Annotated in this window: 47 protein-coding genes and 1 tRNA gene (1 of these 48 cut by a window edge); 21 read left to right on the top strand and 27 right to left on the bottom strand. The window is 70.1% G+C overall.

Going from position 1 to position 57,671, the window contains the following annotated elements; all coding sequences use genetic code 11:
- Positions 1-101, top strand: partial view of a serine/threonine-protein kinase gene (locus ACF1BE_RS05090; RefSeq protein ID WP_392197583.1) — the 3' portion only. The gene continues 1,213 nt to the left of window position 1, outside the view; the window shows 101 of its 1,314 coding nt (coding positions 1,214-1,314); its start codon lies off the left edge, out of view; it ends in the stop codon at positions 99-101.
- Here ACF1BE_RS05090 and ACF1BE_RS05085 read toward each other — a convergent pair.
- Positions 65-1,435 (bottom strand): hypothetical protein, encoded by a 1,371-nt coding sequence (locus tag ACF1BE_RS05085; protein WP_392197582.1) that lies wholly within the window; start codon positions 1,433-1,435, stop codon positions 65-67. The two genes, ACF1BE_RS05090 and ACF1BE_RS05085, sit on opposite strands and share 37 nt — an antisense overlap.
- A gap of 351 nt (positions 1,436-1,786) precedes the next feature.
- Positions 1,787-1,915, bottom strand: a complete 129-nt coding sequence (locus ACF1BE_RS05080; protein WP_003999697.1) for a DLW-39 family protein — start codon at positions 1,913-1,915, stop codon at positions 1,787-1,789.
- A 255-nt stretch (positions 1,916-2,170) separates the two neighbouring features.
- On the opposite strand from ACF1BE_RS05080, the gene ACF1BE_RS05075 reads away from it, so the two are divergent.
- Both ACF1BE_RS05075 and ACF1BE_RS05070 read left to right on the top strand, forming a co-directional pair.
- Positions 2,171-2,512 (top strand): DUF6344 domain-containing protein, encoded by a 342-nt coding sequence (locus ACF1BE_RS05075; RefSeq protein WP_392197581.1) that lies wholly within the window; start codon positions 2,171-2,173, stop codon positions 2,510-2,512.
- Positions 2,513-2,694: 182 nt separating this feature from the next.
- Positions 2,695-3,501 carry a glycosyltransferase family 2 protein gene (locus tag ACF1BE_RS05070; RefSeq protein ID WP_392197580.1) on the top strand — a complete coding sequence of 269 codons (807 nt, stop codon included), beginning with the start codon at positions 2,695-2,697 and terminating at the stop codon, positions 3,499-3,501.
- On the opposite strand, the gene ACF1BE_RS05065 is transcribed toward ACF1BE_RS05070, so the two are convergent.
- A complete protein-coding gene (locus ACF1BE_RS05065) occupies positions 3,491-3,706 on the bottom strand; it encodes a ferredoxin (protein ID WP_392197579.1) in 216 nt (71 codons plus the stop codon). The two genes, ACF1BE_RS05070 and ACF1BE_RS05065, sit on opposite strands and share 11 nt — an antisense overlap.
- Positions 3,707-4,228: 522 nt before the next feature.
- Between ACF1BE_RS05065 and ACF1BE_RS05060 the strand changes: the two genes are divergently transcribed.
- Positions 4,229-8,467, top strand: coding sequence for an NACHT and WD repeat domain-containing protein (locus ACF1BE_RS05060; protein WP_392197578.1), 4,239 nt, complete (start codon positions 4,229-4,231; stop codon positions 8,465-8,467).
- 238 nt (positions 8,468-8,705) lie between these two features.
- On the opposite strand, the gene ACF1BE_RS05055 is transcribed toward ACF1BE_RS05060, so the two are convergent.
- The 10 genes from ACF1BE_RS05055 to dnaA all read right to left on the bottom strand — a co-directional run bounded on the left by ACF1BE_RS05055 (position 8,706) and on the right by dnaA (position 22,386).
- Positions 8,706-8,882 (bottom strand): SCO3870 family protein, encoded by a 177-nt coding sequence (locus ACF1BE_RS05055; protein WP_392197831.1) that lies wholly within the window; start codon positions 8,880-8,882, stop codon positions 8,706-8,708.
- Between the two features lie 319 nt (positions 8,883-9,201).
- Positions 9,202-9,275, bottom strand: a tRNA-Ile gene (locus ACF1BE_RS05050).
- A gap of 111 nt (positions 9,276-9,386) precedes the next feature.
- Positions 9,387-10,124 (bottom strand): DUF3566 domain-containing protein, encoded by a 738-nt coding sequence (locus ACF1BE_RS05045; protein WP_392197577.1) that lies wholly within the window; start codon positions 10,122-10,124, stop codon positions 9,387-9,389.
- A gap of 18 nt (positions 10,125-10,142) precedes the next feature.
- Positions 10,143-12,737, bottom strand: a complete 2,595-nt coding sequence (gene gyrA, locus ACF1BE_RS05040; protein WP_392197576.1) for a DNA gyrase subunit A — start codon at positions 12,735-12,737, stop codon at positions 10,143-10,145.
- A gap of 42 nt (positions 12,738-12,779) precedes the next feature.
- Positions 12,780-14,876, bottom strand: coding sequence for a DNA topoisomerase (ATP-hydrolyzing) subunit B (gene gyrB, locus ACF1BE_RS05035; RefSeq protein ID WP_392197575.1), 2,097 nt, complete (start codon positions 14,874-14,876; stop codon positions 12,780-12,782).
- A gap of 584 nt (positions 14,877-15,460) precedes the next feature.
- Positions 15,461-16,039: a DUF721 domain-containing protein gene (locus ACF1BE_RS05030; protein ID WP_392197574.1), complete on the bottom strand. Its 579-nt coding sequence runs from the start codon at positions 16,037-16,039 to the stop codon at positions 15,461-15,463.
- Positions 16,036-17,157, bottom strand: coding sequence for a DNA replication/repair protein RecF (recF, locus tag ACF1BE_RS05025; RefSeq protein WP_392197573.1), 1,122 nt, complete (start codon positions 17,155-17,157; stop codon positions 16,036-16,038). The genes ACF1BE_RS05030 and recF overlap by 4 nt, the downstream gene beginning before the upstream one ends.
- A 34-nt stretch (positions 17,158-17,191) precedes the next feature.
- Positions 17,192-18,067, bottom strand: coding sequence for a phosphogluconate dehydrogenase (NAD(+)-dependent, decarboxylating) (gnd, locus tag ACF1BE_RS05020; protein ID WP_392197572.1), 876 nt, complete (start codon positions 18,065-18,067; stop codon positions 17,192-17,194).
- Positions 18,068-18,242: 175 nt separating this feature from the next.
- Positions 18,243-19,373 (bottom strand): DNA polymerase III subunit beta, encoded by a 1,131-nt coding sequence (dnaN, locus tag ACF1BE_RS05015; RefSeq protein ID WP_392197571.1) that lies wholly within the window; start codon positions 19,371-19,373, stop codon positions 18,243-18,245.
- Between the two features lie 1,087 nt (positions 19,374-20,460).
- Entirely contained in the window at positions 20,461-22,386 is a 1,926-nt protein-coding gene (dnaA, locus tag ACF1BE_RS05010; RefSeq protein WP_392197570.1) for a chromosomal replication initiator protein DnaA, read from the bottom strand.
- Positions 22,387-22,761: 375 nt separating this feature from the next.
- On the opposite strand from dnaA, the gene rpmH reads away from it, so the two are divergent.
- From rpmH to ACF1BE_RS04965, 9 genes are all read left to right on the top strand, one after another.
- Positions 22,762-22,899, top strand: coding sequence for a 50S ribosomal protein L34 (rpmH, locus tag ACF1BE_RS05005; protein ID WP_003949374.1), 138 nt, complete (start codon positions 22,762-22,764; stop codon positions 22,897-22,899).
- 21 nt (positions 22,900-22,920) lie between these two features.
- Positions 22,921-23,292, top strand: coding sequence for a ribonuclease P protein component (gene rnpA, locus ACF1BE_RS05000; protein WP_392197569.1), 372 nt, complete (start codon positions 22,921-22,923; stop codon positions 23,290-23,292).
- The gene (gene yidD / locus ACF1BE_RS04995) at positions 23,289-23,660 is read left to right on the top strand and encodes a membrane protein insertion efficiency factor YidD (protein ID WP_356819082.1); all 372 of its coding nucleotides are present in this window, start codon (positions 23,289-23,291) and stop codon (positions 23,658-23,660) included. Before rnpA ends, yidD begins: the two co-directional genes overlap by 4 nt.
- A 3-nt stretch (positions 23,661-23,663) precedes the next feature.
- Positions 23,664-24,959, top strand: a complete 1,296-nt coding sequence (gene yidC / locus ACF1BE_RS04990) for a membrane protein insertase YidC (RefSeq protein WP_392197568.1) — start codon at positions 23,664-23,666, stop codon at positions 24,957-24,959.
- Positions 24,960-24,974: 15 nt separating this feature from the next.
- Positions 24,975-25,487 (top strand): protein jag, encoded by a 513-nt coding sequence (locus tag ACF1BE_RS04985; protein ID WP_392197567.1) that lies wholly within the window; start codon positions 24,975-24,977, stop codon positions 25,485-25,487.
- Positions 25,488-25,606: 119 nt separating this feature from the next.
- Positions 25,607-26,323, top strand: a complete 717-nt coding sequence (rsmG, locus tag ACF1BE_RS04980; RefSeq protein WP_392197566.1) for a 16S rRNA (guanine(527)-N(7))-methyltransferase RsmG — start codon at positions 25,607-25,609, stop codon at positions 26,321-26,323.
- A gap of 301 nt (positions 26,324-26,624) precedes the next feature.
- Complete coding sequence (locus tag ACF1BE_RS04975; protein ID WP_392197565.1) at positions 26,625-27,698, top strand: ParA family protein; 1,074 nt, start codon at positions 26,625-26,627, stop codon at positions 27,696-27,698.
- On the top strand, positions 27,695-28,795 hold the full coding sequence (locus ACF1BE_RS04970; protein ID WP_392197564.1) for a ParB/RepB/Spo0J family partition protein: 1,101 nt from the start codon (positions 27,695-27,697) through the stop codon (positions 28,793-28,795). The genes ACF1BE_RS04975 and ACF1BE_RS04970 overlap by 4 nt, the downstream gene beginning before the upstream one ends.
- A gap of 323 nt (positions 28,796-29,118) precedes the next feature.
- Complete coding sequence (locus ACF1BE_RS04965; protein ID WP_392197563.1) at positions 29,119-29,736, top strand: GNAT family N-acetyltransferase; 618 nt, start codon at positions 29,119-29,121, stop codon at positions 29,734-29,736.
- Positions 29,737-29,836: 100 nt separating this feature from the next.
- On the opposite strand, the gene trxA is transcribed toward ACF1BE_RS04965, so the two are convergent.
- The 7 genes from trxA to ACF1BE_RS04930 form a co-directional block, all read right to left on the bottom strand.
- On the bottom strand, positions 29,837-30,169 hold the full coding sequence (gene trxA, locus ACF1BE_RS04960; protein WP_392197562.1) for a thioredoxin: 333 nt from the start codon (positions 30,167-30,169) through the stop codon (positions 29,837-29,839).
- Positions 30,170-30,220: 51 nt separating this feature from the next.
- Complete coding sequence (gene trxB, locus ACF1BE_RS04955) at positions 30,221-31,192, bottom strand: thioredoxin-disulfide reductase (RefSeq protein ID WP_392197561.1); 972 nt, start codon at positions 31,190-31,192, stop codon at positions 30,221-30,223.
- Between the two features lie 152 nt (positions 31,193-31,344).
- A complete protein-coding gene (locus ACF1BE_RS04950; RefSeq protein WP_392197560.1) occupies positions 31,345-32,226 on the bottom strand; it encodes an anti-sigma factor family protein in 882 nt (293 codons plus the stop codon).
- Positions 32,223-32,999 (bottom strand): RNA polymerase sigma factor SigM, encoded by a 777-nt coding sequence (gene sigM, locus ACF1BE_RS04945; protein WP_392197559.1) that lies wholly within the window; start codon positions 32,997-32,999, stop codon positions 32,223-32,225. Before sigM ends, ACF1BE_RS04950 begins: the two co-directional genes overlap by 4 nt.
- 26 nt (positions 33,000-33,025) lie before the next feature.
- The gene (locus ACF1BE_RS04940; protein WP_392197558.1) at positions 33,026-34,747 is read right to left on the bottom strand and encodes a serine/threonine protein kinase; all 1,722 of its coding nucleotides are present in this window, start codon (positions 34,745-34,747) and stop codon (positions 33,026-33,028) included.
- 118 nt (positions 34,748-34,865) lie between these two features.
- Positions 34,866-37,247: a murein biosynthesis integral membrane protein MurJ gene (gene murJ, locus ACF1BE_RS04935; protein ID WP_392197557.1), complete on the bottom strand. Its 2,382-nt coding sequence runs from the start codon at positions 37,245-37,247 to the stop codon at positions 34,866-34,868.
- 45 nt (positions 37,248-37,292) lie between these two features.
- Positions 37,293-39,665, bottom strand: a complete 2,373-nt coding sequence (locus ACF1BE_RS04930) for a DUF6049 family protein (protein WP_392197556.1) — start codon at positions 39,663-39,665, stop codon at positions 37,293-37,295.
- 256 nt (positions 39,666-39,921) lie between these two features.
- Between ACF1BE_RS04930 and ACF1BE_RS04925 the strand changes: the two genes are divergently transcribed.
- Positions 39,922-41,388 (top strand): CCA tRNA nucleotidyltransferase, encoded by a 1,467-nt coding sequence (locus tag ACF1BE_RS04925; protein ID WP_392197555.1) that lies wholly within the window; start codon positions 39,922-39,924, stop codon positions 41,386-41,388.
- A 69-nt stretch (positions 41,389-41,457) separates the two neighbouring features.
- Here ACF1BE_RS04925 and ACF1BE_RS04920 read toward each other — a convergent pair whose 3' ends face one another.
- From ACF1BE_RS04920 to ACF1BE_RS04910, 3 genes are all read right to left on the bottom strand, one after another.
- Positions 41,458-42,753 (bottom strand): MFS transporter, encoded by a 1,296-nt coding sequence (locus ACF1BE_RS04920; RefSeq protein ID WP_392197554.1) that lies wholly within the window; start codon positions 42,751-42,753, stop codon positions 41,458-41,460.
- A 118-nt stretch (positions 42,754-42,871) separates the two neighbouring features.
- Positions 42,872-43,954 carry an inositol-3-phosphate synthase gene (locus ACF1BE_RS04915; RefSeq protein ID WP_392197553.1) on the bottom strand — a complete coding sequence of 361 codons (1,083 nt, stop codon included), beginning with the start codon at positions 43,952-43,954 and terminating at the stop codon, positions 42,872-42,874.
- Positions 43,955-43,998: 44 nt separating this feature from the next.
- Positions 43,999-44,682, bottom strand: coding sequence for a helix-turn-helix transcriptional regulator (locus ACF1BE_RS04910; RefSeq protein WP_392197552.1), 684 nt, complete (start codon positions 44,680-44,682; stop codon positions 43,999-44,001).
- 396 nt (positions 44,683-45,078) lie between these two features.
- Here ACF1BE_RS04910 and ACF1BE_RS04905 point away from each other — a divergent pair, with 396 nt between their 5' ends.
- Together ACF1BE_RS04905 and ACF1BE_RS04900 are read left to right on the top strand one after the other, a co-directional pair.
- Positions 45,079-47,745: a transglycosylase domain-containing protein gene (locus ACF1BE_RS04905; RefSeq protein ID WP_392197551.1), complete on the top strand. Its 2,667-nt coding sequence runs from the start codon at positions 45,079-45,081 to the stop codon at positions 47,743-47,745.
- 129 nt (positions 47,746-47,874) lie between these two features.
- On the top strand, positions 47,875-49,428 hold the full coding sequence (locus ACF1BE_RS04900; RefSeq protein ID WP_392197550.1) for a glycosyltransferase family 87 protein: 1,554 nt from the start codon (positions 47,875-47,877) through the stop codon (positions 49,426-49,428).
- Positions 49,429-49,516: 88 nt separating this feature from the next.
- Here ACF1BE_RS04900 and ACF1BE_RS04895 read toward each other — a convergent pair whose 3' ends face one another.
- The 3 genes from ACF1BE_RS04895 to ACF1BE_RS04885 form a co-directional block, all read right to left on the bottom strand.
- Positions 49,517-50,548 carry an alanine racemase gene (locus ACF1BE_RS04895; RefSeq protein WP_392197549.1) on the bottom strand — a complete coding sequence of 344 codons (1,032 nt, stop codon included), beginning with the start codon at positions 50,546-50,548 and terminating at the stop codon, positions 49,517-49,519.
- Between the two features lie 85 nt (positions 50,549-50,633).
- Positions 50,634-51,752 (bottom strand): lipid II:glycine glycyltransferase FemX, encoded by a 1,119-nt coding sequence (locus ACF1BE_RS04890; RefSeq protein ID WP_392197548.1) that lies wholly within the window; start codon positions 51,750-51,752, stop codon positions 50,634-50,636.
- 118 nt (positions 51,753-51,870) lie between these two features.
- Positions 51,871-52,185: a hypothetical protein gene (locus ACF1BE_RS04885; RefSeq protein ID WP_392197547.1), complete on the bottom strand. Its 315-nt coding sequence runs from the start codon at positions 52,183-52,185 to the stop codon at positions 51,871-51,873.
- A 257-nt stretch (positions 52,186-52,442) separates the two neighbouring features.
- Here ACF1BE_RS04885 and rpsF point away from each other — a divergent pair, with 257 nt between their 5' ends.
- The 4 genes from rpsF (at position 52,443) to rplI (ending at position 54,160) form a co-directional block, all read left to right on the top strand.
- A complete protein-coding gene (gene rpsF, locus ACF1BE_RS04880; protein ID WP_121787906.1) occupies positions 52,443-52,733 on the top strand; it encodes a 30S ribosomal protein S6 in 291 nt (96 codons plus the stop codon).
- Between the two features lie 76 nt (positions 52,734-52,809).
- On the top strand, positions 52,810-53,400 hold the full coding sequence (locus ACF1BE_RS04875; protein ID WP_392197546.1) for a single-stranded DNA-binding protein: 591 nt from the start codon (positions 52,810-52,812) through the stop codon (positions 53,398-53,400).
- Between the two features lie 58 nt (positions 53,401-53,458).
- The gene (gene rpsR / locus ACF1BE_RS04870) at positions 53,459-53,695 is read left to right on the top strand and encodes a 30S ribosomal protein S18 (RefSeq protein ID WP_003949403.1); all 237 of its coding nucleotides are present in this window, start codon (positions 53,459-53,461) and stop codon (positions 53,693-53,695) included.
- An 18-nt stretch (positions 53,696-53,713) separates the two neighbouring features.
- Complete coding sequence (rplI, locus tag ACF1BE_RS04865; protein WP_121787908.1) at positions 53,714-54,160, top strand: 50S ribosomal protein L9; 447 nt, start codon at positions 53,714-53,716, stop codon at positions 54,158-54,160.
- Between the two features lie 106 nt (positions 54,161-54,266).
- On the opposite strand, the gene ACF1BE_RS04860 is transcribed toward rplI, so the two are convergent.
- Entirely contained in the window at positions 54,267-55,604 is a 1,338-nt protein-coding gene (locus ACF1BE_RS04860) for an MATE family efflux transporter (RefSeq protein ID WP_392197545.1), read from the bottom strand.
- Between the two features lie 480 nt (positions 55,605-56,084).
- On the opposite strand from ACF1BE_RS04860, the gene dnaB reads away from it, so the two are divergent.
- Complete coding sequence (gene dnaB / locus ACF1BE_RS04855) at positions 56,085-57,563, top strand: replicative DNA helicase (protein WP_392197544.1); 1,479 nt, start codon at positions 56,085-56,087, stop codon at positions 57,561-57,563.
- The last annotated feature ends 108 nt before the right edge of the window (positions 57,564-57,671 follow it).

Raw genomic sequence — 57,671 nt, 5'->3', positions numbered from 1 at the left:
CGGCCCGCCGCCCCGGCCCCCCGGCCCGCGTCGCGCTCCCGGTCCTGCTGCTGGCGCTCGTCTGCTACGCGGTCGGTTTCTGGGCGCTGACCCGTCTCTGAGCCCGCCGGGCCGCCACCGTCCAGCCGCCGAGGAACAGCAGCAGCGCGGTTCCCCCGCCGATGCCGCCCACGGCGACCAGCGTCGTCGTGAGGTCACCGCCCTCCCCCGTCGCCCCGGTCAGCGCGGCCGCCCGGTCCTGCCCGGTGACCGTGAGGACGCCGTCCGGGACGGGCCGCCCGGCGTACCCCGGTCCCGGGTGCGCCTGTCCGCCCGTCCGGACCCGCAGGGTCACCTCGAACGGCCCCGGCCCGAACGTGCCGGCCGTCCGCGCGCTGAGGTGCAGCACCAGGTAGTAGTCACCGGCGAAGCGGACGGAGGTCACCGCGGTGGGGACGGCGTACCGGTTGGCGTACTCCACCGGCGGGAGCGGCTGGAGGGCGGCGGGCCCGGCGGTGCCGGTGTAACCGACGGAGGCGTCGTCGACGTAGCCGCGGACGGGGTTGTACAGGGAGAGGTTCAGGGCGCCGCCGACGTAACCGTGCCCCGGGGAGTCACCCAGGGACGCGGAGGCGTACAGCTGCCGGCCCCAGTCGAGCGGCACCTTGTAGAACCGGGTCTGTCCGGGTTCCAGGCGGGTCCGCCAGACGCCCTGGCCCAGCGGACGCGCCGCGGCGAAGCCGGTGCCGCCGGAGCGGTCGCGGGGCGTGGCGGTGAGAGGCCCGGGGGTGGCGGAGTCCCAGGCCCGGGGGGCGGTGGTGGCACCCGTCCGCGCCAGGGCCGGTTCCGTGGCGGGCGCGATCTCCAGATCCCACGCGCCCGCCGGGGCCGCCGCGTGGGAGCCCTGGGCGTCGAGGCGTTCGACGAGGAGGTAGTAGGTGCCCGCGCCCTGGCACAGCGATTTCCCGGCCTCACGCTGTCCCAGGGCCGTGACCGGGCGCGGGCTGAGCCCGGCGCCGAAGCGGGCGGAGGCGTAGGAGCAGGACGTGCCGTGCGCGTCCCTGACCGAGACGCGGATGCCGTCGGTGGCCGAGACGGTGGCGTCCGCCGGCGGGACGGCGGTGACGGGGACGTACGCGGTGTCCCCGGCGGCCAGCTCGAGCCGGTAGTAGAGCCTGCCGTTGCGCGGGAGGGTGCCGCGGTAGGTGCGGCCGGGGTCCAGCAGGGCGGCCCCGGCGGTGCTCCGCGCGCCCGCGACCGCCCGGGCGCCCGGGGCGAAGGCGTACGGCCCCGGGTGCGCCCCGGCGGCTGCCGCGGGCGGGGCGGCCGGCAGCACGAGGGCGGCACCGACGGCCGGCAGAGCGAGGGCGGCACGGACGGCCGCCGGCACGCACCGGCGGGGGCCCCGCCACCACGCCGTGCGCGCACGCGCGCCCCGCCACCACGCGGCCGGCATGCGCGCTTGCCGCCACCACGCCGTGGGCCCCGGCACGAGCCGCCACCGCGCCGTACGTCCTCGCACGTGCCGCCACCCCCGGTTCTCGGTCCGTCCCCGCCGTCCGCGTCCCATCCTGCCCCGGCCGCGCCTGCGCCGTCCGGGGCATGCGTACGGCCGTCCGAAAAGCCCGCCGCCGCCCGGCGCCCCACCGGGCCACCCGCCGGATCGCCCTACCCCAGGCGCCGGCACCCCGCAACACGGGACACCGCCCGGCGCCGCGGCACGCGGATCCCGGCAGCGCGGGCCCCGGGAACGCGAGACCCCGACCGCGAAGGCGGCCGGGGTCGGTTCAGCTGGGGTGTGGGGGACTCACGAACCCGTGGGCACGGAGTCAGTCGCCTCCGTCCACAGGTCCTGCTCGGCGCGATCCGCCTGGATCTGCCGGTACACGAGGAGCCCGCCGATGGCGGCCAGTGCGACCAGGAGCAGCTTCTTCACCGCGCGACCTCGTCTTTCCTTGACGTAAGGGACCTCTGGCGCCCGACTATACACACCGACCGATATCGATCGGTGACCTGCGTCGGGGCCCAACTCCCCGCCTTCGGCAGCACCGAGGTTCTCCGTCCCCGTGCACCCGTCCGGGTGGTGTTCATCGGAACATCGACGCGCCACGGCCGTCGGTCCACCACTTCGCGAACCTCATACACATCATGAGGAAAGTACGCAAATCGCCCGACCCGAAAGTGAGGGGCCATGACCCAGAACAAGGTCATGAAGCTGTGGACCGCCATCGTCACCGCCTTTCTCGCGCTGTGCACGGCGCTCGGACTCGTCACCGCCGGCACCGCGACGGCCGCCGCGGCCGGACCCCGGACCGAGAGTCCCCGCACCGGCTCCGCGCAGCAGTCGGCACCGACGATTCCGGTGACGAGCCACTGGGCCTGGTCCCACGGCAGTGCCCTGCCCCCCACGATGAAACAGCGGATCCGGGCCGAGGCCCACGGAAAGGCCCCGCGCTGCCGGCAGCGCCCCCGCACCGAGACGCGTACGGACACGACGGCCACCGACGACACGGCGGAATTCCTCGTCTGCTGATCCGGTCCTGACGCAGTACCGCAACGTCTCGACACCACGGCGACTTGCGTACGCACCAGTCGACACGGAAGACCCCCGGCCGGGCTCGGCCGGGGGTCTCGCGCTGTTCCCGACCCACATCACGGGCGTGCCCGGCCCGTACGTCATGCTTGTACGACACCGACCCGCGGCCCCGGAAGGTGGTGAGTGCCGCCGTGAACCGGCGCGTCACCGTTGTCACCGCTGTCCACGGCCCGTCCGCCCGTTTCCTGCCGGACGCCTACGCCTCCCTGTGCGGCCAGCGGCTCCCCGACGGCTGGGAGTGGCAGTGGGTCGTCCAGGAGGACGGCTTCACGGACGAGGTCCGCCCGTACGTCCCGGACGGCGACGCGCGCGTGACCTTCCGTCAGGGACGGCCCGGCGGACCCGGAGTCGCGCGGACGATCGCGCTGGCCCGCGCCGAGGGCACGTACGTCAAGGTCCTGGACGCCGACGACCGGCTCACACCGGGCGCGCTCGCCCGCGACCTGGCCGTGCTGGAGGCGGACCCGGCCATCGGCTGGACCACGTCCCGCGTCCTGGACCTGCTGCCCGACGGCTCCACGGCCGGCTTCCCCGGCGACCCGGACGACGGACCGCTCGAACGCGGTGCCGTCCTCGACCACTGGCGGCGCAACGACTTCCGCGCCCCGGTCCACCCCGCGACCCTCTGCGTCCGGCGGGAGCTGCTGACCGCCCTGGGCGGCTGGATGGCACTGCCGGCCTCCGAGGACACCGGCCTGCTCCTGGCGCTGAGCGCGGTGAGCCGCGGCTGGTTCTCGGCCCGGACCGGCCTGCTGTACCGCAAGTGGGAGGGGCAGGTCACGGGTCAGGCGCCGCACGGGGATCCCGTCGAGCGCGCGGCCCGCACGGCGGTCGCGGAGGCCCGGGCCCGGGACCTGGCCAACCTGGGCTGGAGCTATCCGCCCGCCGCGCCGACGCCGCCCCCTTCCGCCCCGGCTACGACGTGACGTCCTGCTCCGTGCAGACGATCGCCTGCGAGGGACACCGCTCGGCCGCCTCCCGGATCGCCGCCCGGCTCCGCGGGTCCGCGGCGGCCTGAGCGCCACCGGGCCGTACGACGCCGTAGCCGTCCTCGAACGCGAACACGGCCGGCACCCGGTGCGCGCACTCCGCCGAGCCGTAGCACAGGGAGCGGTCGACCAAGACCTGCATACGTCCTCCAGCCGTCAGCGGTGCGTTCGGTGACCCGACCCCCGACCCGTCCCTGCCCGGCAGAGCACCCGCCGAACCGCCCCCGCACCCCTCGGCCCCTCGCCACGGCATGTCCGCGCGCCCTGCCCGCCCGGCACCGGTCCCTCCCCTCGTGGGGACCGGTGCCGAACGGTGCGGGGCTGTCGGCCCGCGCCAGGACGGCGTACCGGCGCGGGTCGAAGAAGGGAGCCGGTTGCGGAGCGCCGGCGGGGTCTTTCACCCGCCGGTGTCGTCGCCGTTCCCTGTCTGGGGCGGAAGTTGACCGATAACGTTCGGCGCCAGGGGCCGCCTTCTCCGGGTACGGGGCCGGTGGCCTGTCCGGACGCTGTGTGACCGATCCGATACCGGGTTCGGATCCTGCCATCTGTTACCGCCTCCGAGGAGGCTCCGGTCTCCACTCCAGCCCTTCTCCCCAGGTCAGACGTATAGGGTGAGTTTTCCGGTCCGGACGTCCTGGGGTGGGGGGAAGTAAGGGGTGGGACCTTGAGTTCCGACTCAGGGGCACGCACAGCTTTCGCCGAACGCCTCGCGCTGCTGTACAGGGAGGCCGGCAACCCTCCCCTCAAGAGCGTCGCCGAGGCTGTCGTACGGCTCCGGCGGGTCGACGAACGCGGCCGTCCCGTGCGGGTGTCCGCGCAGCGGATCAGTGACTGGCGCCGGGCCAGGAACGTACCGGCCCAGTTCGCCGCCCTCGCGGCGGTCCTCCAGATCCTGATCCCGGAGGCCCGGCGCCTGCGTCCCACACCCGTCTCCGCCGGCCTGTACGACCTCGCTCACTGGCAGCGGCTGTGGGAACGCGCGCTCGCCGGCCCGGTCGGTGACGGTCCCGCGCCCGAGGCCGAGAAGAACCGGCGGCCACCGGCCCAGGCCCCGCCCGTCGCCGAAGTCGTGTGCCCGTACCGGGGACTGGCCCCCTACCGGCAGGAGGACGCGCGGTGGTTCTTCGGCCGGGAGCGCAGTACGCGGGCACTCGTGGACCAGCTGCGCGCCGCCGAGCGGTCGGGCGGGCTGGTGATGCTGGTCGGCGCCTCCGGAGCGGGTAAGTCGTCCCTGCTCAACGCCGGCCTGGTGCCCGCGGTCCGCGCCGGCGCCCTCGGGACGCACACCGACGGGACGCCTGCCGCCGGGACGCCGGTGGCCGACGGCGCCGCCACGGCCTCCCGGACCGCTTCCCGGACCGCTTCCGGGGCCGGTCCCGCCGCCACGTCCCGGACCGCTTCCGGAAAGATCACGTCAGCCACCGCCCCCACGGGGCCGCCCACGACCCCCGCCGCCCGCACCGCTTCCGGCACCGGACCGCCCGCCGCGGGCGCCGACCCGGCCGGCGCCGTCCTCCAGTTCGTCCCGGGCGCCGACCCGCTGGCGGAGCTGGTCCGCCGGATCCCCGACCTCGTCCCCGTCGCCGCCGACGCGCGCCGGGCCGAGCAGGAGGCGACGGAGAACCCGGCGGCGCCCGGCTCCGACGCCCCGCACCTCACCCGGGCCGTCCGTGAGGCGGTCACCGCCTGGGCACGTCGCGAGACCCCCGGGAACACCCGGACGGTCGTCATCGTGGACCAGTTCGAGGAGGCCTTCACCCTCTGCCCCGACGAGGCGGACCGGCGCACCTTCATCCAGCTCCTGCACGCGGCCTGCACCCCCGGCGCCGGCTCCGACGGGCCGGCGCCCGTCCTCGTCGTCCTCGGTATCCGCGCCGACTTCTACGAGCAGTGCCTCGGCTACCCGGAACTCGCCGAGGCGCTCCAGCACCGCCACATGGTGCTCAGCCCCCTGACCAGCGGTGAGCTGCGCGACGCGGTGACCGGTCCGGCCAGGGCCGTGGGTCTGGAGCTGGAGTCCGGGCTCGTCGAGCTGATCGTGCGCGAGGTGAGCGCCGACGGACCGCGCGGAGCGCACGACGCGGGCGTGCTGCCCCTGCTGTCGCACGCCCTGCTGGCGACCTGGCAGCGCCGGAAGGCCGGACGGCTGACGCTGGCCGGTTACCGCGCGGCGGGTGGCATCCAGGGCGCGGTGGCGGCGACCGCCGAGCGCGCCTGGTCCGGCCTGGACCCCGCGGCCCGTACCGCCGCCCGGCTGCTCCTGCTGCGCCTGGTCCGCCTCGGCGAGGACATCCAGGCCACCCGCCGGCGCGGCACCCGACGGCAGCTGGCGGAGGAGTCCGCGGACCCCGGCAAGACGGAGGAGTCCCTCGAGGCCCTGGTCCAGGCCCGGCTCGTGACGCTGGACGCGGACACCGTGGAGATCACCCACGAGGCGCTGCTGCACGCCTGGCCCCGGCTGCGGCACTGGATCGACGAGGGCCGCGGCGACCACCTGGTGCGCCAGCGGCTGGAGGAGGACGGCCAGGTCTGGGAGAACACGGGCCGGGACAGCTCACTGCTGTACCGGGGGACCCGGCTGGAGAAGACCCGCGACTGGGCCCGTACGACGGGGGACACGAGTCTGACCCGCAGCGCGGTGGAGTTCCTGGCCGCGTCGGTACGGCTGCACCGGCGCACGGTGTGGCTGAGCCGGGCCGCGGTGGCGGCGCTGGTGGTACTGGCGTTGCTCGCGGCCGGTTCCGCGGTGATCGCCTGGAAGCAGCGCGACGACGCCGTGTTCGAGCAGGTGCTCGCCGAGGCCGACCGGGTCCAGCACACGGACCCGTCCCTGGCCGCCCAGCTCGACCTGGTCGCCCATCAGCTGCGTCCCGGTGACGAGGGCACGTACAGCCGCCTGATCTCGATCGTGAACGCGCCCCTCGCCACCCCCCTGACCGGCCACACCGGCGCCGTCTACCTCACCTCCTTCAGCCCCGACGGCCACACCCTGGCCACCGCCAGCTACGACCGCACGGTCCGGCTGTGGAACGTCACCGACCCGCACCGCCCGGTCCCGCTCGGCAAGCCCCTCACCGGGCACACCAGCTGGGTGAGCAGCGCCGTCTTCAGCCCGGACGGGCACACCCTGGCCAGCGCCGGCGACGACGGCACCATCCGGCTGTGGAACGTCACCGACCCCGCCCGCCCCGTACCGCTCGGCACGCCGCTCACCGGCCACGAGGGCACCATCTACCTGGTCGCCTTCAGCCCGGACGGGCACACGCTGGCCTCGGCGGGCGAGGACCGCACCGTACGGCTGTGGAACCTGGCCGACCCGCACCGGCCCACCCCGCTGACCACGCTGCGCGGCCACAGCGCCGCGGTGCGCTGTGTGACGTTCAGCCCGGACGGGCGGACGCTCGCGACGGGCGGCGACGACGACACGGTCCGGCTGTGGGACGTGTCCACCCCGCGCAGGCCCGAACCGGTCGGGGCCCTGCGGGGCCACACCGGCCTGGTGCACACGGTGGCCTTCAGCCCCGACGGCGCCACCCTCGCCAGCGGCAGCGCGGATGACACGGTGCGGCTGTGGCACGTCACCGACCCGGGCCACGCGGCAGCGGCCGGCCCGCCGCTGACCGGCCACACCGGGCCGATCTGGTCCGTCGCGTTCAGCCCCGACGGCGGCCGGCTGGCAGCCGCGAGCGCGGACAGCACGGCGAGCCTGTGGAACGTCAGCGACCCGGCGTCCCCGTCCCAGGTCGGCGAGCCGCTCGCAGGCAGCAGCGGCGAGATGTACGCCCTGGGGTTCAGCCCCGACGGACGGACCCTGGCCACCGGCAGCGGGGACGGCAAGGTGCGCCTGTGGTCGGTCCCCACCTCGGACATGATCGGCCGGAGCGGGGCGTTCCGTCCGGACGGCCGGGTCCTGGCCACGGCCGCCCGGGACGGCCGGCTGCGGCTGTGGAACGTGGCGCGGCCCGGCCGGCCCGTCCCGCTCGGCGAGCCGTTCATGCGCGCCGACGGCGGCCAGCGTTCCCCCGTGTTCTCCCCCGACGGCCGCACCCTCGCCGTCCTCACGGGCGACGAGGCGGTGTACCTGTGGAACGTCACCGACCCCGCCCACCCGGTCCCCGCCGGCCCGCCGCTGCGCCTGCGGACCCGCTTCATGGGCCCCGACGCCCTCGCCTACAGCCCGGACGGCCACACCCTGGCCACCGCCTACGACGACCGCACCATCCGGCTGTGGAACGTCACCGACCCCGCGCGTGCGGTACCCCTCGGCAAGCCGCTCACCGGCCACCGGGGCTTCGTCAACACCCTGGTCTTCGCGCCCGACGGCCACACCCTGGCCAGCGGCAGCGCCGACAGCACGATCCGGCTGTGGAACGTCACCGACCCCGGCCACCCCGGGCGGCTCGGCACCCCGCTCACCGAGCACTCCGGGCCCGTCAACGCCCTCGCCTACAGCCCGGACGGCCACACCCTGGCCAGCGGCAGCGACGACGACACCGTGCGTCTGTGGAACGTCACCGACCCGGCCGCTGCCAGCGCGCGGGGCGCCCGCCTCACCGGCCACACCGAGGCGGTCACGTCCCTGACCTTCGGCCCGGACGGCCACACCCTGGCCAGCGGCGGCAACGACAACACGGTCCGCCTGTGGAACGTCTCCGACCCCGCCTCGGCGACCCCGATCGGCCAGTCGATGAGCCCCAACGCCAAGACGGGCAACTTCCTGTCCTTCAGCCCCGCGAGCCGGGTCCTCGGCGTCTCCAGCGGCACCGACACGGTCCGCCTGTGGAGCCTGGACGCCGACGCGGCGATCCGGCACATCTGCTCGGTCACCCGGAACGTACTGACCGAACACAAATGGCACGAGTACCTGTCGCGCCTCTCCTACGACCCCCCGTGTGGTCGATGATCGGCCAACGTACCGGGATTCCAGCGGACTTGCCCCACGGAACCGACAACCTTGTTACCCTTGGCCATAGCCCGATCGCTGGTGCATCCCCCGTCGCCAGCGGTCGGGCACTCGCGTGTCGACGCCCGCACGAGCCCGCCGACGGTCCCCGCGCGACCCGGATACCGAGAACCCCCCACCGCGATCGGCCGGGGGACTCAGAGCAGGGGGACGCCCCTGACGCACCCGCCGGCGCGCTTCAGTTCGCGTGCGGCCGACCGTCACGGACCCATGTCACCAAAGTCAGAACCGCGGTGACGTACATCAGGACACTGAAGGTGGCTACAGATTCGACGTACTCCTCGTAGCCGCCTGCGCGAAGCCGGAGTGCGAGGGAACCAAGCGCGGTCCCAAACGCTGCGGTGGCGACGGCCATGGCGACGAACGGGCCCTTCGTCATCGGTACTTCCCCCAAGCCATGAGACGACTGATCACCATCGACACTACATGCAGCGCGCAACCGGGGACGAGGCCGGCGAGAGGCTCGGCAAGCTCCAGGAGCAGGAGCAGGAGCAGCAGCGGAACGGCGTCCCGGTGGGCTGGACGCCCGGCGAGTGGCCGGCCTACTGGCCGGCGCACCTCGGCAGGCCCGGCGACCCTGCCGGCCGAGCTTCTGGAAGAGCCACGCATCGGCTGATGTCAGCCATGGATGGCAAAGACCCCCAGCCGGTATCGGCTGGGGGTCTTCTCGCATGTGGGGCTAACAGGATTTGAACCTGTGGCCTCATCCTTATCAGGGATGCGCTCTAACCAACTGAGCTATAGCCCCGCCGCGCTCTGCGGTGTATGTCCCGCGCGCTGACTCCTGAAGATTAGCGCACGACCGCGTCAGTCCCAAAATCGGTTGTCGGGGGTCGTGGGGCCGTGCGACCGCCGGTGGTCACTCGTCCTCCGCGAGGGTCAGCTCGACGCCGCCCACGAAGCCCGCGGACAGGTTGTAGACGAACGCGCCGAGCGTCGCCAGCGCGGTGGCCAGGACCACGTCGATGACCGCGATGACGATCGTGAACATCAGGACGTGGGGGAGGGACAGGAACGCCTGGAGGTCGAAGCCGTTCGCCTCGTTGGAGCCGGTCGCCTCCGAGATCGTGCCGCCGACCGTCGAGAACACGCCCATCGCGTCCATGACCATCCACAGCACCGCCGAGGCGACCACCGTGCAGATGCCGAGCGCGATGGAGAGCAGGAAGCTGACCTTCATCACCGACCACGGATCGGCCTTCGCCACCCGCAGCCGCGCCTTGCGGGTGCGCGGCGTCGTCCCCACCCCGGTGCGGGGCTTGCGCATCGCACCGGCGGGGGCCTGCGCCGGGTAGGCCTGCGGCGGGTGGTACGGCCCGCCGTCCGGCTCCGGACTCCGCTCACCGGGAAGCGGCGACGCCGGCTGCGCCTCACCGGCCCGGACCGGGCCTCGGGTGTCCGTCACGGTTCCCCCCTGGGGCTCCTGCTGGGTTTCCTGCGCGCCGGACGCCTCCGGCGCGGAAGCCTTCACCGGCTTCAGGTTCGTCGTGTGCGGGTCGCCGGAGGTTTCCGCACGCGCGGCGGAGCCACGGCCGCCGCCGTCCGTTCCCGTACCCGTGGAGGTACCGGCCGATCCGGCGCCCGTGGCTCCGCTCACGATGACTCTCTCCTCGTGCTACTCGGCCGAGGGCGCCTCACCCTCGTCCGTGCCGGTCGTCGCGGCACCTTCGGCGGTCTCGTCCACGGCCACGTCGCCGTCGACTTCCTCCGCCTCGCGTCCCGCCTCGGCGTTACGTGCGATACCGACCACGGCATCGCGCTTGCCCAGGTTGATCAGCTGGACGCCCATGGTGTCACGGCCCGTCTCCCTGATCTCGTTGACTCGCGTACGAATCACACCGCCGGAGAGCGTAATGGCGAGGATCTCGTCGTGCTCCTCGACAATCAGCGCGCCGACGAGCGAACCACGGTCCTCCACGATCTTGGCGGCCTTGATGCCGAGGCCGCCGCGGCCCTGGACGCGGTACTCGTCGACGGCGGTCCGCTTCGCGTACCCGCCGTCGGTGGCAGTGAACACGAACGTACCGGGTCGCACCACATTCATCGAGAGAAGCTCGTCGCCCTCCCGGAAACTCATCCCCTTGACGCCGGAGGTGGCGCGGCCCATCGGGCGCAGGGAATCGTCCGAGGCGGTGAACCGGATCGACTGTGCCTTCCTGCTGACCAGCAGCAGGTCGTCGTCGGCCGAGACGAGTTCCGCACCGATCAGTTCGTCGTCGGTACCGTCCTCGCGCTCCCGCAGGTTGATCGCGATGACACCGCCGGAGCGCGGCGAGTCGTAGTCCTTCAGCGGCGTCTTCTTCACCAGTCCGGACTTGGTGGCCAGCACCAGGTACGGCGCCGCCTCGTAGTCACGGATCGCGAGGATCTCGGCGATCGCCTCGTCCGGCTGGAAGGCGAGCAGGTTCGCCACGTGCTGTCCGCGCGCGTCCCGGCCGGCCTCCGGCAGCTCGTACGCCTTGGCCCGGTACACCCGGCCCTTGTTGGTGAAGAACAGCAGCCAGTGGTGGGTGGTGGAGACGAAGAAGTGGTCGACGATGTCGTCCTCCTTCAGCTTCGTCCCGCGCACGCCCTTGCCGCCGCGCTTCTGCGCCCGGTAGTCGTCCGTCTTCGTCCGCTTGACGTAACCGCCGCGCGAGACGGTGACGACGATGTCCTCCTCGGCGATCAGGTCCTCGATGGACATGTCGCCCTCGTACGGGATCAGCTTGGTCTGCCGGTCGTCGCCGTACTTGTCGACGATCGCGGTCAGCTCCTGGCTGACGATCTCGCGCTGGCGGACCGGCGAGGCGAGGATCGCGTTGTACTCGCCGATCTTCGCCTGGAGTTCGTCGTGCTCCTGGACGATCTTCTGGCGCTCCAGGGCGGCCAGCCGGCGCAGCTGCATCTCGAGGATGGCGTTGGCCTGGATCTCGTCGATCTCCAGGAGGCCCATCAGGCCGGTGCGCGCGACGTCGACGGTGTCACTGCGCCGGATCAGCGCGATGACCTCGTCGATGGCGTCCAGGGCCTTCAGCAGACCGCGCAGGATGTGCGCCCGCTCCTCGGCCTTGCGCAACCGGAAGCGGGTCCGGCGGACGATGACCTCGATCTGGTGCGTCACCCAGTGGCGGATGAACGCGTCCAGGGACAGCGTGCGCGGCACGCCGTCGACCAGCGCCAGCATGTTGGCGCCGAAGTTGGTCTGGAGGTCGGTGTGCTTGTACAGGTTGTTCAGCACGACCTTGGCGACCGCGTCCCGCTTCAGGACGATCACCAGACGCTGGCCGGTCCGGGACGACGTCTCGTCACGGACGTCCGCGATGCCGCCGATCTTGCCGTCCTTGACCAGGTCGGCGATCTTCTGCGCCAGGTTGTCCGGGTTCACCTGGTACGGCAGCTCGGTGACCACCAGGCACTGGCGGCCCTGGATCTCCTCGACCTCGACCACCGCGCGCATCGTGATGGAGCCGCGGCCGGTGCGGTACGCCTCCTCGATGCCCTTGCGGCCGACGACGAGCGCGCCGGTCGGGAAGTCCGGGCCCTTGATGCGCTCCATGAGCGCGTCCAGCAGCTCCTCGTGCGACGCCTCGGGGTTCTCCAGGTACCACTGGGCGCCGGCCGCGACCTCGCGCAGGTTGTGCGGCGGGATGTTGGTCGCCATGCCGACCGCGATACCGGCCGAGCCGTTGATCAGCAGGTTCGGGAAGCGGGCCGGCAGAACGGTCGGCTCCTGGGAGCGGCCGTCGTAGTTGTCCGTGAAGTCGACGGTCTCCTCGTCGATGTCACGGACCATCTCCATCGACAGCGGCGCCAGCTTGCACTCGGTGTAGCGCATCGCCGCCGCCGGGTCGTTGCCCGGGGAGCCGAAGTTGCCGTTGGAGTCCACCAGCGGCATCCGCATCGACCACGACTGGGCGAGGCGCACCAGCGCGTCGTAGATCGAGGAGTCGCCGTGCGGGTGGTAGTTACCCATGACGTCACCGACGACACGGGCGCACTTGTAGAAGCCGCGCTCGGGGCGGTAGCCGCCGTCGTACATCGCGTACAGGACGCGGCGGTGGACGGGCTTGAGGCCGTCGCGGACGTCGGGCAGCGCGCGGGAGACGATGACGGACATCGCGTAGTCGAGGTACGAACGCTGCATCTCCGTCTCGAGCCCGACGGGCTCGACACGCATGGTGATTTCGCCGCCCTCTTCGGGGGTGACGGGAGTGTTCTCGTCGGCCATTGCTGGTGAAGATCCTTCCTGGTGCGGTCAGCTGAGACCGACTCAGATGTCGAGGAAGCGGACGTCCTTGGCGTTTCGCTGGATGAACGCGCGGCGGGCCTCGACGTCCTCGCCCATCAGGACCGAGAACAGGTCGTCGGCCTGGGCGGCGTCGTCGAGGGTGACCTGGCCGAGGACCCGGTGCTCCTGGTCCATGGTGGTCACGCGCAGCTCCTCGGCGTTCATCTCGCCGAGACCCTTGAAGCGCTGGATCGAGTCCTCGCGGATGCGCTTGCCGCGCTGCCGGCCCATCTCGATCAACGCGTCACGCTCACGGTCGGAGTAGGCGTACTCGATGTCGTCCCGGCCCCACTTGATCTTGTACAGCGGGGGACGGGAGAGGTACACGTGCCCGGCCTCGACCAGCGGCCGCATGAAGCGGAACAGGAAGGTGAGCAGCAGGGTGCTGATGTGCTGGCCGTCGACGTCGGCGTCCGCCATCAGGATGATCTTGTGATAGCGGAGCTTCTCGATGTCGAAGTCCTCGTGCACACCCGTGCCGAAGGCCGAGATCAGCGCCTGGATCTCCTGGTTCTGGAGGATCTTGTCGATCCTGGCCTTCTCGACGTTCAGGATCTTGCCGCGGATCGGGAGGATCGCCTGGTACTGCGGGTTGCGGCCGGACTTGGCCGAGCCGCCGGCGGAGTCACCCTCGACGATGAAGATCTCGCACTTGGTCGGGTCGTTGGACTGGCAGTCCGACAGCTTGCCCGGCAGGGACGCCGACTCGAGCAGGCCCTTGCGGCGGGTCAGGTCGCGGGCCTTGCGGGCCGCCACGCGCGCGGTGGCCGCCTGGATGCCCTTGCGGACGATGTCCGCGGCCTCGACCGGGTTGCGGTCCAGCCAGTCGTTGAGGTGCTCGTAGACCGCCTTCTGCACGAAGGTCTTGGCCTCCGTGTTGCCCAGCTTGGTCTTCGTCTGGCCCTCGAACTGCGGCTCGCTCAGCTTCACCGAGATGATCGCGGTCAGACCCTCGCGGATGTCGTCACCGGTGAGGTTGTCGTCCTTCTCACGCAGCAGCTTCTTGTCGCGCGCGTACTTGTTGATCAGCGAGGTCAGCGCCGCACGGAAGCCCTCCTCGTGCGTACCGCCCTCGTGGGTGTGGATGATGTTCGCGAAGGAGTACACGCCCTCGCTGTAACCGCTGTTCCACTGCATGGCGACCTCGAGGGACAGGCTCTTGTCCCTGTCCTCGGCCTCCAGGTCGATGATCGTGGGGTGGACCGCCTCTCCCTTGCGGGAGTTGAGGTACTTCACGAAGTCGACGATGCCGCCCTCGTAGTGGTACGTGACGGTCTTGACCTCGGCCTTCTCGTCCGCACCGGCCTCGTCCGCACCGGTGACGGCCTTCGCCGACTCGCGCTCGTCGGTGAGCCGGATCGTCAGGCCCTTGTTGAGGAACGCCATCTCCTGGAAACGCCGGGACAGCGTCTCGAAGGAGTACTCGGTCGTCTCGAAGATGTCCGCGTCCGCCCAGAAGGTGACCGAGGTGCCGGTCTCCTCGGTCGCCTCGTGCTTGACGAGCGGGGCCGTCGGCACGCCCATCTTGTACTCCTGCGTCCAACGGTGGCCGTCGGTCCTGACCTCGACGGAGACCTTGGACGACAGGGCGTTCACCACGGAGACACCGACACCGTGCAGACCACCGGAGACCGCGTAGCCACCGCCGCCGAACTTGCCGCCCGCGTGCAGCACGGTCAGCACGACCTCGAGGGCCGGCTTGCCCTCGGAGGGCACGATGCCCACCGGGATGCCGCGGCCGTTGTCGATGACGCGCACACCGCCGTCGGCGAGGACGGTCACGTCGATGGTGTCCGCGTAACCGGCCAGCGCCTCGTCGACCGAGTTGTCGACGACCTCGTACACCAGGTGGTGCAGACCGCGCTCGCCCGTGGAGCCGATGTACATGCCGGGGCGCTTGCGGACCGCGTCCAGCCCTTCGAGCACGGTGATGGCGCTGGCGTCGTAAGAGGCGGAGACGGTGGCCTCGCCGCTCGCGCGGACCTGGGGGGCCTCGCGGTGCACGCCGGCGTCGGTGGACGGGATGTTCTCGTTGGGGTTGCCGGAATCGGCCACGAAGCGCCCTTTCTGGCACAGCACGAGCCGGGCTCGTCGGCAGGTTGCCGGAGCGGCTGCGGCATGTTGCGTTGGTAAGCCTTGATCAGCGTTGCTCAGCTTTTCCCGGGCGGTCCCCACGTGGGGGCGGGATTGTCTTCCAGTCTACCGGTAGCGCTGACATCGTTGGGGGTTTGCCGGTACCTGAGTCCCCATGTGCCGCCCTCAACCGGTCTCCGCCGGGTCCCGATATACGGATGGGGGCTCCAGGGGGCTCACGGCGGCACTCAGAGCCTTGAGCCCTCAACCCTTGGCCACTCCCGGGTCAGATGGCGGTCCGCACCTGTGCACGGGGGTGATCCGGGCCCGGGCGCGGGGCCACGACGGCGCCGCACGTCCGGCCCGCACGTGAGGTACGTCACCTCGGCGCCGACCGGACTCAAGGGGTGCTTCTCCGGGGTCCCGGACGTGCCCACAGGGGGTGTGCGCCGTGGTCCGGGCCGTGCCCCGGCGAGCCGGCGCCGGCGCCCCCGGGCGCGCCCCCGGCGCCCCGTCCGGGTGTCACCCGTATCCACGGAGCGCCCGGGCCGGTGTCCCGCCGGTACCCCTGCGGCGTCCCTGCCGCCGGCTCAGCCGTAGGTGTCGCCGGGGCCCGTGCTGCCCGGCGCCCGCAGGGGGCCGTAGCGGCGGGCGGGGCCGCCCGGGCCCTGCACCTTGATCAGCCGGACCGCGCCCTGCCCGAGGTCCTTGTTGAGCCGGGCCACCAGCTCCGGCGCGAGCAGCCGCAGCTGGGTCGCCCAGGCCGTCGAGTCGCACTGCACCGTGAGCACCCGCTCGTCCTCGTCGTACCGCTGCGGCACACAGTGGTTGGCCAGGTCCTCGCCGACGATCTCCGGCCAGCGGCCCATCACCCCGCCCACCGCGGCGGGCGTCTCCCAGCCCCGCTCGGTGATCAGCCGGTTGATCGCCGCGCCGAGCGCCAGCGGATCACGGCCGTCGGCGCGCGCGCCGGAGCGCAGACCACCGCCCCGCCGGGCCTGCTTCTTCTGCCGTGCCGCGTCCCCACGCGCGCGTGCCTGCTCCTTCGCCGCGCGCAACGCCACGCGCGCGAGGTCGACGCCGGAGGGCTCCGTCCTCCCCTGGGCCTTCACCGGGTTCTCTCCCGGGTTCTTCCCCGGTTCCTTGGGGGCGGGTCCTTCAGGGCTCATACGCGCTCCACCGCCCCGTCGGCCACCGTGTACCGGGCGCCGGCCAGCACGTGCGGGACGTCGTCGTCCACGGCGGCGGTGACCAGCACCTGCTCACCGGGCGCGACCAGCTCCGCCAGCCGTTCCCGGCGGCGGGCGTCCAGCTCGGCGAAGACGTCGTCCAGGATCAGCACCGGCTCGTTGCCCTCGGCGCGCAGCAGGTCGTACGAGGCCAGCCGCAGCGCCAGGGCGTACGACCAGGACTCGCCGTGCGAGGCGTACCCCTTCGCGGGCAGCTGCCCCAGCTTCAGCAGCAGGTCGTCCCGGTGCGGTCCCACCAGCGTGACTCCCCGCTCGATCTCCTGCTTGCGCGCCTCGGTGAGGGCCGCCGTCAGCTGGACGTACAGCTCCTCCCGCCCGTGCGCCTCGCCGGGCGCCGACGGCTTGTACTCCAGTGCGACCGGGCCGCCGCCCGGGGCCAGCTGCTCGTACGCCTTGTCGGCCAGCGGTTGCAGCGCGGCGACGAGGTCCATCCGCTGGGCGAGCAGCTCCGCGCCCACGCGCGCGAGGTGCTGGTCCCACACGTCCAGGGTGGACAGGTCCATGGACCGCCCACCGTGCCGGCGCGCGAGCGCCGCCGACTTCAGCAGGGTGTTCCGCTGCTTGAGCACCCGCTCGTAGTCGGAGCGCACGCCCGCCATCCGCGGGGACCGCGCGGTGATCAGCTCGTCGAGGAACCGCCGCCGCTCCCCGGGGTCCCCCTTCACCAGCGCGAGATCCTCCGGCGCGAACAGCACGGTCCGTACGATTCCCAGCACGTCCCGCGGCCTGACCTGCGAAGACCGGTTGATGCGGGCGCGGTTGGCCCGGCCCGGGTTCAGCTCCAGCTCGATCAGCTGCTGCCGCTCGCCCTGCCGGACCTGCGCCCGGACGACCGCCCGCTCGGCGCCCATCCGGACCAGGGGCGCGTCGGAGGCCACCCGGTGACTGCCCAGCGTGGCCAGGTACCCGACCGCTTCCACCAGGTTGGTCTTGCCCTGGCCGTTGGGGCCGACGAAAGCGGTGACGCCCGGGTCGAGCGGGACCTCGGCCCGGGCGTACGAACGGAAGTCGGCCAGCGAAAGATGCGTGACGTGCATGGTCGTTCCGCCGACCTCCCTGCTCCTGTGGCGGCTACTTCTTCTCTACGGCGTGGCCGCCGAACTGGTTGCGCAGCGCGGCGATCATCTTCATCTGCGGCGAGTCGTCCTGCCGGGAGGCGAACCGCGCGAACAGCGAGGCGGTGATCGCGGGCAGCGGCACCGCGTTGTCGATCGCGGCCTCCACCGTCCAGCGTCCCTCACCGGAGTCCTGTGCGTAACCGCGCAGGCCTTCCAGGTGCTCGTCGTCGTCCAGGGCGTTCACCGCGAGGTCCAGCAGCCAGGAGCGGATGACGGTGCCCTCCTGCCAGGAGCGGAAGACCTCGCGGACGTTGTCCACGGAGTCGACCTTCTCCAGCAGCTCCCAGCCCTCGGCGTAGGCCTGCATCATCGCGTACTCGATGCCGTTGTGGACCATCTTCGCGAAGTGGCCCGCGCCGACCCGGCCGGCGTGCACCGCGCCGAAGTCACCCTCCGGCTTGAGCGCGTCGAAGACCGGCTGCACCTTGGCGACGTTCTCGGCGTCGCCGCCGTACATCAGCGCGTACCCGTTCTCCAGGCCCCAGACGCCGCCGGAGACGCCGCAGTCGACGAAGCCTATGCCCTTGGCGGCCAGCTCCCCGGCGTGCTTCTCGTCGTCCGTCCAGCGGGAGTTGCCGCCGTCCACGACCACGTCACCGGGCTCCAGCAGCTCGGCGAGCTGGTCGATGGTCGACTGCGTGGGCTCACCGGCCGGGACCATCACCCAGACGACGCGCGGTCCGCTGAGCTTGCCCACAAGCTCTTCCAGGCTGTGGACATCCGCGAGGTCGGCGTTACGGTCGTATCCGAGGACGGTGTGGCCCGCGCGGCGGATCCGCTCGCGCATGTTGCCGCCCATCTTGCCGAGGCCGACGAGACCGAGCTCCATCAGTTGTGTTCCTTAGGTCGCTGTGTGGCGTGACAGGCACCGGAGTGCCGTGCCGAGCCTAAACCCGCCCGGTCACGCACAGCTGTGGGCATAGGTGCTCATCCGTAGCCCCTCACCTGCGGATTCCCTCCACAGGCCGGGACGGTTCTCCACCGGCCTGTGGACGACCACCGGCTCAGCCGCTGAGCCGCACCGGCATGATCAGGTACTTGTACGCGTCGTCGGCCTCCGCGTCCACCGCCGGCCTCCCGCTGAGCAGCGCCGGCTTCGTGGACGTCGTGAACGACAGCTGGGCCACCGGGGAGTCGATCGCGCTCAGGCCGTCCAGCAGGAACGTCGGGTTGAAGGCGATCGAGATGTCGTCGCCCTCCAGCTGGGCGTCGACCCTTTCCACAGCCTGTGCGTCGTCGCTGGACCCGGCCTCGAGGATCAGCACACCCTGCTCGAAGCTCAGCCGCACCGGGGTGTTCCGCTCGGCGACCAGCGCCACGCGCTTGACGGCCTCCACGAAGGGCGCGGTCTCGATCACGGCGACGGAGTTGAACTCGGTCGGGAACAGCGTCCGGTACTTCGGCAGGTCGCCCTCGAGCAGTCGCGTGGTCGTACGCCGGCCCGCGCCCTCGAAACCGATCAGGCCCTCACCGGCACCGGAGCCGGACAGCGCCAGCGTGACGCTGTCACCGGCACCGAGCGACTTGGCGGTGTCCAGCAGCGTCTTGGCGGGGATCAGGGCGACCGCGGAGGCGTCCGGGTTCTCCGGCTTCCACAGGAACTCGCGGACCGCGAAGCGGTAGCGGTCGGTGGAGGCCAGGGTGACCGTGTCGCCCTCGATCTCGATGCGGACACCGGTGAGCACCGGGAGCGTGTCGTCACGGCCGGCGGCGATGGCCACCTGGGACACGGCGGCGGCGAAGACCTCACCCGGGACGGTGCCGGTCGCGTTCGGCATCTGCGGCAGCGCCGGGTACTCCTCCACCGGCAGGGTGTGGAGGGTGAACCGCGAGGAGCCGCAGACCACGGTCGCCCGTACACCGTCTGTGGAGATCTCCACCGGCCGGTTGGGCAGGGCCCGGGAGATGTCGGCCAGCAGGCGGCCGGAGACGAGGACGGTGCCCTCCTCCTCGACCTCCGCGTCGACGTTCACGCGGGCGGAGACCTCGTAGTCGAAACCCGACAGGCTCAGCTGGCCGTCCTCGGCCTTCAGCAGAAGGCCGGCGAGGACAGGCGCCGGCGGACGGGCCGGGAGGCTGCGTGCCGCCCAGGCCACTGCCTCCGCGAGTACGTCGCGTTCCACCCGGATCTTCACCGTAAGCCGCCTCCTGCTGTTGCTACTGAGTCCTCCGACTCGGTGTCACCGCCCACTGCGACGGGCGGAGCACCGGGGACCAGTCTGACGCACAGCACTGACAGTAGGTGCCCGTCGGGGTCAAGTCGGTCCGGGGGGCAGCCGGGCTCGAGGCGGCGAGTTGTGCACAGGCCCCACTTCGAAGCGGTTTCCCAGCTATCTCTAGTCGGGAGTAGTAGTAGGGGCTGTGGATACCGTGGATAACTACGTTTGCCCAGTTCAGCGCGGGAATTTTATCCACCGGGCCTGTGGGTGGAGCCGGTGGACAACCAGGCCTGTCTGTGGAGAACAAAAAGTTCTGCACACAGCGCCCACAGGGTGAGGGCAGTTCTCCCCAGCTGTGTCCCCAGGAATACCCGGGTTTCCCACACCCCAATCCAGCGGCCTCGTGTGACGCCTTTCACTCGACGTGGTGACCGGGGCCGACAGGTTGCCGAACAGTGGACAGCCATGTGGAGAAGCGGCGGATCGCTGGGGACAACCGCCCCCAGCCTGTGGGTTACCCGTGGACAACTTCGTCCACAGGTTGGGGACCCCTGGGTTGTCCACAGGCTGTGGAGATCCTTTGTCCACCAATCCACAGGCCCCTGAGCTGGGCGGAGGTCGTGGGGCCAGCCTCCCTGTGGACGCGGTTCGGGACAACTCCCCGGTCCCCAGGGTGTGGACGGAAGAAAGTCACCGAATCTGTGGAGAGTGGCCGTAACCCGGCATGAATTCGAACACGGGATGACACGGGAGGAACGGCTCACCGGGCCGTGCCGCGGCGCCCGGAGGGCCGGACCCCAGACCGACGACCCCGGCGAGCGACCTCCTGGACGCCTGGAGCGCCCGCCTGAAGGGGGCCGAGTGGGTCCGCGAGCCTGGCCGCCGAGCATGGCCCGCCGGAACGGCTCGCTCCCGGCGGGCGCGCCCCGCCGGGACGGCTCCGCGGCGGCGAGGACCACCGGGGGACGGCTCCGGCCCCGCCGGGACGGCCCCCTGGAACGGCGGAGGGCGCCCCGGGGTGTGTCCCGGGGCGCCCTCCGTGCCGGCCTGCGTACGGCCTGCCTCAGCCGTTCTTGATGCGGTTCGTCAGCTCGGTGACCTGGTTGTAGATCGAGCGGCGCTCGGCCATCAGCGCGCGGATCTTGCGGTCGGCGTGCATGACGGTCGTGTGGTCGCGGCCGCCGAACTGCGCGCCGATCTTGGGCAGCGACAGGTCCGTCAGCTCGCGGCACAGGTACATGGCGATCTGCCGGGCCGTGACCAGCTGGCGGCCACGCGAGCTGCCGCACAGGTCCTCGACCGTGAGCCCGAAGTAGTCCGCGGTCGCCGCCATGATGGCCGGCGCGGTGATCTCCGGCGTCGAGTCCTCACCGCCGGGGATCAGGTCCTTCAGGACGATCTCGGTCAGGCCCAGGTCCACCGGCTGCCGGTTGAGCGAGGCGAACGCCGTCACCCTGATCAGCGCGCCCTCCAGCTCACGGATGTTCCGCGAGATGCGGGAGGCGATGAACTCCAGCACCTCCGGCGGCGCGTTCAGCTGCTCCTGCACCGCCTTCTTGCGCAGGATCGCGATCCGGGTCTCCAGCTCCGGCGGCTGGACATCGGTGATCAGACCCCACTCGAAACGGTTCCGCAGCCGGTCCTCCAGCGTCACCAGCTGCTTGGGCGGCCGGTCGCTCGACAGCACGATCTGCTTGTTGGCGTTGTGGAGCGTGTTGAACGTGTGGAAGAACTCCTCCTGCGTCGACTCCTTGTCCGCCAGGAACTGGATGTCGTCGACGAGCAGGATGTCCATCTCGCGGTACCGCTTGCGGAAGCTGTCGCCCTTGCCGTCGCGGATCGAGTTGATGAACTCGTTGGTGAACTCCTCCGAGCTCACATAGCGCACACGCGTGCCCGGGTAGAGACTGCGCGCGTAGTGCCCGATCGCGTGCAGCAGATGCGTCTTGCCGAGCCCGGACTCCCCGTAGATGAACAGGGGGTTGTACGCCTTGGCGGGCGCCTCGGCGACGGCGACCGCCGCCGCGTGCGCGAACCGGTTCGACGCGCCGATGACGAACGTGTCGAACAGATATTTGGGGTTCAGCCGCGCGGTCGGCTCGCCGGGCCCGCTCCCCTTCGCCGGCTGCCCGGCGGGCGGACCGGGGACGCCCGGGCCGGACATGGCCGGGCGGCCGTGGCCGCCGCGGTGCGCCGACGGGTCGGGCGGCTCACGGCGGACCGGGTCGCGCTGGTCGTACTCGGTCCGGGAGGAGTCGTAGTCCGGGCGCGACGGCTCGTAGGGCGCACGCCGGGCGTCGTAGTCACCGCGCTGCTGCCCGTACGACGGCCGCTCCCTGCCCTGCGGCCGGTAGTCCTGCGACGGCGAGCCGTACGTGTCCGCCTCGGAGCCGTAACCGTCCTGGGACGACGGCGACGCGTACGGGTCGCGCTCGGGGAAGCCGAGCCGCGGCTGCTGCCAGCCGTAGTCGTCCTGCCCGGGGCGCGGCCAGGCGCCGGGCTCGGGGCGCTGGTACTCCGACGGGTAGGCCGGGCGGGCGGTCGGGAGCTGGTCCGAGCGGCCCTGCGGGGACTGCTCGCCGCTCGGCTCGGTGCCCGGGATCTGGTCGGGCGCGCGGTGGCGGCCGTAGCCCTCGTACGACCCCGAGGACGGTTCCGGTTCCTCGTAGCGCGACGCGGGCGCCTGCTGCGCGGTGGGCGCCGGCGGTTCGCCCGCCGAGTCGTCCACGGTGATCGCGATCCGGATCGGCCGGCCGCACTCGCGGCTCAGGGTCTCGCTGACGACCGGCGCGAGACGGCCCTCCAGTACGCCCTTCGCGAATTCGTTCGGTACGGCGAGCAGCGCGGTGTCGGCGACCAGCGCCAGCGGCTGGCAGCGCCGGATCCAGTGCTCGTCCCTCGCCTCGACGCCCTGACCGCGGCCCTCCCCGAGCAGTTGCTCCAGTACGCGTGGCCACACTGCGGCAAGATCGGCAGGTACGTCAGCCACAGGGCACGCTCTTTCACAGGTCCCACGAACGTGTGGTCCGGGGGGAGGGGTCGGGGTCTGAATCGGGTGGTGAGTGGGACAAGGGAACGAATCGGAGTCCAGCCACGGTAGTCAGCGCGGCGGGTAGGGTTCAAGTTGTTGTCCCCAGCCTGTGGACAGTGTCTCTCGGCGACCCCCGGTTTGACCGGACGGGCCGGCCGCGCGTACCGTAACCAGGTCGAGTTGTCGATGGCTGCTGCCGCCTGCCTCCGATGGGCACAGATCACTTGGGTGATCGGGAAGCGGTGCACTCGGGCGTGAAGCGAGCTACTCGTGGGCGCACGGTGACAGCCAGGACGGCACCCCGCCACTACCGATTTCTTCTGGAGCCCCCGAGTGAGCAAGCGCACCTTCCAGCCGAACAACCGTCGTCGCGCGAAGACCCACGGCTTCCGGCTGCGTATGCGCACCCGTGCCGGCCGCGCGATTCTCGCGTCCCGCCGTGGCAAGGGTCGCGCCCGTCTGTCCGCCTGATCCCGGTCAGGTCATGCCATCGTGCTGCCCACCGATAACCGGCTGAGGCGGCGCGAGGACTTCGCGACCGCGGTACGACGAGGGCGCCGGGCAGGTCGCCCAACCCTCGTCGTCCACCTTCGTAGCGGTGCCACGGACCCGCACGCGCCTGGGGAGAGCGCTCCCCCGACGCGTGCGGGTTTCGTCGTGAGCAAGGCCGTGGGTGGTGCGGTCGTGCGCAACAAAGTGAAGCGCAGACTGCGTCATCTGATGCGTGACCGAGTCGCCCTGTTCCCCCCCGGTAGCCTGGTAGTCGTACGAGCGCTGCCCGGAGCGGGCGACGCGGACCACGCACAGCTGGCCCAAGACCTGGACGCCGCCCTACAGCGGTTGCTGGGAGGGGGCGCGCGATGAAGTACCCGCTACTGGCCCTGATCAAGCTGTACCAGTGGACGATCAGTCCGCTGCTGGGGCCGGTGTGCAAGTACTACCCGTCGTGCTCCCACTACGGCTACACAGCCATCGACCGGCACGGTGCGGTCAAGGGAACGGCACTCACCGCCTGGCGCATCCTCCGGTGCAATCCGTGGTCGCTCGGCGGTGTGGACCATGTCCCTCCGCGTAAGCGCCCGCGGTGGCACGAAAGGCTGCGCAACGCCTGGCGCGCACGCAAGGGCGGGCCCTCCGCCGCACCGGCCATCGAAGCGAAGCCCGAGAAGCCTGCTTCCGAGCTTCCCCCGAGCCCGGCCGCAGAGACCTCGTCCCATGCCCAAGGAGCATGATTAGTGGACACGATTGCCAGCCTCTTCAGCTTCATCACGACACCCGTCTCATGGGTCATCGTCCAGTTCCACACGGTGTACGGCGCCATCTTCGGCCCGAACACCGGGTGGGCCTGGGGCCTGTCCATCGTGTCCCTCGTGATCCTGATCCGCATCTGCCTGATCCCGCTCTTCGTGAAGCAGATCAAGTCGACGCGCGCGATGCAGACGCTCCAGCCGGAGATGAAGAAGATCCAGGAGCGCTACAAGAACGACCGGCAGCGCCAGTCCGAAGAGATGATGAAGCTGTACAAGGAGACGGGTACCAACCCGCTCTCCTCGTGCCTTCCCATCCTGGCGCAGTCCCCGTTCTTCTTCGCCCTGTACCACGTGCTCAGCGGCATCGCCTCGGGCAAGAAGATCGGCGTCATCGACGAGCAGCTGCTCGCCAGCGCCCGTCAGGCGCACATCTTCGGCGCCCCGCTCGCGGCGAAGTTCATGGACAGCGCGGCCACGGTCGAGGCGCTGGGCGCCACGCTGACCGACGTCCGGGTCGTGACCGCGGTCATGATCGTGATGATGTCGTTCTCGCAGTTCTACACGCAGCGTCAGCTGATGACGAAGAACGTCGACACCACGGTGAAGACGCCGTTCATGCAGCAGCAGAAGATGCTGATGTACGTCTTCCCGGTCATGTTCGCCGTCTTCGGCATCAACTTCCCGGTCGGTGTCCTCGTCTACTGGCTGACCACCAACGTGTGGACCATGGGCCAGCAGATGTACGTCATCCGCAACAACCCGACGCCGGGCTCCAAGGCGCAGGCCGCCTACCTGGAACGCCTGACCAAGCACGTCACCCAGCACGGCAAGATCCGCCGGCGTGGTGAGAAGGCCATCGTCAAGGCGATCGTCGCCAAGGGCCGTGACCGCAACGAGTTCGAGCGCAAGTTCGTCAACGCGCTGAACAAGGCCGGTCTCGCCGCCCAGGCCGACGGCACCGTGGTGCGGAGCACGGCCCAGGCCGCGGCGCAGACCGAGGACGGCGTGACCACCACCACGGGCGTGACCGGTACCGACACCGCCGGCCGGCGCCAGCAGCCCAAGCGTCAGAGCAAGTCCCAGCGTCAGTCCGGCGGGTCCAGGCAAGTGGGTGACGACTCGCTGTCGCTGGAGAAGACCGACGAGCCGCAGGACGCCAAGCCCGCCGCTGCCAAGCAGCCCAAGCAGCCCCAGAAGCCCGGCTCCGGCACCCGCAGCAAGGCCCAGTCCGGCCAGCGCAAGGGTGGCCCGCAGCGGCCCAAGTCCCCGTCCAAGAAGTAAGAAGGAGCCCATCCCGTGACGGAAGGCACCACCTCCGCCGCTGCCGAGGGTGCAGACACCCTCACCCGCTTGGAGCAGGAGGGTGAGATCGCGGCGGACTACCTCGAGGGTCTGCTGGACATCGCCGATCTCGACGGCGACATCGACATGGACGTCGAGGCCGACCGCGCCGCCGTGTCGATCATCAGCGACACCGGCAGCCGCGACCTGGAGAAGCTGGTCGGCCGGGACGGCGAGGTGCTGGAGGCGCTTCAGGAGCTGACGCGCCTGGCGGTGCACCGGGAGACCGGCGACCGCAGCCGGCTGATGCTGGACATCGCGGGGTACCGGGCCAGGAAGCGGGCCGAGCTGTCCGAGCTGGGTGCCAAGGCCGTCGCCGAGGTGAAGAGCAGCGGCGAGCCCGTGAAGCTCGTGCCGATGAGCCCCTTCGAGCGCAAGGTCGTGCACGACGCGGTCAAGGCCGCGGGACTGCGCAGCGAGTCCGAAGGCGAGGAGCCGCAGCGGTTCGTCGTCGTACTGCCCGCTTGATCGGACCCTCGCGCTTCACCGGCCCCGTCTGTTGAGCAGGCGGGGCCGAATATTTGTCAGCCTGGTAGTTCTGGTGGCCGGTGCGTGAAGCGCCGGCGCTGTACGGAAGGACGGTCCCCGTGACGGAGGCAGCGGAGCTTCCCCCCGCGCCCGCGCAGGCGCGGGAAGTGTTTGGTGATCGCTTCGCGGATGCGGTGCGCTATGCGGAGCTGCTCGCCGAGGCGGGCGTGCAGCGTGGCCTCATCGGTCCGCGGGAGGTGCCCCGCCTGTGGGAGCGGCACCTGCTCAACTGTGCGGTGCTGTCCGAGGCCGTCCCGGAGGGCGTGACGGTCTGCGACGTCGGCTCGGGTGCCGGCCTGCCGGGTATCCCGCTCGCCCTGGTCCGGGACGATCTGAACATCACCCTGCTGGAGCCGCTGCTGCGACGCACCAACTTCCTCAGCGAGGTCGTCGAACTGCTCGGCCTGGACCACGTCACCGTGGTGCGCGGTCGTGCCGAGGAGGTCATGGGCAAGCTGCCGCCCGTGCATGTGGTGACCGCTCGTGCCGTGGCTCCGCTGGACCGCCTTGCCACCTGGGGCATTCCGCTGCTGCGTCCGTACGGCGAGATGCTCGCGCTGAAGGGTGACACGGCCGAGGAGGAGCTGAAGGCCGCGGCCTCCGCTCTCAGCAAGCTCGGTGCGGTCGAGACATCCATCCTGCATGTGGGTGAGGGCGTCGTGGATCCCATGTCCACCGTGGTGCGGGTCGAGGTCGGGGAGAGCCCGGGCGGTGTGCGCTTCGCGGCCAAGCGGGCGAAGGCGGCCCGTACCGGTCGTGTTCGTCGCCGTCGCTGACCCGTCCTGACGACGAGCCGTACTCCACACAAGCTGCCCCTCCGCCATACTCCGGAGTGTCGCGGAGGTCCGGTCGCGGGCGCTGTGCATCGTGTTTCACGTGAAACGTCGCCCATTGCTGCACGGCATCATCGGCCGCGGTCGCGCCGCGGCCGAGCCCCGCGACCGGGCTTCTCTCGGCTCGCTCGGACAGGAACCCCCCTCACCGGGCACCCCGGCCCCCTCCCGGGGCACGGAGTTGTCCACAGAGGTGGATTTCTCCACAGAACGACAGGCCTCACTGGTTCATGACCCCGACGGCATGGGAGGCTCTGTTCATTGCGAGCCTGATGTCGAGGAGAGTGAATCCGTGCGGTCCGACGCCAACATCGCGGGACCGATGACCGATCCGGTCCCCGGTCCCCGCACCGAGTCGATGGGGGCGGATGTTTCACGTGAAACACCGCCCCCGATGGACGACACTCCCATCGGTCGAGCGGCCCAATTGGCGGTGGAGGCTCTCGGTCGCGCCGGCGAAGGCCTGCCGCGACCGGAGCAGACCCGACTGATCGTGGTCGCCAACCAGAAGGGTGGCGTGGGCAAGACGACGACGACCGTCAACCTTGCCGCCTCGCTGGCTCTGCACGGCAGCCGTGTCCTGGTGGTCGACCTCGACCCGCAGGGCAACGCATCGACGGCTCTGGGGATCGACCACCACGCCGAGGTCCCCTCCATCTACGACGTGTTGGTGGAGAGCAGGCCTCTCGCCGAGGTCGTCCAGCCCGTCGTCGACGTCGAGGGCCTCTTCTGCGCACCCGCCACCATCGATCTCGCCGGTGCGGAGATCGAGTTGGTGTCCCTGGTGGCCCGGGAGAGCCGGCTCCAGCGGGCGATCCAGGCGTACGAGCAGCCGTTGGACTACATCCTCATCGACTGCCCGCCCTCCCTCGGCCTGCTGACGGTCAACGCACTGGTCGCCGGCCAGGAGGTACTCATCCCGATCCAGTGCGAGTACTACGCGCTGGAGGGACTGGGCCAGCTGCTGCGCAACGTCGACCTGGTGCGGGGGCACCTCAACCCCACGCTGCATGTGTCGACCATTCTGCTCACCATGTACGACGGCCGGACGCGTCTCGCTTCCCAGGTCGCCGAAGAGGTGCGCACCCACTTCGGCGACGAGGTGCTGCGGACGAGCATTCCCCGCTCCGTCCGTATCTCGGAGGCGCCGAGTTACGGGCAGACGGTGCTGACCTACGATCCAGGATCGAGCGGCGCCCTCTCTTACCTTGAGGCGGCCCGAGAAATCGCGCTGAGGGGCATCGGTGTCAGCTACGACGCCGGCCACGCCCACATCGGCGCCCAGAACAACCCGAGCATGGTGGAGGGCACCCAGTGAGTGAGCGACGGAGGGGACTGGGCCGTGGACTCGGCGCGTTGATCCCCGCTGCCCCGACCGAGAAGACCCCGGCGCCGGCGACGGTGGGCGGCGGAGCATCGACTTCCCCCGCCGCCGTCCCGGTGCTGACGACCGACCGGGGGGTGGCCGCGGCGAAGGTGGCCACGCTGCCGCCTGTCGTGCACGAGGCCGAGGTGGCCCCGGCAAGCCCCGCCGTGGAGGTGCCCACGCCTCCGGTGGGTGCCCACTTCGCCGAGATCCCGCTGGACGACATCACGCCGAACCCGCGGCAGCCGCGCGAGATCTTCGACGAGGACGCGCTTCAGGAGCTGGTCACCTCCATCAGGGAGGTCGGTCTCCTCCAGCCCGTCGTGGTGCGGCAGCTGGGACCGGCCCGCTACGAGCTGATCATGGGCGAGCGCCGCTGGCGCGCCTGCCGCGAGGCCGGCCTGGACGCCATCCCGGCCATCGTCCGGGCCACGGAGGACGAGAAGCTCCTCCTGGACGCACTGCTGGAGAACCTGCACCGGGCGCAGCTGAACCCGATCGAAGAGGCCGCTGCCTACGACCAGCTGCTGAAGGACTTCAACTGCACGCACGACCAGCTGGCGGACCGGATCGGGCGCTCCCGTCCGCAGGTCTCCAACACCCTGCGTCTGCTGAAGCTGTCGCCGACGGTGCAGAAGCGGGTGGCCGCCGGAGTGCTTTCGGCCGGTCATGCCCGGGCGTTGCTGGCTGTCGAGGACTCCGAGGAGCAGGACCGGCTGGCACACCGGATCGTGGCCGAGGGGCTGTCGGTGCGGTCCGTGGAAGAGATCGTCACGCTGATGGGCTCGCGGCCTCAGAAGGCCTCGCGTTCGCGGGGCCCCCGGGCCGGTTCGGTGCCCTCTCCGGCACTGAGCGAGCTGGCCACCCGGTTGTCGGACCGCTTCGAGACGCGGGTGAAGGTCGAACTGGGCCAGAAGAAGGGCAAGATCACCGTCGAGTTCGCCTCGCCGGACGACCTTGAGCGGATCCTCAGCGCGCTCGCTCCGGGCGAGAAGCTGGCCCTTCAGAGCGGTCTTCGGGAGGGCGACAGCCAGGAGACGCACGACTGAGCCTCGGGCGGATCCGCCCCGTTGTGCAGGGGAGCGGGCCGTGTCCGGTGTGTGCCGGAACACGGTCCGCTCTTTGCTTTAGGGCGGTATCGAGTGAATCCCATGGTGGATACGATGCCAACAGGTATGGCGCATCCACCGGACAGCATCTGCATCTCTGAGCGGGGAGTCGGGGCCATGCGATCGATGAGCCGCACCGGACTGGTGAGCGCGGGCCTGGGCCTCGGCGCGGTCGGCGGGTTCGTCGGCAGCCTGCTCAGGGAGCGGAGCGCTCTGACAGCCGCACACGATGCGGCGGGCGAAGGAAGCGAGGATCAGCCTTCATGGGGCGTCGGCTCGTGCCGCTCACGCTGGACAACCTTCAGGACCTTCCCCAACGCTGTCGCTCATGCGTCTTCTGGGAACTGGACCCTGTCAGCGGCGAAGCGGCGGTGACAGCGGGCACATCCGCGACGGAGAAGGAAGCCTGGATCTCCGCCGTCCTGCTGGACTGGGGATCGTGCGGCCGGGTGGCTTACGTCGATGACGTGCCGGCGGGCTTCGTGCTCTATGCCCCGCCGGCCTACGTGCCGCGCTCCACGGCCTTTCCCACGAGCCCGGTCTCACCGGACGCGGTGCAGCTGATCACGGCCTTCATCCTGCCCGGCTACCAGGGGCAGGGACTGGGTCGGGTGCTGGTGCAGGCGGTTGCCAAGGACCTGCTGCGCAGGGGCTTCAAAGCGATCGAGGCGTTCGGTGACGCCCGTTGGAAGGAACCGGCCTGCCTGCTGCCCGCCGACCATCTGCTGGCCGTGGGCTTCAAGACGGTCCGTCAGCACCCCGCACATCCCCGGCTGCGGTTGGAGCTGCGGTCCACGGTCTCCTGGAAGGAAGACGTGGAGATGGCACTCGACCGTCTTCTGGGAGCGGTCCAGAAGGAACCCGCGCTGAGGCCGCTGTAGCGGTCGGCCGGGTGCCGACGGGGCGGCCGTCAGCAGAGGGCCGTCGCATGCGAATGGGCCGACCCCGGAGGGTCGGCCCATTCGTGTTTCACGTGAAACGTCACTTGGTGATGAACTCTTCGAGGTCGCGCAGAAGCGCGGCCTTGGGCTTTGCGCCGACGATCGTCTTGGCGACCTCGCCGTCCTGGTAGACGTTCAGGGTCGGGATGGACATGACGCCGTACTTGGCGGCCGTGCCCGGGTTCTCGTCGATGTTGATCTTGACGATCTCGATCTTGTCGCCGAACTCGGCAGCGATCGCCTCCAGCGACGGGGCGATCTGGCGGCACGGGCCGCACCAGGCCGCCCAGAAGTCCACCAGAACAGGCTTGTCGCTCTTCAGGACGTCCTGGTCGAAGGAATCGTCGGTCACAATCTTGAGGTTGCCGGCCACGGCGGGCTCCTTACCTTGGTCGTGCGGTGGGGCGAGGGGAGAAGGGGAAGATCAGACGGCCGCGGTCTTCTCGGGCTCCGCCTGGTCCTCGTCCGCGAGAGCGGCGAGGAAGCGCTCGGCGTCCAAAGCGGCGGAGCAGCCGGTGCCGGCCGCGGTGATCGCCTGGCGGTAGGTGTGGTCGACCACGTCGCCGGCGGCGAAGACACCGGTCACGTTGGTACGCGTGGACGGAGCGGCGACCTTCAGGTAACCCTCCTCGTCCAGGTCCAGCTGCCCCTGGAACAGCTCGGTACGCGGGTCATGGCCGATCGCGATGAACAGACCCGTCACGGGCAGCTCGGACAACTCGCCGGTCTTGAGGTTGCGCAGCTTCAGTCCGGAGAGCTTCTGGTCGCCCTGGATCTCGGCGACCTCGCTGTCCCAGACGAACTTGATCTTCGGGTCGGCGAAGGCACGCTCCTGCATCGCCTTCGAGGCACGCAGGGTGTCCCGGCGGTGCACGACCGTCACGGACTTGGCGAACCGCGAGAGGAAGGTGGCCTCCTCCATCGCGGTGTCACCGCCGCCGATCACGGCGATGTCCTGGTCCCTGAAGAAGAACCCGTCACAGGTGGCGCACCAGGAGACACCGCGACCGGACAGCACGTCCTCCTTCGGGAGGCCCAGCTTGCGGTGCTGGGACCCGGTGGTCACGATGACGGACTTCGCCTGGTGGACGGTGCCCGCGGTGTCGGTGACGGTCTTGATCTCACCGGTCAGGTCGACGGAGACGATGTCGTCCGGAACCAGCTCGGCGCCGAAGCGCTCAGCCTGCGCACGCATGTTGTCCATGAGGTCGGGGCCCATGATGCCGTCGCGGAAGCCGGGGAAGTTCTCCACCTCGGTGGTGTTCATCAGGGCCCCACCCGCGGTGACGGCGCCTTCGAACACCAGGGGCTTCAGCGACGCACGGGCGGTGTAGAGCGCCGCCGTGTAGCCGGCGGGCCCGGAGCCGATGATGATCACGTTACGGACGTCGCTCACGGCTTGATTCCTCGTCTCTGGTCAGCGTCAGTCGACCGGTGAGAGCCCCTTTCAGGACTCTCACCCACCCAACGGATCCTACGGGGCGTGCATTCCCGGTGTGTCCGGGCACACGCAAACGCACCGGCGGCCGAAGGAGTGTTCCAGCCGACTCAGGGACGCACGACGGACTGTTTCAGCAGGACCTCGCCGGCCGCGGTGCTCCGCTGCCGCACGCAGGCCTCGTCGACCACGTACGCGGTGACCCGCTTGCTGTCGTGAGCATCGGCCACGACGACGAGGTAGGCGGACTTCCCCGCATAGGTGCCCGTCTTGGCGCCCAAGACGTCAGCGCCTCGGCTGAGCGCTTGCCGGACACAGTCGGGGACGGGGACAGCGGTCTGGATCAAGGTGTTCGGGCCCCGGGTCGCCCCTGGTGTGTCCGACCCGCCCTCGGTGTGCAGCCGGGGCTTCTCGCTGTCCTGCGGCAGCCCCTTCTTCGTGGCGAGGAGGCCATGAACCTGGTTCTGCACGCTGTCACCGGAGAAGGCGCCGGCGGAGGTGGTCGGCGTCCCGTGGGCTGTCGTGTCGCCGGAGTTGTCACCGAGTGACGTCACGACCAGGCCACCGCCGCCCAGCACCGCGGCCGTGAGAACGGCACCCAGCACGAACCGGCCACGGCGCCGCCCGCGCTCGGACGGCTTGCGTCCGGGCCCGGTCGTCGCACGCGGTCGTCCGCCGGGACGATGCACCACGGGCGCTGTTTCACGTGAAACATGACCGGCGGTGACCTCGCCGCCGGCGCGCGGTGGGGCCCCGGCGGCCAGGGCGATGTCGATGCGCTCGGCCACGTCGTCCGGCATCCGCTCCGACTCCGGTACGGATCCCAGGAGGCTCCGGATCTCCTCCAGCGAGGCGTACATGTCCGCGCACGCCTCACACGTGCCCAGATGACGCCGCACATCGGTGCTCCGGTCCGGCGCCAGCAGGCCCTCGGTGAGGTCGGAGATCTCGGCGACGTCCGGGTGCCCGGCCGTGTCCGTCCTGGAAGTCACGCTCGCCCACCTCCGCCCTTCACTGCGGCTGAATCGCTCGGCCCCGTGTCCAGGGGGCGTCCGCTCGGTGATCCCGTTGCCGGTGGGACGGATGTCCCCGCCCCCCGGTTCCGCCCCGGGCCGGATTCTTTCCGCCCTCCCGCGCCATCGGCTTCTTCGCCGCTCCGGGTACGGGCGGTCCGCGGATCCGCGCTGCCCTCGGGCCGTAGATGAGCCAGCAGAGGCAGCAGCCGGGCTCTGCCCCGGGCGCACCGGCTCTTCACCGTCCCCGTCGGCACATCCAGGATCCGCGCGGCCTCGGCCACCGGATATCCCTGCATGTCCACCAGGACCAGAGCGGCCCGCTGCTCCGGCGGGAGGGTGCCGAGCGCTTCGAGGAGCTGGCGGTGCACGTCCTTGCGCTCGGCCGGTGCCGAGGCGGACTCGTACGGTTCCAGCAGCTGCTCCAGCCGCTCGGTGTCGTCGACCGGTGCGGTTTTGCGCGAGGCCGCCTTGCGGACCCGGTCCAGGCAGGCGTTCACGGTGATCCGGTGCAGCCACGTGGTGACGGCCGACTGCCCCCGGAAGGTGTGGGCGGCCCGGTAGGCGGACACCAGGGCGTCCTGCACCGCGTCCGCGGCCTCCTCCCGGTCTCCCAGCGTCCGCAGCGCGACCGCCCAGAGCCGGTCCCGGTGCCGCCGCACGATCTCACCGAAGGCCTCGGGATCACCTTCCACGTGACGGGCGAGCAGGTCCTTGTCGCTCGCTCCGTCGTATCCGGCGCCCTCCGCCATCTGCCCCCTCCGGTCCGGGTGAGACGTCAGCCCGTGAACTTCACTTCGCCGATGGCCTGCTTGAAGCCGGCCCCGGCGTACAGGGCGGAGTCATACCCTGAATTCGGCACAGCCGTCAGCCAGACGAGGACGTACCGCGTCTTGACCGACTTGGTGACCTTCACCGTAGCGCTGGTGCCCGTCGTCGTGACCTTGCCGATCTGGTCCATCGAGTCCAGCGAGGGCGGCGTCAGCGAGTCGGCCGCGTACAGCTCGACCGTCGTGTGGTCACCGGCGTAGCGCATGTCGATGGTGGCGGTGCTGAGCTTGCTGACCGAGCCGAGGTCGTAGACGATGCCGACCCCCGGCTTGAACGGCGCGATCGTGGGGCCTTCGTTGAAACTCCTCGTCCTCCAGTAGGTGGACGCGTCCCCGTCGTACGTCTTGGCCACGTCGGCGGGGCGCTGGGGCGCCCCCTCGGCGACGAACTCCTGGCTGTGCTGGATCTTTATCGGAACCGGTTTCGTCTTCGCAGGGCTCTTGTCGCCGTCGTCCGTCGTCTGGCTCTTGTTGGTGTCGTCCGACGTGCGGTCCCGGTCCATCAGGGCATCCGCGAGCTGCCAGCTGCCCAGGCCCAGGGCGGCGATCAGGAGTGCCGACACCGCCCACTTCAGGGCCTTGCCGGTGCGGCTCTGGAGCGGGGGCGGCGGGGCCGTGATCGGCTGACCGGCTCCGGGGTGCGCTGCCGGGCGACCGTAGGTGCCCTGCTGGTAGGTGGTGCGCTGGTAGTCCGGCGGGGCCGTGAACGACGGCTCGGGCGGGCGGATGCGGGGCATCTCGCCGATCGCCTTCACCAGCTCCTCCGGCGTGGTGCACGGAGCCTCGTGACGGGAGGCAGTGGCCCCGTCGTTCACCAGGGCACGCATGGTCAGCTCGGACAGGCCGCGGTGCACTCCGGCCCGCACCTGGTCCGGTGCGATGAGGCCGATGTCCTTGGGGAGGCCGGACAGGCCGTAGGCGTCGTTCTCGTACGGCCAGCGCTGGGTGAGCGCCGCGTACAGCAGGGCGCCGATGGCCTCCGTGTCGGTGCGCTGCGGGGTGTCGGAGCTGACGCCGCGCAGCGCGGCGTTCACGGCGAGGCCGCGGATACGCCACTGGCCGCTGGAGGTGCGCAGAACGGCGTTGGGGTTGAGCCGCAGATGGGCGAGGCCCTCGCGGTGCGCCGCGGCCATGGCCGAGGAGATCTGACTGACCATCTGGTAGGCGTCGTGCGGTTCCAGCGGGCCGCCCGCGAGCAGGGTGGTCATTTCGGTGGCGTCGGGCAGCCACTCGTGCACGACGTACACGAGGTCGTTCTCCTCGACGGCGTCGAGGACCTGCACGAAGCGCGGATCGCCGAGCAGTGCGGAGGAACGGGCAGCGGCGAGGACGGAGCGGGCCCGGACGTGGTCGGCGGGCAGTACGTGGACGCCGACGGCGCGGCGGAGCTTCTCGTCGACCGCACGCCAGCTGCTGAAGCCGTCCAGACGGGTGACGCACTCCTCCAGCCGGTAGCGTCTGGCCAGCTTGTGGCCACTGTGCAGTTCCGGAGGCGAAGCCTTCTGTGCGGGACTCTCGGTACCGCCACTCCCCTGTGCCTGGTCGCTGTCCGTGTCCCGCTCCGGGTTCTTGGCCACCCCGTCGGCCGTGGACTGGTCCGCCTTGGCGGTCAGCGGTTGCTCACCGCTGGTGTCTGCCACGTCGACGGCAGCCGTGCTCCGTTCCGCCACCGTCGTCCCTGCCTCCCCATCCGTTGCACGCTGTCCGACGCCGAAACCAATTGTGCCCACAGTCCGCCGCTATGCACGACACACAGCGGCGGACGATGGTTGTGCGCGTACCCCCGCCTCAACGCCCCAGACGCCCGCGCACCATACCCACGAGCGAGTTGAGCTCCTCGATGCGCATCCGCCGGGCCGCCACGAAGAAGACACCCAGCAGGACGGCACCGCCGGCGAGCAGCGCGGCGAACGAGCCGCCGACGCCCTGGCCGAGGGTGTGGCCGATGCCGTAGCAGACCGCGCCGCTGAGCAGGGCCGCCGGCAGGGAGGCGATGCCCAGCCGCGCGTACGTGCGCAGCACCCGGGCCCCGTCCAGGTCGCCGCCCAGCCGCTTGCGCAGCCGCCGCCAGGCGATGCCCACACCGATGGCGTAGGCGAGGCCGTAGGCGGCGGCCATGCCGGCGACCGCCCAGCGCGGCGGCAGCAGGAAGTAGCAGAGGGCCGAGGCGCTCGCGTTGACCGCGGCCACGATGACCGTGTTGTAGAAGGGGGTACGGGTGTCCTCGTACGCGTAGAAGGCGCGCAGGACGACGTACTGCACCGAGTACGGGATCAGGCCGAGACCGAAGGCCATCAGCATGTACCCCATGTTCACGGCGGCGCTGGTGCCGGCGGAACCGAAGATCAGCGTGCACATGGGGATGCCGAGCGCGAGGAAGCCGAAGGCGATCGGGACGATGGCGACCGCGGTGGTGCGCAGACCCTGCGAGATGTCGTCACGGACCGCGCCGCCGTCACCCTCGGCGGCCGAGCGCGAGATGCGCGGCAACAGGGCGGCCATCAGGGAAACGGTGATGATGGCCTGCGGCAGACCCCAGATGAGCTGGGCATTGGCATAGGCGGCGAAGCCGGCGCCCTTGATGCCGGAGTCCTTGCCGGCGGCGGTGGACAGCTGCGTCACCACCATGGCGCCCGCCTGGTTGGCGAGGACGAACAGGACCGTCCACTTGGCGAGCATCGCGGCCTTGCCCAGACCGTGGCCGCGCCAGTCGAAGCGCAGCCGGACCCGGAAACCGGTCTCGCGCAGGTACGGGATCATCGCCAGCGCCTGGACGACCAGACCGAGCAGCACACCGACGCCGAGCAGGCGCTGCCCCTCCGGCGGGATGTTCGTGACGGTCATGTGGGAGTTGGCCGCGGTGCCGTAGACCCAGATGAACATGCCGAGCGTCACGATGATGACGATGTTGTTCAGGACCGGGGTCCACATCATCGCGCCGAACTTCCCGCGCGCGTTGAGGATCTGACCCATCACCACGTGGATACCCATGAAGAAGATCGAGGGCAGGAAGTAGCGGGTGAAGGTGACGGCGACGTCGTTGGCCGCCGGATTGGTGGCGACCGGGTTCGACAGCAGGCGCACCAGGAGGGGCGCGGCGAACATCGCGAGACCGGTCAGCGCCGCCAGTGCCACCATGACCAGGGTCAGCAGCCGGTTGGCGAAGGCCTCGCCACCGTCCTCGTCCTCCTTCATCGAGCGCACCAGCTGTGGCACGAACACGGAGTTCAGGCCACCGCCGACGGTGAGGATGTAGATCATCGTCGGCAGCTGGTAGGCCACCTGGAAAGAGTCGGCGAGAAAGCCGAGGCCCAGTGCGGCGGCGATCAGCGCGGAGCGGACGAAGCCGGTGAGGCGGGAGACCATCGTGCCCGCCGCCATCACGGCACTGGACTTCAGCAGTCCGGTGGCCCGCCCGCCCTTCTTGGTGGGCGCGGCGGGAGCACCGGAAGCGGCGTCGGTCGCGCCGCCCTCCGGCCCGGCGGTCCGGGGACCGCCCGCGACTGCGGCGGGAGCCGGCGCGGGCACCGGGGACTGCGCCGGATGTCCGGCGACGGGACCGGCCGCGTACGTGGCGTGGGCCGGGTGGGCGCCCCCGGGGTACGGGTCGCCCTGCTGCGGTCCCTGGCCGTACGGACCGCCGTGCCCGCCGTCCGGCGTGGCCGCCGGGCCGGGGACGGCCGGTGGGGCCATGGGCGAGTGTCCGCCGCTGTGCTGCTGGTCCCGGAAGAGATGCGCGAAGGCGTCCGGCTCGTGGTACTCCTCGCCGGAGTGCGTGACCAGGTCGTCCACCCCCACGAACTGGGTGGTGCGCGGGTCGTCGCCGTACGGCAGGTACGGGGCCGGGGCTTCCGGCTCGGGCGCCGGTGTCTGTGCCCACACGTGGGGGTCGGGCGAGTACGGCGACTGGGCGGGCGGGGCGTACAGCGGCTGCTGCGGGTCGTGGGTGCCCGGGGGCGGCGGCGGGTGAGCGGCGCGGTCGTAGAGCGCCTCGGCGACCGGGTCCTGCGCGGACAGGTCGTGCGCTCGGTAGGGATCCTGCTCGTAGGCGTCCTGGAGGTACATGTCCGCCGCGTGCTGCGGTGGCACCTGGCCAGGCTCGGGCGGCGGCTCGGGGTAGCCCGAACCGGCAGCGCCCTCGCCGCGGTCACCGTCGTACGGCGCGCTCATGCTTACCCCACCTCATCGTCCCGGGCCCACCGGCCACGACATCGCTCAACGGTCCACTCTCTCACCCGTCCCGGACGGGTCGGCGCTTTCCGGTGCGGTGTCCGGCGCAGGGTCACTCGGCTGCTCCGGGCCGCCTGCCCCGGAGGCGGAGTCGGGTTCCTCCGGGAGACGGTCCCCAGGGGCCCCGGGGTTCCCCGGCTCGTCCGTGTCCCCTTCCGCCGTCCCGGGACCGTCCTCGTCGGCCTGCCGGGCGGCGGCGCGCTTGCGCTGGGTGTACATCCGGAAACCGGCGAGGACGAGGAGCAGCACGCCGCCGCCGATGACCAGCATCACGGTGGGCGTGACCTCGGTGACCTTCACGTCGAAGGTGACGGCGTCGCCGTACTCCTGACCGTCCTCGGTGAACAGCTGGGCGACGACCGCCACCCGGCCGTTGGCGTTGGCCGAGGTGGTGAACTTCACCGACTGGCTGTGCCCGCCGGATACGTCCACCCGCTGCTCGTAGTAGGCCTTGCCGCCGATCTCCAGACGGGTCGGCATGGTCGAGGTGAGGCGCAGCACCAGGTGGCCGACCGGCTGGACCAGGCGGTTCTGGACGGTCACCGGGATGGTGGCGCTGCGGCCCGAGAGCTTGGTCTCCGACTTGTCGATCAGCCTGACCTGGTCGGCCAGCTCGTCGAGCCACGCCTCCACACCGTCCCGGTAGCCGGCCGCCTCGCCACCGCTACCGCGCCATGACGTGGACAGCTCCCGGTGTATGGCCAGCCCGAACGGAGTGGCCACGCGGGACCGGTCGGTGAGGATCACCTGGAAGTTGTCCAGCTTGTCCTGGGTACGGGCGATCTGCCCGTAGACCGTCCGCGGCAGCTCCTGCCGGCGCAGCGAGGAGGGGTACGCGGACGTCGAGGGGATGCGCGTGGTGGCACCCGGGTCGGGCTTGGCCTTGGCCGCCGAGGTGAGGTCCTGCGGCTGGGACCAGCCGCTGCCCTGGAGCGTCCTCAGCGCTGCCGCCATCGCCTGGGCCTGGCTCGCCGTGGGCACGCGCTGCGGGGCGACGACGATGCTGCGTTCCTTGTCCGTCTGCGCGTTGAGCTCCAGACTCTGCGCCAGGAACCGCTGTACGGCGAGTGTGGCCGAGCCCGCCTTCGTCAGGTCGCCCTCGAACGCCCTGGACAGCCGTGCGTCGGCGACCACCGCCGTGGTGCCCCCGCCGACCGGGCGGGCCGCGGACGGCGTGTACGGCAGTCCGGCGGTCTCCTGGAGGCTGTCACTGCGGGCGATCACCCGGTCGGCACCGGCGGACGTCGCGACCTTCATGATCGACGGATCCACCGCGCCGTTCACGGGCCAGGCGAAGTCGGTGGTCGGCGTGACGTGGAGCACCGTCTTCACCGTGGTCGCGGCGACGTCGGTGGCGTCCTTGAGGTGGCTGAGCGAGCCGGTGACGCTGGTGCCGTTGTGCGCCAGGGAGGCCAGGTCCGGGTCGGCGAAGGGCAGGGCGACGACCTCCTTGCCGGCCACCGCCTTCTGAAGCCCGGCCAGCCACTGCTTGGCGACCGCCTGGTGCTCCCGGGAGCCGGGCGTGGTGGTTCCGTCGGCGCCCGGGAGCCGGTAGTTGCCCGTGGCCATCGCGTCGACCGAGGCCAGCAGGTCCGGATCGATCACCCAGGTCACGTCGAGGTCCTTGCCCAGATCCACCATCTGGGCCAGCCGGCCGCCCGGTGCCAGCTCCCTGGCCAGGTCGTCGTCGAGGAACACCGGCGTCTGAAGGTCGCCGGCGCCCGTCTTCGCAGTCATGTGCACGGTGGAGACCAGCGGCCACAGAAACGTCGTCCTCGTCCGGGTGTCGGCCTCGGACGACTGCCACGGCAGGAACGTCTGCCGGATGCCCAGCAGCTGGTCCCAGGGCTGCGCGGAGGTCTGCCCGGACAGCGACACCCCGAACTGGTAGACACCGTCCTCACCGAGGCCGAGCTTGTCCACGGGGACGGAGATGCTGAAGTGCTCGGCGACGCCCGGCGTCAGTGTGGCGAACTTCTCCTCGTACTTGCCGTCGACCTCGGAGCCGGCGCCGCCCTGCGGTTCGTCGGAGTGCCGGGCGACGGAGTCGATGGCCGACCGGGTGGTGAGCTGGGGCCCCACCCGCAGGTTCACGTGGGCGCCGGTGATGGTCCGCTTGCCGTTGTTGGTCACCGTGCCGGAGACGGTCAGCGTGTCGCCGTCCGTGGGGACGCTGGGGCTCAGTGTGTCCAGGGACACGGACACCGTGTCCGAGGACGCGGCCTGCGCGGGCGCCGCGGCGGGAAGCTGAAGCAGACCGGCCAGTAGAGGCGCCCCGGCGAGCAGTGATCCCGCGCGTCGCATCCACCGGCGGGCAGGTGAGGCACTGGTCCCCTGGAAGTCAGCCGCCTCGGCCACGCGCTCGCCCGTCCCTCGTCGTCGTCAGTGGTCGTCGGAATGTGCGTCCACGCATGGTAACGATGCGCGCCGAGGGGAAGTGCCGCGGTCTCCTCCACAAGATCGGCAGGCCAAAGGCGACCCGTCCTCTATCTCCAGTATCGAGGGGAGAGCAGCTGTACGCCGCAAGAGCAGCGCTTGCGGCGGATATGCAGGGAGCTGTCCGCGCCGCTTGGCGGGGGCGCCCCGGTCGCGCGGGCACGTACCCTTTTCTGTTGTGCCGAACCCCAACGAAGACACTCCCTCTGCCCTGAGCCAGGCGCAGCAGCGCGCGGTCGCCGAGCTGCTGCGGGTGGCTCCCGTCGCCGACGAGCTCGCCCGCCGATTCCAGGAGGCCGGGTTCTCACTCGCCCTGGTCGGCGGTTCGGTCCGCGATGCGCTGCTCGGCCGGCTCGGCAACGACCTGGACTTCACCACCGACGCCCGCCCTGAGGACGTACTGAAGATCGTCCGGCCGTGGGCGGACGCGGTGTGGGAGGTAGGGATCGCGTTCGGCACGGTAGGCGCACACAAGAGCGCCCGCGTCGGTGACACCGACTGGGATTTCCAGATCGAGATCACCACCTACCGGTCCGAGGCCTACGACCGCACCTCGCGCAAGCCCGAGGTGTCGTACGGCGACTCCATCGCGGAGGACCTGGTCCGGCGTGACTTCACGGTGAACGCGATGGCAGTGGCACTGCCGGAGAAGGAGTTCATCGACCCGCACGGTGGCCTGGCGGACCTCGCGGCGCGCGTACTGCGGACCCCGGGCACACCCGAGGAGTCGTTCTCGGACGATCCCCTGCGCATGATGCGGGCCGCCCGGTTCGCCGCCCAGCTCGACTTCGAGATCGCCCCCGACGTCGTCACCGCCATGACGGAGATGGCCGGGCGCATCGGGATCGTCTCGGCGGAGCGGATCCGCGACGAGCTGAACAAGCTCGTCCTCTCCGCCCATCCGCGCACGGGACTGGCCCTGCTCGTGGACACCGGGCTCGCCGAACACGTCCTGCCCGAACTGCCGGCGCTCCGCCTCGAACGCGACGAGCACCACCGGCACAAGGACGTCTACGAACACACGCTGATCGTCCTGGAGCAGGCGATCGCGCTGGAGCAGGACGGACCGGATCTCACGCTCCGCCTGGCGGCGCTGCTCCACGACATCGGGAAGCCGCGCACCCGCCGCTTCGAGGACGACGGCCGTGTCTCCTTCCACCACCACGAGGTGGTCGGCGCGAAGATGACCAAGAAGCGCATGACCGCCTTGAAGTACTCCAACGAGCTGGTGAAGGACGTCTCACGGCTGGTCGAACTCCACCTGCGCTTCCACGGGTACGGCACCGGGGAGTGGACGGACTCGGCGGTCCGCCGCTATGTCCGTGACGCGGGCCCCCTGCTGGAACGCCTGCACAAGCTGACCCGCTCCGACTGCACCACCCGCAACAAGCGGAGGGCAGCCGCACTGTCCCGGGCCTACGACGGTCTGGAGGAGCGTATCGCCCAGCTGCAGGAGCAGGAGGAGCTGGACGCCATCCGCCCCGACCTCGACGGCAACCAGATCATGAAGATCTTGGACGTCGGGCCCGGCCCGGTCATCGGCAAGGCGTACAAGCACATGCTGGAGCTGCGCCTGGAGAACGGCCCGATGGGGCACGACGCCGCGGTGGAGGCTCTGAAGGAATGGTGGGCCGCGCACAGCTGAGCTGAGACGCGCTTCGACGGTGTTTCACGTGAAACACCAACGCGCGGCGACGGCATGCGGGGCGGTGTTTCACGTGAAACACCGCTCCTCGTCGTCTCCGGCCTCCTGCCGTTCGAAGCGGGCCATGGCGACGGCGATCCCGACATAGACCAGGGCGACCAGTACCACCAGTACGGTCGAGCGGCCGTCCGGTGGCAGCATCACGGCCGCCACGCCTGCCGCGCCGACGAAGGCCACGTTGAAGAGCACGTCGTACACGGAGAAGACGCGGCCGCGGAAGCCGTCGTCGACACCGGCCTGCACGATGGTGTCCGTGGCGATCTTGGCGCCTTGGGTGATCACGCCCAGCACGAAGGCCGCGGCCAGGAGCGGGGCGGTGGCGAAAGGGAGCCCGAGAGCCGGTACCAGCACCGCCGCTGTGCCGGAGCACACCACGATCCAGCGGCCGGGACCGAGCCGCCCCGCCGCCCAGGGCGTCACCACGGCCGCCGCGAAGAATCCCGCGCCGGACAGCGCCAGCGCCGGACCGAGCAGGCGCAGTCCTTCTTCAGAAGTCTCGGAGAGGGCGTAGCGGCAGAGCATGAGCAGCATCACGAGGAGTGCGCCGTAGCAGAAGCGCATCAGCGTCATCGCGGTCAGAGCCCAAGCGGCTTCCCGGCGCTGGGGCGCGGCCAGGTGCCGGACGGCCGCCGCCAGCTCGCGTGCCGTCTCGGCGAACGCCGTACCGAGGCGGGGTCGAGCCGGATGCCGGTCGGGGCCGAGGAGGCCGGGAGCCAAGTTCAGCGACGCCAGGCTCGCGCACAGGTAGAGGAGCGCGCCGAGCAGTACCACCGCGGCGTCCGATCCCGAGGCCAGGAGCCGTACGCCGAGGGCCAGGCCTCCGCCGGCGGTCGCGGCGAGCGTGCCCGCTGTGGGTGAGACGGAGTTGGCCAGCACAAGGCGCTCGGCGTCCACCACGCGGGGCAGGGCGGCGGACAGCCCGGCGAGGACGAAGCGGTTGACGGCTGTGACGCAGAGGGCGGAGACGTAGAAGAGCCAGTCGGGGACACGGCCGATGATGAGCACGGCGGTGGCCGCGGCGAGCAGGGCCCGCAGCAGATTGCCGTACACGAAGACCTGCCGTCGTCGCCAGCGGTCCAGCAGCACCCCCGCGAACGGTCCCACCAGGGAATAAGGGAGCAGCAGGACCGCCATCGCGGAGGCGACCGCGGCGGCCGAGGTCTGCTTCTCCGGGGAGAAGACGACGTAAGCGGCGAGCGCGACCTGGAAGACGCCGTCGGCTCCCTGGGACAGGAGACGGACGTACAGCAGACGCCGGAAGTACCGCAGACGCGACAGGAAGCGCAGGTCTCGTACGACAGGCATGGGGCACAGCCTCACACACGAGGAAGGTCCCCGGGTCAGCGGACCCGGGGACCTTCACCGCCCTGGCAGGAGCGTTCTGTGCGATGCGCCGCTGTGCCGAGCCGGCGATCAGCCGCGACTAGCGCTCGACGTCACCGCGGATGAACTTCTCGACGTTGTCGCGGGCCTCGTCGTCGAAGTACTGGACCGGCGGGGACTTCATGAAGTACGAGGACGCCGACAGGATCGGGCCGCCGATGCCGCGGTCCTTGGCGATCTTCGCGGCGCGCAGGGCGTCGATGATGACACCCGCGGAGTTCGGGGAGTCCCAGACCTCGAGCTTGTACTCCAGGTTCAGCGGGACGTCACCGAAGGCACGACCCTCGAGGCGGACGTAGGCCCACTTGCGGTCGTCCAGCCAGGCCACGTAGTCCGACGGACCGATGTGGACGTTCTTCTCGCCGAGCTCCCGGTCGGGGATCTGGGAGGTGACGGCCTGCGTCTTGGAGATCTTCTTGGACTCCAGGCGCTCACGCTCGAGCATGTTCTTGAAGTCCATGTTGCCGCCGACGTTCAGCTGCATCGTGCGGTCGAGGACGACACCGCGGTCCTCGAACAGCTTCGCCATGACGCGGTGCGTGATGGTGGCGCCCACCTGGGACTTGATGTCGTCACCGACGATCGGCACACCGGCCTCGGTGAACTTGTCCGCCCACTCCTTGGTGCCGGCGATGAAGACCGGGAGGGCGTTGACGAAGGCGACCTTGGCGTCGATGGCGGCCTGCGCGTAGAACTTCGCCGCGGCCTCGGAGCCCACGGGGAGGTAGCAGACCAGGACGTCGACCTGCTTGTCCTTCAGGGTCTGGACGATGTCGACCGGCTCGGCGTCCGACTCCTCGATGGTCTCGCGGTAGTACTTGCCGAGACCGTCGAGGGTGTGGCCGCGCTGGACCGTCACACCGGTGGTGGGAACGTCGCAGATCTTGATGGTGTTGTTCTCGGAGGCGCCGATCGCGTCCGCGAGGTCGAGGCCGACCTTCTTGGCGTCGACGTCGAACGCGGCGACGAACTCGATGTCGCGCACGTGGTAGTCACCGAACTGCACATGCATCAGGCCGGGGACCCTGGACGCCGGGTCGGCGTCCTTGTAGTACTCGACTCCCTGCACCAGCGACGCCGCGCAGTTGCCCACGCCGACGATGGCTACGCGAACCGAACCCATTCCGGTTGCTCCCTGTGTGTACGAGTGAGGCCCTGACTGGGCGCTCACGTGGCGGTGTCGTCGGGCGTATCCGTCCCGGAGATGTCCCCGGGACGGGGCAGGACGCCCGTCGATCCTGTGGTGGTGTCCTGCTGAGCGGATCCCCCGGAAGCGGAACCCTTCAGGTCCCGCCCGGCCCGCTCGCTCTCGATGAGCTCGTTCAGCCAGCGCACTTCGCGCTCCACGGACTCCATGCCGTGGCGCTGTAGCTCAAGCGTGTAGTCGTCCAGGCGTTCCCGGGTGCGCGCCAGCGAGGCGCGCATCTTCTCCAGGCGCTCCTCCAGGCGGCTGCGCCGGCCCTCCAGCACGCGCATGCGCACATCGCGCGAGGTCTGCCCGAAGAAGGCGAACCGTGCGGCGAAGTGCTCGTCCTCGTACGCGTCGGGGCCGGTCTGTGAGAGCAGCTCCTCGAAGTGCTCCTTGCCTTCCGCCGTCAGCCGGTAAACGATCTTGGCGCGGCGGCCGGCGAGGGGAGCGGCGAGCGCATCCTCGTGGGTACTTCCCGGTTCCTCGATCAGCCAGCCGTTGGTGACCAGCGTCTTCAGGCAGGGGTACAGCGTCCCGTAGCTGAACGCACGGAACACACCCAGTGACGTGTTCAGACGTTTGCGCAGCTCGTACCCGTGCATCGGGGATTCGCGGAGCAGGCCGAGTACGGCGAACTCGAGGATGCCGGAACGCCGGCTCATCGTCGCCTCCTCTCGGTTCCGCAGGCCGATCCCGCAGGTCGCGCAGTGTCTGTCCGTGTCTTTATACCGTGCTGATGTATCGACTCGATACATCAGCACGATAGAACGACGCACTGTGGGCGACAAGGGGGACGACGGTGAACGGGATCACATCACCGATTCGTTGGAGGCAACTTGCCTGTTTTGGGATGAACTTCGGGGCTCGGGGGGTTTTCGCGGTGCGTAGTCTGTGCGGCATGCACACCACCGGGAACCACGTGGCGCCTGGGACGCGTCGTCGTCCCAGGTGGAGTACGGGTGAATGCGGAACCGACCACATCCGTACTTCGGGGGGACCGGAAACCAGCCGCCGTTCCAGGCGCGCACGGGTGCGCCTGCCCGAGGAGTAATCGTTCGATGAGCGAGCACCGTCGCAAACCGCCGCAGCCGCAGGGAGGCGGACGTGCCGCGGCCCGACGCGGCCAGTCCGGTTCGTCCCCCGGCCGCCGTGCGGCACCGCGAGGCGCCACCGGGTCCCCTGCCGACTTCTATGCGTCCGGTTCCTACGGGCCGGACTCCCAGGACTCGGGAGGCGATGTCTACGGCAGCCGTGCCGAGGCCCGCCGGGCGGCGCAGAAGGGCGGCCGCCGCAGACCGGCCGACGCCACCGGCCCGGGCGGTCCGACCGGGCCCGGACGCGGCAGGGGGCGGACGACGACGGCACCCGGCAAGAAGCGGCTGATCGACTACCCCCGAGGCGGCAGGCACGGCTGGCGGCGCTGGGTGCCGTCCTGGAAGCTGGTCAGTGGCCTGTTCATCGGCTTCGTCGGCAGCCTGGTCGCGATGGTGGGCATCGGTTACGCGATGGTCTCCATCCCCAACGAGAACGACGCGGCCAAGTCCCAGAACAACGTCTACTACTGGGCCGACGGCAAGCAGATGGTCGCCACGGGCACCGGCGTCAACCGGCAGAACGTCAACATCGAGCAGATCCCCGAGGCGATGCGCTTCGCCGTGATCTCCGCCGAGAACAAGTCGTTCTACCAGGACTCGGGTATCGACCCCATGGGTATCGCTCGCGCCGTGGCCAACATGGCGCGGGGCGGGCAGACGCAGGGTGGCTCGACCATCACCCAGCAGTACGTGAAGAACACGTACCTCAGCCAGGACCAGACGCTCACCCGTAAGTTCAAGGAGATGTTCATCTCCATCAAGGTGGGCACGAAGCTGAAGAAGAACGTCATTCTTCGCGGCTACCTGAACACCTCGTACTTCGGCCGGGGCGCGTACGGCATCCAGGCCGCGGCGCAGACCTACTACGGCAAGGACGCGGTCGACCTCCAGCCGAGCGAGTGCGCCGTCCTGGCGGCGCTGCTCAAGGGTCCGACGTACTACGACCCGGCGGGCAACCCGGATCTCGACAGGTCGGCGACCGCCGATGCCAACAAGAAGCGGTCCCAGGACCGCTGGGCCTGGATCCTCGGCGAGATGCACAAGGACAAGCACCTCAGCGACGCCGACTACCAGAAGGCCATCAGGAAGTACCCGATGCCGGACGGCCGTAAGGCGACCAAGGGCATGACCGGTCAGATCAGTTACCTGGCCGACACGGCGAAGAAGTACGTCCTCGCCCACTCCGACATCACGGAGGCCCAGTTCGACCGGGGTGGCTACCAGATCTACACGACGTTCCAGAAGGGCAAGGTCAACGCCCTGACCAAGGCCGTCAAGAACGTCCAGAAGGACCGTCTCGACCCGAAGCACCGCGACCTCGACAAGTACGTCCAGTTCGGCGCGGCCTCGGTGGTGCCCAAGGACGGCGCCATCGTCGCTCTCTACGGCGGTGACGGCTACGAGAACGGGCACTTCACGAACAACGCGGACACTTCCGGCGTCCCGGTGGGTTCGACCTGGAAGCCGTTCGTGCTCGCCGCGGCCATGCAGTACGGCACGTACGACTCCAAGGGCGAGGGTGTCTCGCCGCTGAGCAAGTACAACGGCAACGACCACTTGAAGGTCCACAAGCCGGACGGGTCGTTCTACCTCAACAAGGACAACTCGTACTTCTTCCAGAACAACGAGAGTGACCACCCGTGGGGTTACATCACCCTGCGCAAGGCGATGGAGCAGTCCGTCAACACGCCGTTCGTGCAGCTCGGCGTCGACGTGGGGATGACGCACGTACGCGACGTCGCCAAATCCGCCGGCATCCTCGGTGACAGCATGTCGCAGGACCTCAACCCGTCCTTCGCCATCGGTACGTCGACGCCCAGCGCGATCCGCATGGCCGACGCCTACGCGACGTTCGCCGCGTCGGGCAAGCAGACGGACCCGTACTCCGTGACCGCGGTCAAGGTAAACGGCGCGGACGCGCCCAGCTTCGTCAAGCCCAGGCCGGCCCCCAAGCAGGCACTGGACCCGAACATCGCCAACAACGTCACGGACGTCCTGGAGAACGTCATCCAGAACGGCACGGGCACCAACGCCAAGGCTCTCGGCCGTACGGCGGCCGGCAAGACCGGTACCACCGACGAGAACAAGTCGGCCTGGTTCGTCGGTTACACCCAGCAGCTGTCGACCTCGGTGGCGATGTTCCGCGAGAACCCCAAGGACCACAAGCTGCTGTCCATGAACGGCACGGCGGGTGTGGACTCCATCCACGGTGGTGACATCCCGACATCGGTGTGGACCGAGTACATGAAGACCGCGCTCAAGGGCAAGAACGATCCCGGTTTCCCGGCCGCCACCGAGATCGGCACGGTCCAGAACGAGGTGGGCGCCCCCTCCCCGACCCCGAGCGTCACCTTCACCCCGACGACCCCGACCCCGAGCGCCACGCCGAGTCCCACGCCCAGCGAGACGACGCCCACGCCGACTCCCTCGGCCAGCGCTTCCTGCACCTTCGGGTGGGGCAACACCTGCGACGGGAACACCACCGGCACCGGCACCGGTGGCGCGGACACGGGCGGGGGCGCCGACGGAGGCACCACCCCGACGCCGACGGTCACGGAAACGACCGGAAACGGGAACACCCGGGGCAACGGCAACGGCAACGGCGGCTTCTTCGGAGGCCCGGCCGGTTGACGAGGCGATCTGCCCGGTTGGCGGCCATACCGACCGTCATGGGTGTTTCACGTGAAACACGGGCCGCCGCACCCGCGAGGTGCGGCGGCCCTCGGCGTGTTCCCGGGCAGGTACGGCAGGATGTGTCTCATGCCCAGTGCAGAAATGACGCCAGCGAGCACGCACGAGCCCGAGCCCGTGCCGGCCGCCACGGCAGAACCGGTGCAGCCGACCAGGGAGGACGAGGTCGCCGCCGCCGGCAGTGAGCTGATCGGCGGCCCGCTGGGGCAGCGCGCCCTGCCCGGCACCTCCTGGTGGACGCCCGTACGGGTCGTGGTGCTCGTGGCGATCGGCATGTTCGCCCTCGGCCTGGTCCAGAAGGCGCCCTGCTACCACAGTGCCTGGTTCTTCGGCGCGAGCAGCCAGTACACGCACGCCTGCTACTCGGACATCCCGCACCTCTACCAGGGCCGTGGGTTCGCCGACCATCTCGTGCCGTACTTCGACAAGCTGCCGGGCGACATGGCTTACCTCGAATACCCGGTGCTGACCGGTCTGTTCATGGAGGTGGCTTCCTGGCTGACCCCGCACAGCGGCAGCATCCAGCACCAGGAGCAGTGGTACTGGTTCGTCAACGCCGGGATGCTGATGGTGTGCGCCGCGGTCGTCGCCGTCTGCGTGGCCCGCACCCACCGCCGACGCCCCTGGGACGGCCTGCTGGTCGCCCTGGCGCCCGCCTTCGCCCTGACCGCGACCATCAACTGGGACCTGCTGGCGGTGGCTCTGACGGCCGCCGCGATGCTGATGTGGTCGCGGGGCCGGGCCCTAGCCTTCGGCGTCCTGCTGGGGCTCGCCACGGCCGCCAAGCTGTATCCCGTCCTGCTGCTGGGCCCGTTGCTGGTGCTCTGCTGGCGGGCCGGCAGATGGCGGCAGTTCGGCCAGGCCGTGGCCGGCGCGGTGGGCGCCTGGCTCGTGGTGGACCTGCCCGTGATGCTCACGCACGACGCGACCGGCTTCCACATCCGCGAAGGCTGGGCGAAGTTCTACACCTTCAGCGAGGAGCGCGGGGTCGACTTCGGTTCCTTCTGGCTGATCTGGTCGCAGAACTCCAGCAACCCGCCCACCACCGGCTTCGTCAACAACGCGGCCATGGTGCTGGTGGTGCTGTGCTTCCTCGGCATCGCCGCGCTGGCGTTCACGGCTCCGCGCCGCCCGCGCTTCGCCCAGCTGGCCTTCCTGGTGGTGGCGGCCTTCGTCCTCACCAACAAGGTCTACTCCCCGCAGTACGTCCTGTGGCTGGTGCCGCTGGCGGTCCTCGCCCGGCCCAGATGGCGCGACTTCCTGGTCTGGCAGGCGTGCGAGGTGGCGTACTTCCTGGGCATCTGGTTGTACCTCGCTTACACGACCAGCGGAGACGCCCACAAGGGCCTGCCGACGCAGGGCTACCACTGGACGATCGTCGTCCACCTGCTGGGCACGCTGTACCTGTGTGCCGTCGTCGTACGGGACATCCTCATGCCGGAGCGGGACGTCGTGCGCCGGGCCGGTGACGACGATCCCTCGGGCGGGGTGCTCGACGGCGCGGAGGACGCCTTCGTGTTCGGTGCGGCGGCCCGTCCGCCGCTGCACGCGGCCCGTTCCGAGAGGCCGCAGGTGGACTGGGGCAGCCCCGGGACACCGGCCGGCAACGACCGTTCGCTCTGAGCGAACAGCCGTCACGTTCGCTCGTCAGGTCATGCAGAAGGCCGTACTCCGGTGTTCCGGTGTACGGCCTTCGCGCTGTCCGGACGGCTCAGCGGTCCACGATCCGGTCGAACTGGGTGGTGGTGTGCCGCAGATGCGCCACCAGCTCGTCGCCGACCTTCGGCTCGGGGGCGTCCGCGGGGACGAACAGGATGGACACCTGCATGTGCGGCGGCTCGGCGAACCAGCGCTGCTTGCCGCCCCAGACGAAAGGCGAGAGGTTCCGGTTGACCGTGGCGAGCCCGGCCCGTGCGACGCCCTTGGCCCGCGGCATGACACCGTGCAGGGCCTTCGGGGCCTCCAGGCCCACCCCGTGCGACGTACCGCCCGCCACGACCACCAGGAAGCCGTCGGAGGCCGCCTTCTGTTGCCGGTAGCCGAACCGGTCGCCCTTCGCCACGCGTGTGACGTCCAGGACGGCCCCGTGGTACTCGGTGGCCTCGTGGTCACCCAGCCACAGCCGCGTGCCGATGCGGGCACGGAACCGGGTCTGCGGGAACTGCTGCTGAAGGCGGGCCAGCTCGTCCGCCTTGAGGTGGCTGACGAACATCGTGTGCAGCGGCAGCCGGGCCGCGCGGAGCCGGTCCATCCAGCCGATGACCTCCTCGACGGCGTCCGAGCCGTCGGTGCGGTCCAGGGGCAGGTGGATGGCGAAACCCTCCAGCCGGACGTTCTCTATGGCCTGGTGCAGGTGCGGCAGCTCCTGCTCGCTGACGCCGTGCCGCTTCATCGAGGACATCACCTCGATCACGACACGGGCGCCGACGAGGCCGTACACGCCGTCGATCGACGAGACCGAGCGCACCACCCGGTCGGGCAGCGGCACCGGCTCCTCGCCGCGCCGGTACGGCGTCAGCACCAGCAGATCACCGCTGAAGAAGTCCTTGATGCGCGCGGCCTCGTACGTGGTGCCGACGGCGAGCAGGTCGGCACCGAGCCGCGTGGCCTCCTCCGACAGCCGTTCGTGCCCGAAGCCGTAGCCGTTGCCCTTGCAGACCGGGACCAGCCCCGGGAACTGCTCCTGCACGTGCTTGTGGTGCGCACGCCAGCGCGCGGTGTCGACGTAGAGCGTGAGCGCCATGGCCGGACCCGGGACCTTTCTCGTGACTGCGGTGGATCGGTGAGGTGAGAACTGTGAAGGCTATGGAATCAAACGCCCGCGCGGCTCAGCGGCGCGACATGTAGATGTCGAGCGCCTTGTGGAGCAGCTTGTTCAGCGGGAAGTCCCACTCGCCGAGGTACTCGGCGGCCTGACCGCCGGTACCGACCTTGAACTGGATGAGGCCGAAGAGGTGGTCGGTCTCGTCCAGCGAGTCGGAGATACCGCGCAGGTCGTAGACGGTGGCGCCGAGCGCGTAGGCGTCGCACAGCATCCGCCACTGCATCGCGTTCGACGGCCGGACCTCGCGGCCGATGTTGTCGGAGGCGCCGTAGGAGTACCAGACGTGCCCCCCGACGATCAGCATGGTCGCCGCGGACAGGTTCACCCCGTTGTGCCGGGCGAAGTAGAGCCGCATGCGGTTGGGGTCCTCGGTGTTGAGGGCCGTCCACATGCGCTGGAAGTACGACAGCGGGCGGGGCCGGAAGTGGTCGCGCACGGCCGTGATCTCGTACAGCCGCTGCCACTCGGGCAGGTCCTGGTAGCCGCCCTGGACGACCTCCACGCCGGCCTTCTCGGCCTTCTTGATGTTGCGGCGCCACAGCTGGTTGAAGTTCTTGTGGACCTCTTCCAGGGAGCGGTTGGCCAGCGGCACCTGGTAGACGTAGCGGGGCTGCACGTCACCGAAGCCGGCACCGCCGTCCTCGCCCTGCTGCCAGCCCATGCGGCGCAGCTTGTCGGACACCTCGAAGGCGCGCGGCTCGATGAAGTCGGCCTCCAGGTCGCGCAGCCGCTTGATGTCCGGGTCCTGGATGCCCCGCTTGATGGTGTCCGCGTTCCAGCGACGGATGATCACCGGCGGGCCCATCTTCACGGAGAAGGCACCCTGCTGCTTCAGGTGCGCCAGCATCGGCTGGATCCAGTCGTCCAGGTTCGGCGCGTACCAGTTGATGACCGGGCCCTCGGGCAGATACGCCAGATAGCGCTTGATCTTGGGCAGCTGGCGGTAGAGGACCAGGCCGACGCCGACCAGCTGGCCGCTCCTGTCGAACCAGCCGAGGCTCTCCGAGCGCCACTCGGCCTTCACATCGGCCCATGCCGGGACCTGCATGTGGCTCGCCGCCGGCAAACTCTGGATGTAAGCCAGATGTTGCTCACGGCTGATGGTCCTCAGGGTCAGGCTCATGTCGGGGCGCTCCTCGGGCTGGTGTGTCCCCATGGGTACAGGGGCTCCGGCTCTCGCGCCGAAGCCTACTGCGCCCCGCGAGCGCCCCGACTGGGCGTACGGGCTTAACCCGGACGGGTCAGCTGATGAGCCCGCCGAACAGTCCGCCGTGTGCCATGCCGAGCAGGAAACCGATTCCCGAGGCACCGAGGCCCAGGATCAGACCGAAACGCTCGCGAGTGGTCACCGAGATCCACTGTCCGTACGCGCCGACGAGGAGCCCGGCCAGGCCGGCCCAGGACGTCAGCAGGTGGAGGCCGTGGAAGAACGACGTGATGAAGGACAGCAGACCCAGGACCAGCGTCGCCGCCATGAGGGCGTCCTGGAGTGGATGGGCTTTGCCGTCCGTCGCGAACAGGGATCCGGCTGTGTTGGGCTGCAATGCCTGTGCCATGGGGCACCTCCTGCGGAAGCGGCGCATCGTAGCGCCGTAGACACCCGATGTGTACAGATTGACGGCGTCGGCGGCAGGATTTCAACCGGAAGCGGTGTGCGGGTAGTCTGTACCGTCTGCACGGTGTCTGCCCACGCTCGCCGGGTGCCCCCAGGGGCCCTCGACTGTCAGTGGTGGCCGATACCGTTGCGTACGCATCACAACCCTCCTGCCACGGAACGACCGTGGCCGCTGAGTCCGAAGGAGGTGGGTTCCACATGCGTCACTACGAAGTGATGGTCATCCTCGACCCCGATCTCGAAGAGCGTGCTGTCTCCCCGCTGATCGAGAACTTCCTGTCCGTCGTCCGTGATGGCGGCGGCAAGGTCGAGAAGGTCGACACCTGGGGCCGTCGTCGTCTCGCCTACGAGATCAAGAAGAAGCCCGAGGGCATCTACTCGGTCATCGACCTTCAGGCCGAGCCTGCGGTCGTCAAGGAGCTCGACCGCCAGATGAACCTGAACGAGTCGATCCTCCGGACCAAGGTCCTCCGTCCCGAGATGCACTGAGCTTCCGCTCAGCTGATCCCGGGACTCGAGTAGCAGCACCAAGCAGCCAGCAGCAAACCCGCCGAGAGGTTCCCCCATGGCAGGCGAGACCGTCATCACGGTCATCGGCAATCTTGTCGACGACCCCGAGCTGCGCTTCACCCCGTCCGGTGCGGCGGTCGCGAAGTTCCGCGTCGCGTCCACTCCCCGCACCTTCGACCGCCAGACGAACGAGTGGAAGGACGGCGAAAGCCTCTTCCTGACCTGCTCGGTCTGGCGTCAGGCGGCGGAGAACGTCGCCGAGTCGCTCCAGCGAGGCATGCGCGTCATCGTGCAGGGCCGGCTGAAGCAGCGGTCCTATGAGGACCGTGAGGGCGTCAAGCGCACGGTCTACGAGCTGGACGTCGAGGAAGTCGGCCCCAGCCTGCGCAATGCCACGGCCAAGGTCACCAAGACCGCCGGTGGCGGCCGCGGTGGCCAGGGGGGTTACAGCGGTGGTGGCGGCGGCCAGCAGGGCGGCGGCTGGGGCGGTGGCTCCGGTGGCGCCCAGCAGGGCGGCGGTGCCGCCGCTCCGGCCGACGACCCGTGGGCGACCGGCACTCCCGCCGGTGGCAGCCAGGGTGGCGGTGGCTGGGGCGGAAGCTCCGGCGGCAACGGTGGCGGCTACTCGGACGAGCCCCCCTTCTAGGCCCTCGGGCTGAGGGTGGGTCGTACCCCAACTTCTTGATCACACAGGAGAGACACCCATGGCGAAGCCGCCTGTGCGCAAGCCGAAGAAGAAGGTCTGCGCATTCTGCAAGGACAAGGTCACGTACGTGGACTACAAGGACACGAACATGCTGCGGAAGTTCATTTCCGACCGCGGCAAGATCCGTGCCCGCCGCGTGACCGGCAACTGCACGCAGCACCAGCGTGACGTCGCCACGGCCGTCAAGAACAGCCGTGAGATGGCGCTGCTGCCCTACACGTCCACCGCGCGATAAGGGAAGGGTGACGCACTCATGAAGATCATCCTCACCCACGAGGTCTCCGGCCTCGGTGCCGCGGGCGACGTCGTCGACGTCAAGGACGGTTACGCTCGCAACTACCTGATCCCGCGGAAGTTCGCTATCCGCTGGACCAAGGGTGGCGAGAAGGACGTCGAGCAGATCCGTCGCGCTCGCAAGATCCACGAGATCCAGACCATCGAGCAGGCCAACCAGATCAAGGGCCAGCTCGAGGGCGTGAAGGTCCGTCTGGCCGTCCGCTCCGGCGACTCCGGCCGTCTCTTCGGCTCCGTCACCCCGGCCGACATCGCTTCCGCGATCAAGGCTTCCGGTGGCCCCGAGGTCGACAAGCGCCGCGTCGAGCTGACCGCTCCGATCAAGACTCTGGGCGCCCACGAGACGTCCGTGCGTCTGCACCCCGAGGTTGCCGCCAAGGTCAACATCGAGGTCGTCGCGGCCTGATCGCCGCGTGATCACTGTGCTCAGCTGAGCCGGTGAAAGGGGCCGTACCCATCATGGGTGCGGCCCCTTTCCCGTGGCCGGGCGCCCCGTGTTTCACGTGAAACGGTCAGCGGGCCGCGCCCGTCACGATCCAGCGGCCCGAGCGTGCCCGCAGCCACAGGGTCAGCATGCGCACCGTCATCATCAGCGCCATCGCCGCCCATATCGCGGTGAGCCCGCCACCGAGAGCCGGCACCAACAGGGCCACCGGGGCGAACACCGCGAGGGTTATGACCATGGCCCAGGCCAGGTACGGGCCGTCGCCCGCGCCCATCAGAACCCCGTCCAGGACGAAGACGATCCCGCAGACAGGCTGGGAAAGAGCCACCAGCAGCAGAGCCGGCAGGGCGACGTTCTGCACCACGGGATCGCCGGTGAACAGCGGCAGAAACAGCGGCCGGGCGGCCACCACGAGCAGGCCGAGTACGACACCGGTCGCGATCCCCCACTGGATCATGCGGCGGCACGCCTCGCGTGCGCCCTCGGCGTCCTCGGCGCCCAGATACCGGCCGATGATGGCCTGACCCGCGATCGCTATCGCGTCGAGCGCGAAGGACAGCAGACTCCACAGTGACAGGGTGATCTGATGTGCGGCGATGTCGGCGTCACCGAGTCGTGCCGCGACCGCCGTCGCGATCATGATGATCGCTCGCAGGGACAGGGTGCGGACAAGGAGGGGGACTCCTGCCCGGGCCGAGGCCCGGATGCCGGCGGCGTCCGGGCGGAGTGAAGCGCCGTGCCGTCGGGCCCCGCGCACGACGACGACCAGGTAGACGGCCGCCATCCCGCACTGCGCGATGACCGTGCCCCAGGCGGAGCCGGCGATGCCCAGTCCGGCGCCGTAGACCAGTACCAGGTTCAGTCCGGCGTTGGCGACGAAGCCGCCGACCGCGACGTAGAGAGGAGTGCGGGTGTCGTGCAGGCCGCGCAGGACACCGGTGGCAGCCAGAACCCCGAGCATGGCGGGGATGCCGAGTGAGGAGATGCGCAGATACGTCGTGGCGTAGGGGGCCGCTGTCGCGGAGGCGCCGAAGAGGTCCACGATCCCCGGGGCGAGCGGCAGGACGACGGCGATCACCGCGGCACCGAGCAGCAGCGCCAACCAGATTCCGTCCAGGCCCTGCCGGATGGCTGCCTGGAGATCACCGGCTCCGACGCGGCGGGCGACGGCGGCCGTGGTGGCATAGGCGAGGAAGACGAAGATGCTCACCGCGGTGGTGAGGAGCGCCGAGGCAACGCCGAGACCGGCGAGCTGAGCGGTGCCGAGGTGGCCGACGATGGCGCTGTCCGCCAGGACGAACAGGGGCTCGGCGACGAGGGCGCCGAAGGCCGGGACGGCCAGAGCGACGATGTCCCGGTCGTGCCGCCGCCGGGTGGCGCGGGGGGTCGCTGGAGCCTGTGTCATGAGCATCAATCTAATCATCCACAGGTAAGTGATGCAAATAGCTAGTGATCCTTACTTGCCGTCTCGTGGCCTGTCCTTTCGGGAACCGTTCGAAGCGATCTTGGCCCGATGGGGAAAGTTTTTCTTCTGCACAGCCAGTGGATGGCAAAGGCGCAGGTCAGGCGGATATCCCTGAGGGGATCGAGGGCTTGTTCACAGGGCTGTCCACCGGGTCGTGCACAGGTTTCGGCGAGTTCTCCACAGCATCCGGGCGGTCGTCCACATGGCCTGTGGATAACCAGATTGGCTGACGGTGCCGACGGGCCTACCGTGGTCCGGCGCCCGCTCCTTTCCGCGGCCCCGGAAGCACCCTTCTTCCGGCCCGGGAAGCGTCACAGATCCGACGCGGCAGAAGCGGAGTTGGGCCTCTTGTTTGTCAGTGTCGTGCCGTAGAAAAGAGGCACGGCTAGGTCCGCCGTGCGGACGGGAGGAGGTAGCTCGGTGAGCATTTCCGAGCCCTTGGACGATCCGTGGGCCGACAGCGGGCCCAGTGATCGTCTGCCTGCCTCCCGACGGCGCGGTGACGGTGGACGGAGCCGTGACGAACAGCACGACCGGGGCCGGGACACCGGCGCCTGGGAAGGCGGGGGTTCGGCATTCGAGCGGGTGCCGCCCCAGGACCTGGACGCCGAGCAGTCGGTGCTGGGCGGCATGCTGCTGTCGAAGGACGCCATCGCGGACGTCGTGGAGATCCTCAAGGGCCACGACTTCTACAAGCCCGCGCACGAGACGATCTACCAGGCCATCCTGGACATCTACGCCAAGGGCGAGCCGGCCGACCCGATCACCATCGCGGCCGAACTCACCAAGCGCGGCGAGATCAACAAGGTGGGCGGGGCCGCCTATCTGCACACCCTCGTCCAGACCGTGCCGACGGCGGCCAACGCCGAGTACTACGCGGAGATCGTCCACGAGCGGGCCGTCCTGCGCCGCCTGGTCGAGGCCGGCACGCGCATCACGCAGATGGGATACGCGGCCGACGGCGACGTGGACGAGATCGTCAACAGCGCCCAGGCCGAGATCTACGCCGTCACCGAGCAGCGGACCAGCGAGGACTACCTGCCGCTCGGCGACATCATGGAGGGCGCCCTCGACGAGATCGAGGCGATCGGCTCACGCAGCGGCGAGATGACGGGCGTGCCCACCGGGTTCACCGACTTCGACTCGCTGACGAACGGCCTCCACCCGGGGCAGATGATCGTCATCGCGGCCCGTCCCGCCATGGGTAAGTCGACGCTCGCGCTGGACTTCGCGCGGGCCGCCTCGATCAAGAACAACCTCCCGAGCGTCATCTTCTCGCTCGAGATGGGCCGCAACGAGATCGCGATGCGACTGCTGTCCGCCGAGGCCCGGGTCGCCCTGCACCACATGCGCTCCGGCACGATGACCGACGAGGACTGGACCCGGCTCGCCCGCCGTATGCCGGACGTCTCGGCCGCGCCGCTGTACATCGACGACTCGCCGAACCTGTCGATGATGGAGATCCGCGCCAAGTGCCGGCGTCTGAAGCAGCGCAACGACCTGAAGCTGGTCGTCATCGACTACCTCCAGCTGATGCAGTCCGGCGGCTCCAAGCGCGCCGAGAGCCGTCAGCAGGAGGTCTCGGACATGTCCCGTAACCTCAAGCTGCTCGCGAAGGAACTGGAGATTCCGGTCATCGCCCTCTCGCAGCTCAACCGTGGCCCGGAGCAGCGCACCGACAAGAAGCCGATGGTCTCCGACCTGCGTGAGTCCGGCTCCATCGAGCAGGACGCCGACATGGTCATCCTGCTGCACCGCGAGGACGCGTACGAGAAGGAGTCCCCGCGCGCGGGCGAGGCCGACCTGATCGTCGCCAAGCACCGTAACGGCCCCACCGCCACGATCACGGTCGCGTTCCAGGGCCATTACTCCCGTTTCGTGGACATGGCCCAGACCTGATCCGAGATATCGACTCCTCCATCGTTCTCGTTCGTCCTGTCGGATCCTCTTTCGTGGCGCTGAGCGGCTGCCCGCTTTCACTCCGGTGGCTGGTCAGGGCTCCAGCGG

The organism is Streptomyces sp. NPDC014991 (assembly GCF_043080665.1).
In the GTDB taxonomy this organism is placed as follows: domain Bacteria; phylum Actinomycetota; class Actinomycetes; order Streptomycetales; family Streptomycetaceae; genus Streptomyces.
Note: the sequence above shows the minus strand (reverse complement) of the source record. Positions and strands in the feature narration are given on the sequence as shown.

Coding starts and splice junctions, on each gene's coding strand:
- ACF1BE_RS04915 (WP_392197553.1), bottom strand. CDS start 43,954: ATGGGTTCGGTTCGCGTAGCCATCGTCGGCGTGGGCAACTGCGCGGCG.
- gnd (WP_392197572.1), bottom strand. CDS start 18,067: ATGGAGCTCGGTCTCGTCGGCCTCGGCAAGATGGGCGGCAACATGCGC.
- rpsR (WP_003949403.1), top strand. CDS start 53,459: ATGGCGAAGCCGCCTGTGCGCAAGCCGAAGAAGAAGGTCTGCGCATTC.
- ACF1BE_RS04895 (WP_392197549.1), bottom strand. CDS start 50,548: ATGGCGCTCACGCTCTACGTCGACACCGCGCGCTGGCGTGCGCACCAC.
- rpsF (WP_121787906.1), top strand. CDS start 52,443: ATGCGTCACTACGAAGTGATGGTCATCCTCGACCCCGATCTCGAAGAG.
- ACF1BE_RS04905 (WP_392197551.1), top strand. CDS start 45,079: ATGAGCGAGCACCGTCGCAAACCGCCGCAGCCGCAGGGAGGCGGACGT.
- ACF1BE_RS04890 (WP_392197548.1), bottom strand. CDS start 51,752: ATGAGCCTGACCCTGAGGACCATCAGCCGTGAGCAACATCTGGCTTAC.
- ACF1BE_RS04875 (WP_392197546.1), top strand. CDS start 52,810: ATGGCAGGCGAGACCGTCATCACGGTCATCGGCAATCTTGTCGACGAC.
- rplI (WP_121787908.1), top strand. CDS start 53,714: ATGAAGATCATCCTCACCCACGAGGTCTCCGGCCTCGGTGCCGCGGGC.
- ACF1BE_RS05030 (WP_392197574.1), bottom strand. CDS start 16,039: ATGAGCCCTGAAGGACCCGCCCCCAAGGAACCGGGGAAGAACCCGGGA.
- ACF1BE_RS04910 (WP_392197552.1), bottom strand. CDS start 44,682: ATGAGCCGGCGTTCCGGCATCCTCGAGTTCGCCGTACTCGGCCTGCTC.
- gyrA (WP_392197576.1), bottom strand. CDS start 12,737: ATGGCCGACGAGAACACTCCCGTCACCCCCGAAGAGGGCGGCGAAATC.
- ACF1BE_RS04860 (WP_392197545.1), bottom strand. CDS start 55,604: ATGACACAGGCTCCAGCGACCCCCCGCGCCACCCGGCGGCGGCACGAC.
- ACF1BE_RS04900 (WP_392197550.1), top strand. CDS start 47,875: ATGCCCAGTGCAGAAATGACGCCAGCGAGCACGCACGAGCCCGAGCCC.
- ACF1BE_RS05085 (WP_392197582.1), bottom strand. CDS start 1,435: ATGCCGGCCGCGTGGTGGCGGGGCGCGCGTGCGCGCACGGCGTGGTGG.
- murJ (WP_392197557.1), bottom strand. CDS start 37,247: ATGAGCGCGCCGTACGACGGTGACCGCGGCGAGGGCGCTGCCGGTTCG.
- ACF1BE_RS05075 (WP_392197581.1), top strand. CDS start 2,171: ATGACCCAGAACAAGGTCATGAAGCTGTGGACCGCCATCGTCACCGCC.
- ACF1BE_RS04975 (WP_392197565.1), top strand. CDS start 26,625: ATGGGAGGCTCTGTTCATTGCGAGCCTGATGTCGAGGAGAGTGAATCC.
- sigM (WP_392197559.1), bottom strand. CDS start 32,999: ATGGCGGAGGGCGCCGGATACGACGGAGCGAGCGACAAGGACCTGCTC.
- ACF1BE_RS05065 (WP_392197579.1), bottom strand. CDS start 3,706: ATGCAGGTCTTGGTCGACCGCTCCCTGTGCTACGGCTCGGCGGAGTGC.
- ACF1BE_RS04885 (WP_392197547.1), bottom strand. CDS start 52,185: ATGGCACAGGCATTGCAGCCCAACACAGCCGGATCCCTGTTCGCGACG.
- recF (WP_392197573.1), bottom strand. CDS start 17,157: ATGCACGTCACGCATCTTTCGCTGGCCGACTTCCGTTCGTACGCCCGG.
- ACF1BE_RS05055 (WP_392197831.1), bottom strand. CDS start 8,882: ATGGCCGTCGCCACCGCAGCGTTTGGGACCGCGCTTGGTTCCCTCGCA.
- yidD (WP_356819082.1), top strand. CDS start 23,289: ATGAAGTACCCGCTACTGGCCCTGATCAAGCTGTACCAGTGGACGATC.
- ACF1BE_RS04965 (WP_392197563.1), top strand. CDS start 29,119: ATGGGGCGTCGGCTCGTGCCGCTCACGCTGGACAACCTTCAGGACCTT.
- ACF1BE_RS04920 (WP_392197554.1), bottom strand. CDS start 42,753: ATGCCTGTCGTACGAGACCTGCGCTTCCTGTCGCGTCTGCGGTACTTC.